The organism is Variovorax sp. Soil_C_19 (assembly GCF_057657255.1).
On the sequence record NZ_JBDGIV010000015.1, the window covers coordinates 54,438 to 108,901 of the forward strand.

Sequence of the window (54,464 nt, forward strand, 5' to 3'; positions counted from 1 at the left end):
GTTGTTCCTGCCTGAGGGCTGAATGACTTCGGCCTGCGGCGTAAAATCGCGGGCTCCGGAGAGTTGGGTGAGTGGTTTAAACCAGCAGTCTTGAAAACTGCCGACGTGAAAGCGTCCGTGAGTTCGAATCTCACACTCTCCGCCAGCCTGTGCCTCATTGCCCCTAGCAGGCACCTTCAGCACTTCAGGTCGAAATATCGCTTGCGCGCCTGGTACAGGGCCACGTCGGCCTTGGCCTTCGACGCGCCGGTATCGTGCCGCGTCGCCGCTTCCATTTCGGGTAACCGAGCGTCCAGTTGCCGGCACTCGCCTTGGTCTCGCGCGGACAGCTTGAGTCTCTGGCGCATCACGTCCATCTGCTCGCGTGACTTTCCTGTTAGCGGGCGCAGCGCGTCGTCGAAGGCGTGATTGAATTCCGTGCGCTGCACGTCGCGACCCTTCCGCGACTTGCCTGACATCTGGTCGACGCCTTGATTGGGCGTGGCGTCGATCACCTTTGCGCCGACGCAGGGGGAGTCGGAATAGGCGACTTTGCCTGCCGTCTCGCATCGGTAGACAGGCGGCGCCGCTGGTGCGGAGACGGCGGCCAGCAGCAGGGGAAGTGTGAGCAGGAGGCGCATGCGTGCGGGATTTGCGTTTGCTCGATTTTCACCCCCCGGGGGTCTGCGAAACCTTGGTTCAGTCGCGCGTCAAGAGCAGCAGACACCCGCCGACACGATCCGTATCGTTACTGAATCTTCAATTCCGCCGTCTCCCCGTCACTGCGCTGAGGCGCTTCCGGGCTCCGCCCGGTTTCGCGCGTTCGCGTAGCGCCCGGCCTGCCTCCCTGTAGAGCGCGCCGGACCGCCGCATTTGCCTGCCAATTGAGGCCCTTCGACGTCAATTGCACCTTCTCCGACGCAGATGTAGGACCTTCGCCCGAACGTCGTCGTTGTGCAAATGTGAAGTTTTCACAGCTTGTTTCCTCCCGAAGCAGCCGCCATCAGGGTTTCGCCTTACCTTGAGATCGCGCCGCAGCAGCGGGCGTGGTCGGTTGCTCAGGCGGCCGGATCCACTCTTCTTTCACTGAAATATCGCGCTGATCGCTCGGCGCTGTTTCGTCTTGCACGAGAGGTGACCATGTTTGTCTCAAAGAAAACCAAGTCCAAACCGAAGCAGGTTCCCTTCCGCGGCCGGCGCCGGCAGGGGGGCGCCTTCGTTCCGAAGCTCGCGGCCTATGCGCTGTTGGCCTTCGTGCTGTGGCTGATGATCTCGACGCTGGTGCAGCCGCTGTTGTCGTCGAAGGCAACGCGGGCCGTGCTGCAGGCGCCGGTGACGCTGATCACTTCGCCAATCAACGGGGTGGTGGCGCAGATGTCGGTGCATGCGCGCGACACGGTGGAACCCGGTGCGTTGGTCGCGACGGTGCGCAACCCGACGGTGAGCCAGGAAATCCTCACGCAGTTGCGCTCGCAGCATCTGGCGCTGCAAAGCCAGCTGGCGCAGCTTGCCAACCAGTACAAGGCCGACAACCAGGAAATGCGCTCGGTCGGGCGCGAGGCCAGCGTGCACCGCGAGGCGTCGCTGGCGCAGGCCTGGGAGTCGTGGCAGATCGCGCGACGCAAGCGCGACGTGGCGCACAGCGTGGTCGAAGAGCAGGAGAACAAGGTCCGCACGAACCAGGCGCTGCTCGAGCAGGGCGCGATCAGCGAGCAGGTGATGAATGCCTCGCTGGCCCAGCTCAACACGGCGCGCGCCAATGCGGCGGTGGCCGAGCAGGCCTTCACCGGCCAGGTCCAGACGGTGGCGAGCGCGGGGCAAGGCGCCTTCGTGGGCGATGGCGGCAGCAATCTGTTCCAGACGCTGGCGAGCCGCCGCGAGGCGCTGCGCAACAGCGTGGGCCGTGCGCAGCAGGACGGCACGGCAATCTTTCAGCAGCTCAAGCAGGTCCGCCAGCTCGAGGAAGAGGAGCGCAGCCGGGTCGAGAAGCTCTCTTCGTACGAGATCAAGGCGACGCAGGCAGGGCAGGTCCACACGGTGCTCGCGCCCGTGGGCGCCTACGTCACGGCCGGCGCGTCGCTGGTGCGCGTGACCGACTGCAGCCGGCTCGGCGTGGTGGCGGTGTTCCCGGCGCGCGTGGCCAAGCGGCTGGGCATCGGCTCGCTGCTCGAAGTGAAGTTCGAGGACAGCGCCCGGGTGGTGCCCGCGCGCGTGGAACAACTGCTGCCCGAGGCCTCGGAGGCGCAGCAGAGCACCTACAGCGTGCCTTTCCCGTATGCGGAGCAGGGCTCGATCTACGCCGTGGCGCGCATCGAGGGCCAAGCGCAGCCGGTTGCAGCGGCAGATGGCGGCGCGAACCTCTGTGCGCCCGGCAAGGTGGTTTCGGCCACGCTGAAGTCCTGAGCAGGGAGCATGGCATGAAGCCGATCGCTTCCATTCCATGTGCACTGGCGCGCGCTGCGGTCGCGTCGATGGCGCTGGCCGGCGCGGCCTCGGCGGCGCAAGCGCCGCCGGGCGCCACGCAGCAGCAACAGCAGCTGGCCCGGCAAAGCTGCGAGGGCCTGCGCCGCGCGGTCACCGAAGACCAGAAGGGCGCGACCTCGGGGCCGTTGTTCCTCACGAGCTACCGTATTGCCGAGGCCGGCAAGGGGCCGCCGCTTGAGCCCGCGCTTGGTGGCGTGGCCTTCACCTACGACAACGCGCTCGCGGGCATCGCGCTGCTGGCCTGCGGCGATGCCGCTTCGGCGCGGCGCATCGGCGATGCGGTGGTGCGCGCGATGGAGCGTGATCCCGCCATGCCCGACGGCCGCGTGCGCAACGCCTACCGCGCCGGCCCGATGACCGAGGACAAGGCGGCGCTGCCGGGCCGCTGGGACGCGGGCAAGAACCAGTGGATCGCCGATGCCTACCAGGTCAGCACGGCCACGGGCAACGTGGCCTGGGCCGCGCTGCTGCTGCTGAACCTGCACGAGGCCGAGCGTTCCTCGCCCACCTACCTGGCCCATGCGCGCAAGCTGCTCGGCTGGATCGAGCAGCGCACGCGCGCGAAGAACGCGCCCGACGGCTACAACGGCGGCTGGTACGGCTGGGACCACGCCCAGCGGCCGCAAACCTGGAAGTCGACCGAGCACAACATCGACATCGCGATGGCCGCCGCATGGGCCGCGCGCGCGACCGGCGCGCAGGCGGACGCCGAGCGCCAGCAGGCGCGTACCGCGCTCGATTTCGTGCGCCGCATGTGGAGCGCATCGGAGCAGCGCTTCTACATCGGCACCAAGGAAGACGGCGCGACGATCTCGACCGAGGGCTCGGGGCTCGATGCGCAGCTCTGGCCGCTGCTTGCCGCGCCCGAGGGCTCGTGCGACTGGTCGCGCGGGCTGCAATGGCTCGACAGGCACCATCGCCATGGCGAGGGCTACGGCTTCAAGCGCGAGCCCGACGGCATCTGGACCGAGGGCAGCGCGCAAGCTGCCGCCACGCTGGTGGCGCGCAAGGGGTCCGCGCCCGAGCCGCTGTGGCGGTTGCTTGCATCGCAGCGCGCCGGTAACGGCCTTTACTACGCCACGCCGGGCGAGCGCATCTCGACCGGGCTGGCGATCGGCCCGGATTCGACCGGCCCCGACTTCTTCTATTACCGCTGGCCGCACCTGGGCGCGACCGCATGGGTCGCACTGGCCGCCACGGGTTTCAACCCCTTCACCGGCAAGACCGCCGCCGCAGCAGGAGCCAATCCATCATGTCCAGCCTGATCGCACAACCGGAGTTCCAGCTCAACGCACTCGTCGCGGGGCTGGCGCTGCTGCTGATGACCTGGGCGCGCATCGATCGCATTTCCCACCGCGCCGTGTTCGGCGGACTGACCGCGCTCCTGCTCGCGCGCTATGCGGTCTGGCGCGTGGTCGCGACCATGCCGCCGTCGGACCTTGGCTTCGAAACGCTGTTCGCATGGGTGTTCCTGTTCTTCGAGATGACCGCCGTGGCCTACACGCTGATGTCGATCCACATGCTGCTGCGCACGCGCGACAACCGCCCGCTGGCCGACCGCGGCGAGGCGATGCTGCGGGACCGCGGCGACCGGGTGCCGGCGGTGGACGTGTTGATCTGCACCTACAACGAGGAACTGGCGGTGCTCGAGAAGACCATCATCGCGGCGCAGGCGATCGACTATCCGCGGCTCGCGGTATGGGTGCTCGACGACACCCGGCGCGACTGGCTGCGCGACTACTGCGCGCGGCGCGGCGTGAACTACGCGCGCCGGCCCGACAACAGCCATGCCAAGGCCGGCAATATGAACAACGGCCTGAAGCTGTCGGCCGAGGTGACCAACGCGCCGTACATCTTGGTGCTCGACGCCGACTTCGCACCGCAGCGCAATATCGTCTACCGCATGCTGGGCCTGTTCTCGGACCGCCGGGTGGGGCTGGTGCAGACGCCGCAGTTCTATTACAACGCCGATCCGATCCAGCACAACCTGCGCGCGACCGACAGCTGGGTCGACGAGCAGCGCGTGTTCTTCGACGTGCTGCAACCCGCCAAGGACGCGGTCGATTCGGCCTTTTGCGTGGGCACCTCGTTCATCGTGCGGCGCGACCTGATCACCGCGGCGGGCGGCTTTCCGGTGGGTAGCGTCTGCGAGGACATCCACACCACCTACCTGCTGCTGCGCCACGGTCACATCACGCGCTGGCTCGGCGAGCGCCTGTCGAACGGTTTGTCGGCCGAGAGCATCATCGACTACATCAACCAGCGCAGCCGCTGGTGCCTCGGCACGGTGCAACTGGCACTGTTGCCTGAAGGGCCGCTGCGCGGGCGCGGCTACAGCCTTTCGGCGCGGCTGCACTTCCTGCACGGGCTGATGCACTGGCTGGGCAAGCCGTTCATGGCCATGGTCATGCTCGCGCCGGCGCTCTACTGGTATGCGGGCGTCTCGGTGTTCCATGCCACGCCGCAGGCCTTTGCCGCCTACGGCCTGCCGCCGCTCATGATGTTCTGGGCCTACAGCTACTGGATCAGCGAGCGGCGCTGCCTGCCGGTGTTCAGCGAGGTGAGCCAGCTGGTTGCAGCCATGGCGGTCACGAGCACGCTCGCGAGCGCGATGCTGCGCCCGTTCGGGCGGCCCTTCAAGGTCACGGCCAAGGGGCTCGACCGCACCAAGACGGTGGTGCACTGGAAGCTGGTCGCCATCTTCGGCGGGCTGCTGGTGGCGCTGCAGCTGGGCGCCGCATCGGTCGCGCTGGGCGGCGAGGCGCTCACGCCGGGCGACGAGCTCAACCTCGTGTGGACCGGCATCGCGCTGGTGCTCTGCCTGGCCGCGCTGATGGCTTGCGTCGACCTGCCGCGTGGCGATGGGGAGGAGCGGTTTCCCTGGCGTGCGCGCACCCGTGTGCGCACCGCCGACGGGGAGGGCGAGGCGCGCTTCGTGAACATCGCGCCCGACGGCGCACTGCTCGAAGCCCGCGCACCGCTCAAGCGGCTGCGCGTGGGGCAGCCGCTCGAGGTGCATGTCGAGTCGGTCGGATGGCTGAAGGCGCACCTCGCGGGCCGCAGTGCCGCCGGCGCAGAGCTGCAGTTCGCTGCCACCGAGGCCCAGCGCGAGCAGCTGGTGGGCCATGTCTTCAACGTGCCGCCGAGCCACGTCGCGGTGCAGGTGCGGCCATGGCGCGCGGCGTCGGCGCTGCTCGCGAGCGCGGGTTTCGGTGCGCCGCGCGCCGGTTTCGTGCGGCTCGCACTGCGGCTGTGCCTGCTCGTGCTCGCGACCGGCATCGTGCTTGTGGTGAGCGGCTGCAACATGACGCCGCCGCTCAAGGAGCCCGATCTGGCGATGCCGGCGCAATGGCCGGCCGGCACCACGGTGCCGAATGCCGAACCAGTGGATTGGCGCAGCTTCGTCGAGGACGACGAACTGCGCCGGCTGATCGCCACCGCGCTGTCGCAGAACCGCGACCTGCGCGTCTATGCCGCCAAGGCGCGCGAGGCCCGCGCCGTGTATGCCGGCACGCGCGCCTCGCTGTTCCCGGCGATCGGACTGTCGAGCCACGCGCAGCGCGCCAAGACCACGCCGCAGGGCTCGCTGAGCCCGCTCGGCAACGTGCCGTCGGACGGCCGCGTGTCGAACAGCTTCGACATCCAGGCCGGCATCACGTCGTATGAGCTCGACTTCTTCGGCCGCCAGGCAAGCACTGCGCAGCAGGGCGGCGCGCTCGCCGAGGCGGGCGACCTGGACCATGCGGCCGCGCGCATGAACCTGGTGGGGGAGGTGTCGAACGCCTACCTCACGCTGCGCGCCGACCGCGCGCTGCTGGCGCTGGCCGATGCCACCGCAGCCAGTGTCGCCGCCAACGCCGACATGATCGGCCGCGCCAAGGCCGTGGGCGGCGCGGCGCAGCTCGACGTGTACCGGTCGCAGTCGCTGCTGCAGAACGCCCGCGTGCAGCAGGAGGAATACCGCATGCGCGTGGCGCAGGACCTGCAATGGCTCAACGTGCTGGTTGGCCAGCCGGTGCCGCCCGACACCGGCAGCGGCAAGCGCTGGCCCGAGTCGTCCACGGCCGCGGTCGCAGCCGGCCTGCCCGCCAGCCTGCTGCAGCGCCGCCCCGACCTGCTGGCGGCCTATGCGCGCGTCGAGGCGGCCAATTCGGGCGTGGGCGCGGCCAAGGCCGCGATGCTGCCGACGATCTCATTGACTGCGCTGGCGGGCGCCGTGAGCGGCGACCTGTCGTCGCTGTTGAGCAGCGGCAACAGGAGCTGGGCCGGTGTGCTGGGCGTGTCGCTGCCGATCTTCGACTGGGGGCGCCGCTCGGCCAACATCACGGCCAACGAGGAGCGCCTCGCGGCTGCGATGGCTTCCTACGAATCGGCGGCGCAGGTCGCATTGCGCGAGACCGCCAACGCGCTGATCGCCGACGACCACCTGCGTCCGCAGTTGGAAGCGCAGCAGTCGCGCGTGGAGGCATTGGAAAAGGTGGCCGGGATTGCGCATACGCGCTTCCGCAGCGGGCTCGAAGACTATTTTGCGAGCCAGGATGCCCAGCGCGAGCTCCATGCCGAACAGCAGCGGCTGGTCGAACTGCAGCTCAAGCAGGCGGTGAACAAGGTCAACCTCTACAAGGCGCTGGGCGGGGGATGGGGCGATGCGCAGCAGCAGCAGCAGCGCACCACCCCGACGGCTTCGATCAGCCAGCCACGTTGACGGCGTCCTTGAGAGCCTTGCCTGCGGTGAACTTCGCACTCTTGCTGGCCTTGATGGTGATCTGCTCGCCGGTGGACGGATTGCGGCCGGTGCGTTCGGCGCGGCTCGCGACCGCGAAGGTGCCGAAGCCGATGAGCTGCACGGTCTCGCCGCGCGCCAGGGCACGCGACAGGTTCTCGAGGGCGGATTCGAAAGCGCGGCCGGCGTCGGCCTTGCTGAGGTTGGTGTCTTCGGCGATGGCGGCGATCAATTCGGTCTTGTTCAAGGCAGGTTCCTTTCAGGGGGATGGATGATGGTATCCGGCGCCGTGACCCGAGGCCGCGCCTGCAGGTGGAGAGATCCCCGTTGGGGATCGAGGCGCCCGAAGCGCTCCATCTTAGTTTTCACTGCAGGCACCTTGCCGTTCCGCACATGAAACATTTCAAGAAGAAATGTGATGGATTTGCTTGCCTTTGCGATCGTTTTCGTGGCCGTATCGAGTGTTCCACAATCCAAGTCCATCGTTCCAAAGGAGACTCCATGAAAAAAACCGCTGCCACCGCGATCTTCGCGCTCGTTCTGTCGCTGCTCACGAGCGCGTGCGTCTACCACACCGATCCGGGGCCGGGCCGCGGCGGCCACTGCCCGCCGGGCCAGGCCAAGAAGGGCAACTGCTGACGGTGCGGCTCAGCCTTCGGCGAGCATGCCGCGGGCCTCGATGAACGCGACGACTTCCGCCACGCCGGTGTGGGTCTTGAGGTTCGTCATGACGTAGGGCCGCTCGCGGCGCATGCGGCGCGTGTCCTGTTCCATCACGTCGAGATTCGCGCCGACGTACGGCGCGAGGTCGGTCTTGTTGATGACGAACAGGTCGCTCTTGGTGATGCCGGGGCCACCCTTGCGCGGGATCTTCTCGCCAGCCGCCACGTCGATCACGTAGATCGTCAGGTCCGACAGCTCAGGGCTGAAGGTGGCCGCGAGGTTGTCGCCGCCCGATTCGACGAACACCACGTCGGCGTCGGGAAAGTCCTCGAGCATGCGGTCGATGGCTTCGAGGTTGATCGAGGCGTCTTCGCGGATCGCGGTGTGCGGGCAGCCACCGGTCTCCACACCCATGATGCGTTCGGCGGGCAGCGCGCCGGCCACCGTCAGCAGGCGCTGGTCTTCCTTGGTGTAGATGTCGTTGGTGATGGCCACGAGGTCGTACTTGTCGCGCATCGCCTTGCAGAGCATCTCGAGCAGCGTGGTCTTGCCCGAGCCGACGGGGCCGCCGATGCCCACGCGCAGCGGCGGGAGCTTCTTGGTGCGGCGGGGAATGTGGTGCAGGGCGGAGGTCATGGTGGTGGTTCGAGGTTCTAGCTTCTGAAGAGCCGGGAGTATTGGGTTTCGTGCCGCGCCGACAGCACGGCGAGCAGCGGTGCGAAGGCCTGGCGTTCGTCGTCGCCGAGCGCCATCGCGCGGGTCACCGCGTCGGGAATCTCGCGCGCCAGCCGCCCCAGGATGCGCTGCCCGGCGCTCTGGCCGAGCGGCACCGCCTTGACGGCCGCGCCCACCATGTTCTCGGCCCAGCCAAAGGCGAAGGCCAGGCAGCCGTCGTGCACCGAGGCGGTGGTGCGGCTCGCCGCAAAGGCGAAGGCCACCGGATAGCTCGCGGGCAGGTCGGCGAACACGCGGGCGGTGTCGGCATGGTGCAGCTTGAGCCACTCGACGAAGGAGCGCCCCATCTGCTCGGTCTGCAGGAAGAATTCGGCCGTCTCGCGCGAGGCCATGACCCATGCATTGAGCTCGCGCACGCGCGCCGCGTCGTCCGCGCGCCACGCCGCGATGGCTTGCGCGACCAGCGCGAGGTCGCCGCGCGCGAAGCTCAGGTGCAACTGGTCGGCGAGCCATTCGGCGGCCCTGGCTTCCGAATCGATGCCGGCCCATTCGACCGCCGCCTCCACGCCTTCCGAATAGGAGAAGCCGCCCACCGGCAGCGCGGGCGACGCGAGCCAGATGAGCTGCAGGAGGCTGTGGGCGCCGGCCGGATCGGACATGTCAGTGGGCGTGGTCGTCGTCCAGCAGTTCCGGTGCGAGCACGAGCGGCTTGGGGCCGCCGCTGCCGTGGGCATGCGGGTGGCCATGGTCGTGCGAATGTTCATGCGAGTGCGCATGCGCCCCATAGGCGCCGCCCTCGGGCTCGAAGGCTTCTTCCACCGCGACCACGATCAGGTGCATCGAACGCAGCATGTCGGCGAGCACATGGTCGGGCTCGATCTTGAGGTGGTCGGGCCTGAGCTCGATCGGCACATGCCGGTTGCCGAGATGGTAGGCCGCACGCGTCAGGTCGAACGGCGTGCCGTGTGCCGTGCAGTGCGTGATGCGCAGCACCGGCTGCGGCGCCGCGATGACGCGGACCAGCGAACCGTCCTCGGCCACGAGCACGTCGCCGCCGCGCACCGCGGTGCCGCGCGGCAGGAACACACCGATGCGGCGCCCCTGCGAGTCGGTGGCGTCGAAGCGGCTCTTCTGGCGGATGTCCCAGTCGAGTTCGATGGTGGGGGCTCGCTTGGTCAGAACGGGCGCGAGGCCGCGGCCCTGGGGCATGAGTTTGTTGGCGGTGAGCATGGGCTTGCGTTCAGCGGGAGGGTGTCGACAATACAACGTTCGTTATGACTTCAATTGCGAGGCGCAAAGCATGTCTGCCATCAAAGTGACCCAGATCGGCGATTCGATCGGCGCGCCGCAATGCCCTGCGCGAGCTTGCCAAATGACGACGGCCAAGCTCCTGGCACTGTTCCTGCCCTGAGTTTCCCGCGCCGCCACGATCTCAAATTACCCGCGTCATGAAGTGGCTGTACGGATCGACCCGGTAGTTCCCAAACGGACCGCAGTCCTCGAAGCCGTGCTTTGCATAGAGCGCGCGTGCCGGCTCGAAGAAGGGCTGGGTGCCGGTCTCGAGGCTGAGCCGCGCATGGCCTTGCGCGCGCGCGTCGGCCATCACGTGCGCGAGCATGCGGGCGGCGATGCCCTGGCCGCGCAGCGGGGCCGCGGTGCGCATCGACTTGAGTTCGGCATGGTGCGCGTCAAGTCGCTTGAGTGCGGCGGTGCCGACCAGCATGTCCTCGCCATCGGGCTGCACGGCCCACGTGGACCAGAACCGGATCTCGGGCCGGCGCAGGCCCGAGAGGTCGAGCGCATGGACGCTCTCGGGCGGCGAGACGCGCCGCATGTCGACCAGGTGCTCTTCGAGGAAGGCGGCGATGCGCGGGTCCTGCAGTGGATCAAGCCGGATGCGAAGTTCCATCGGGGGCCTCAGAAAAGAAAGTAGCGCTGCGCCATCGGCAGCAGCTTCGCGGGCTCGCAGGTCAGCAGATGCCCGTCGGCACGCACTGCGTAGGTCTGCGCGTCGATCTCCATCTTCGGCGTGTAGCCGTTGTGGACCATGTCCTTCTTGCGCACGTTGCGGATGTTCTTCACTGCGGCGAGCGGCTTGGCCAGACCGAAGCGCTCCTTGATGCCCCCGGCGAGCCCCGCCTGCGAGACGAAGGTCAGCGAGCTCCTGGCGAGCGAGCCGCCGTAGCTGCCGAACATCGGGCGGTAGTGCACCGGTTGCGGCGTGGGGATCGAGGCATTGGGGTCGCCCATCGCGGCCATGGCGATGCTGCCGCCCTTGATGATGGTGAAGGGCTTCACGCCGAAGAAGGCCGGCTTCCAGATCACGAGGTCGGCCCACTTGCCGACCTCGATCGAGCCCACCTCGTGCGCGATGCCGTGCGCGATGGCGGGATTGATCGTGTACTTGGCCACGTAGCGCTTGGCGCGGAAGTTGTCGTTGCGCGGGTTGTCCTCGGGCAGGGTGCCGCGCTGCAGCTTCATCTTGTGCGCGGTCTGCCAGCAGCGCAGCACGACCTCGCCGACGCGGCCCATGGCCTGGCTGTCGGAGCTGAACATGCTGATCGCGCCGAGGTCGTGCAGCACGTCCTCGGCGGCGATGGTCTCCTTGCGGATGCGCGACTCGGCGAAGGCCAGGTCTTCGGCGATGCCGGCGTCGAGGTGGTGGCACACCATGAGCATGTCGACGTGTTCGTCGAGCGTGTTCACGGTGTAGGGCATGGTCGGGTTGGTGGACGAGGGCAGGAAGTTGTCTTCGCCCACCACGCGCAGGATGTCGGGCGCATGGCCGCCGCCCGCGCCCTCGGTGTGGAAGGCGCAGATGGCGCGCCCGCCGACGGCCGCGATGGTGTTCTCGACGAAGCCCGACTCGTTGAGCGTGTCGCTGTGGATCGCCACCTGCGTGTCGGTGGCATCGGCCACGTCCAGACAGTTGCTGATGGCCGAGGGCGTGGTGCCCCAGTCTTCGTGCAGCTTCAATCCGATGACGCCGGCCTCGATCTGCTCGTGCAGCGCATCGGGCAGGCTGGCGTTGCCCTTGCCGAGGAAGCCCAGGTTCATCGGGAAGGCGTCGGCTGCCTGCAGCATGCGCTCGATGTGCCAGGGCCCCGGCGTGGCGGTGGTCGCGAAGGTGCCGGTGGCGGGGCCGGTGCCGCCGCCCAGCATGGTCGTGATGCCCGAGGCCAGCGCCTCTTCGATCTGCTGCGGGCAGATGAAGTGGATGTGGCTGTCGATGCCGCCCGCGGTGACGATGTGGCCCTCGCAGCTGATGATCTCGGTGCCCGGGCCGATGACGATGTCCACGCCCGGCTGCACGTCGGGATTGCCGGCCTTGCCGATGGCGGCGATGCGGCCGTCCTTCAGTCCGATGTCGGCCTTGACGATGCCCCAGTGGTCGAGGATCAGCGCATTGGTCAGCACCGTGTCGACCGCGCCCTGCATGCGGGTGCGCTGCGACTGCGCCATGCCGTCGCGGATGGTCTTGCCGCCGCCGAACTTCACTTCCTCGCCGTAGCCGCCGGCGCGCAGCGTGTAGTCGGCCTCCACCTCGATCAGCAGCTCGGTGTCGGCCAGCCGGACCCGGTCGTCCACCGTCGGGCCGAAGATTTCGGCGTAGGCACGCCTGCCAATCGTTGCCATGGTTTAGAGCTTTCCTTGAACGAGGCCGCGAAAGCCGTAGACGATGCGGTCGCCCGAAAAATCGACCAGCTCGACCGTGCGCTGCTGGCCCGGCTCGAAGCGCACGGCGGCGCCCGAGGCGATGTTGAGCCGCATGCCGCGCGCGGCGTCGCGGTCGAAGCCGAGCGCGCCGTTGGTCTCGGCGAAGTGATAGTGCGAGCCGACCTGGATCGGCCGGTCGGCGGTGTTCTGCACCACCAGCGTGAGGGTGCGGCGGCCCGGGTTGAGCGCGTGCTCGCCGTCGTCGGTGAGAAGTTCGCCGGGGATCATGGCAACCTTCTTCAGAGGGCTTGCGACAGCAGCGTGGCGCCCAGGCCGGCCACGGCCACGCCTGCCACGCGCGGCAGCCAGGCGTTGGCGTGGCGCAGCGCCCATCCGGCGGCGATGCCCGCAACGTGCAGCAGCAGGGTGGCGGCCACCATGCCGGCCAGCGTCAGGGCCGCGCCGTGGTCGCTCGCGAGTTCATGGCCGTGCGCCACGCCATGGAAGACGGCGAACACGCCGACCAGCGCCGCCGCAGCGCCTGCCGCCAGGTGCACGCGCGTGGCGACCAGCAGCCCCAGCACGAGCAGCGAGGCCGCGATCATCGGCTCGACCGCGGGCATTTGCAGACCCGCGAGCCCGGCCAGCGCGCCGGCGAGCAGCATGGCCGCGAAGGCCAGCGGTGCCCACAGCAGGTCGGGCCAGGCACGCCGCGCGGCCAGTGCGCTCCAGAGGCCGACCGCGACCATCGCGGCCAGGTGGTCGGCACCGGTGAGCGGGTGCATGAAACCGGTCGCGAAGCCGTGGTGCATGCCGCCGTCCGCGCCGGTGTGGGCGCTGGCCGCGAGCGGCAGCAGGAGGGCGAAGAGGGCGAGTGTCTTGGAGGCAATGCGCATGGCAGGTCTTCTTTCGAATGGCGGCTTAGACGATGGGCTGGTGGACGGTCACGAGCTTGGTGCCGTCGGGAAAGGTGGCTTCCACCTGGATGTCCGGGATCATCTCGGCGATGCCGTCCATCACGTCGGCGCGCGTGAGCACCGCGCGGCCCTCGCTCATGAGGGCGGCCACGCTCTTGCCGTCGCGGGCGCCTTCCATCACGGCGGCGGAGATCAGCGCGACCGCTTCGGGGTAGTTGAGCTTGAGGCCGCGCGCCTTGCGGCGTTCGGCCAGCAGTGCCGCGGTGAAGATCAGCAGCTTGTCTTTTTCGCGCGGGGTCAGTTCCATGGGGTCGGCATTGGTGGCAGGGTTCGGCCATTATGGGCAGGCAGTCCCGTTGCAACAGTCGTGCCGCCGTTCGCCAAAAGGCGTACGCATGGCACGAAAGATGCACCGAAACGGTGTGAACCCCGCCCCGCCTTCCCCTGCCACCTCCGACGAGGCGCCGCAACGCATCGTCAAGGTGCGGCGCGACTACAACAGCTGGGTAGCGAGCGAGACGCTCGAGGACTACGCGCTGCGCTACACCCCGCAGCGCTTTCGCAAGTGGTCCGAATGGCGCGTGGCCAACACCGCGTTCGGTGCCGCCTCGTTCCTCATCCTCGAAGCGGTCGGTGCCACGCTGCTCGTGCAGTACGGCTTCGCCAATGCCTTCTGGGCCATCGTGGTGACGGGGCTCATCATCTTCCTCGCGGGCGTGCCGATCAGCGTGTATGCGGCGCGCTACGGCGTCGACATGGACCTGCTCACGCGCGGCGCGGGCTTCGGCTACATCGGGTCCACGCTCACGTCGCTGATATACGCCTCGTTCACCTTCATCTTCTTCGCGCTCGAGGCCGCGGTGATGGCCTATGCGCTCGAGCTCGCGCTCGGCGTGCCGCCGGTCTGGGGCTACCTGGTGTGCGCGCTGGTGGTTATTCCTCTGGTCACGCACGGCGTGTCGGCGATCAGCCGGCTGCAGCTGTGGACGCAGCCGCTGTGGCTGGTGATGCTGGTGGTGCCCTTCGTCTTCGTGCTCGTGCGCGATCCTGGTGCGTTCGCTGGCATCGTGCACTACAACGGCGCAAAACTGGGCGCGACGGGCTTCGATCTGCACCTGTTTGGCGCGGCGCTCACGGTCGGCATCGCGCTCATCACCCAGATGGGCGAGCAGGCCGACTACCTGCGCTTCATGCCCGTGCGCACGCCCGCGACGGCGCGGCGCTGGTGGGCCGGGGTGCTGGCCGGCGGGCCGGGATGGGTCGTGCTCGGTGTGTTCAAGATGCTCGGCGGCGCACTTCTCGCCTACCTCGCGATCTCGCACATGGTGCCGGTCGAGCGCGCGGTCGATCCGAACCAGATGTACCTGGCTGCCTACGAGTACGTGTTTCCGAACTACGGCTGGGCCGTGGCCGCGACGGCGCTGTTCGTGGTGATCTCGCAACTCAAGATCAACGTGACCAATGCCTATGCGGGCTCGCTGGCCTGGAGCAACTTCTTCTCGCGCGTGGCGCACAGCCATCCGGGGCGCGTGGTGTGGGTGGTGTTCAATGCGCTGATCGCCTTCATGCTGATGGAGATGAACGTCTTCGAGGCGCTCGGCGACGTGCTCGGGCTGTTCGCCAACATCGCGATCGCCTGGATGATGGCGGTGGTGGCGGACCTGGTCATCAACAAGCCGCTGGGCCTGTCGCCGCCGGGCATCGAGTTCAAGCGTGCGCACCTGTGGGACATCAACCCGGTGGGCGTCGGCGCGATGGCGCTCGCCTCGCTGCTGTCGATCACCGCGCACCTCGGCATGTTCGGGCCGCTGGCGCAGGCCTTCTCGGCGCTGATCGCGCTCGGCACGGCGCTCGTGGTGTCGCCGCTGCTGGCCTGGGCCACGGGCGGCAAGTACTACATCGCGCGCGGCACCGAGGGCGCGGGTGCGGTCGCGTTCGCGCCGGCCACGGGCCCGCGTGCCGTGCGATGGGCGCGCATCGTGCAGGACGCGGGCGGCGACGGCGCGTACCAGCGCCTGCGGGTCCAGCAGTGCGTGATCTGCGAGCGCGAGTACGAAGGGCCCGACATGGCCCACTGCCCGGCCTACCAGGGCGCCATCTGCTCGCTGTGCTGCACGCTCGACGCGCGCTGCGGCGACCTGTGCAAGCCGCATGCGGCGCTGTCGGCACAGTGGTCGGCGGCACTGCGCTGGCTGCTGCCGCGCAGGAGTTGGCGCTACCTCGACACGGGGCTCGGCCATTTCCTGCTGCTGATGCTGATCGTGGTGCCGGTGCTGGCGGCAGTGTTCGGCGTGCTTTACCAGCAGGAGCTGCGCGCGCTCGATGTCAGCGCACTGCAGAGCGCCTCGCTGCGCTCGGGCTTCCTCAAGGCCTACATGGCGCTGCTGGTGATCGCGGGCGTGGTCGCCTGGTGGCTGGTGCTGGCGCACCAGAGCCGCAAGGTGGCGCAGGAAGAGTCGAACCGCCAGACCCGCCTGCTGATGCGCGAGATCGAGCTGCACCGCGCCACCGACCAGGCGCTGCAGTCGGCCAAGCAGACCGCCGACGAGGCGCGCGAGGTTGCCGAGCAGGCCAAGCTCGCGGCGGAGCAGGCGCGTCGCGCCGCCGACCAAGCCAACCAGGCCAAGAGCCGCTACATCAGCGCGATCAGCCACGAATTGCGCACGCCGCTCAACAGCATCCTGGGGTATGCGCAGCTGATGGGCGAGGACGCGTCGGTGCCGCCGCACCGCCGCCAGGCGGTGGCGGTGATCAAGCGCGGCGGCGAGCACCTGCTGTCGCTCATCGAGGGCACGCTCGCCATTGCCCACATCGAGGCAGGCAAGCTCACGCTCGATGCGCGGCCGATGCGCTTTGCCGACACCGTGCGCGAACTCGCCGACATGTTCGAGCTGCAGGCGGCCGAGAAGGGGCTGGCCTTTTGCTTCGAGGCCACCGGCACGCTGCCCGAGCTGGTGCGTGCCGACGAGAAGCGCGTGGGCCAAATCCTGATCAACCTGCTGGGCAACGCGATCAAGTTCACCGCGGCGGGCCAGGTCACGCTCCGGCTGTCGTATGCGCGCGAGTTCGCCTCGGTGGAGATCGAGGACACCGGACCCGGCATGACCGCCGAGGAGATCGCGCGCATCTTCGAGCCCTTCGCGCGCGGCGGCGCGGCTGCGGCCGCCACGCCCGGCGCGGGGCTGGGCCTCACGATCGCGAAGATGCTCACCGACCTCATGGGCGGCGAGATGAAGGTGCGCAGCACGCCGGGCGAGGGTGCGCTGTTCTGCGTGCGGCTCTTCCTGCCGCGCGTGCACGACGCGGCAGGCGGCCCGGGCCGGCGGGCGCCGGCGCAGCAGCAGCGCATGCGGCGCGGCTACGAGGGGCCACGCAAGCGGCTGCTGGTGGTCGACAACGAGGAAGCCGACCGCGAGCTGCTCGGCCATGTGCTCGCGCCGCTGGGCTTCGAATTGCGCAGCGCCGCGAGCGGGCACGACGCGCTCGACCTCGTCGCGTCCGGCTACCGTCCCGACGCGATGTTCGTCGACCTCGCGATGCCGGGCATCGACGGCTGGGAGACGATCCGCCGCGCGCGCCGGCTGGGCCTGGCCGATGCGGCGGTCGCGATCGTCTCGGCCAATGCCTTCGACAAGGGGCTCGAGAACGATGTCGGCATCGCGCCCGAGGATTTCTTCGTCAAGCCGGTGCGCCACACCGAGCTGCTCGACTGGCTCGAGCGCCGCCTCGGCCTGCGCTGGACCGATGCGGCCGCGGCGCCGCAAGCCGCCGTGGTCGCCGTGCCGTCGATGCGCCCGCCATCGCCCGAGCACCTGCGCGCACTCGGCGAGGCCGTGAACCTGGGCTACTTCCGCGGCATCATGAACCAGCTCGATGCGATCGACACCGAACAGCCCGAATGCCGGGCATGGACCGAAGCGCAGCGCGCGCTCGCCCGGACGTTCCAGTTCGAGCGGATGGATTGCGCACCGGAGGAACGGAGTGAGTGAACTGGCCCGAAGCATTGCCGGCGCCAGCGACCTGGTGCTGATCGTCGACGACGTGCCCGACAACCTCGCGGTGCTGCACGATGCGCTCGACGAGTCGGGCTACACCGTGCTCGTGGCCACGAGCGGCGAGCAGGCGCTGCAGCGTGCCGCGCAGGCCCGGCCCGACATCGTGCTGCTCGATGCGATGATGCCGGGCATCGACGGCTTCGAGGTGGCGCGCCGACTCAAGGCCGACCCAGCCACCGCACACATTCCGATCGTCTTCATGACCGGCCTGACCGAAACCGAGCACCTGGTGGCGGCGCTGGAGGCTGGTGGTGTCGACTACGTGACGAAGCCGATCAAGCCCAAGGAAGTGCTGGCGCGAATGAACGTCCACCTGCAGGGCGCCCGGCGCGCCCGGCAGGCGGCGCGCCAGGCCGGCCAGGCGCGCAATGCGCTCGATGCCTTCGGCTATGCGAGCTTCACCGTGCGCCTGCCCGAAGGCCGGCTGATCTGGCAGACCGCGCTCGCGCGCGACCTGCTGCAGCGCTATTGCCACACCAGCGCCCCCGAAACGCCGCCCGCGGTGCTGGAATGGCTGCGCCGCCATGCGCCCGGGGCCCGGCAGCAGGGCATCGAGCCGCCGGCGCTTGCCATCGACCAGGGCGCGAGCAGCCTCAGCCTGCGGCTGCACCGGCAGACGGGCGAGGACGACGAGGGCGACGAATGGATGATCGTCATGCGCGAACTCTCCGATACCGCGGTGATCGAGGCCATGAGCCTGAGCCTGAAGCTCACCGCACGCGAGGCCGAGGTGCTCTATTGGGTGGTCAAGGGCAAGACCAACAAGGACATCGGCGAGATCCTCGGCAGCAGCCCCGCCACGGCCAAGAAGCACCTCGAGCGGGTGTACGTGAAGCTCGGCGTCGAGACCCGCACCGCCGCCGCCGGCGTGGCGATCAAGCGCATTCGCGAGCTGCAGCCGCAGTTCGAGATCTGAATGCCGCGCGCGATCAGCGCAGGCAGCGCTGGATGCGCTTCTCGTCCTCGGCGAGCTGCTGGCGCATCAACGAAAGAAAGTCGCGCGCGGTCGCCGAAAGCACTTTCCCCGCCGGCATCACGAGCACGCACGAGAAGAACACGTCGACCGAGAGGCGGCGCACCACGAGGCCGCGCTCGGCATAGTCGAGCGCGGTGACCGGGTTCACCAGCCCGACGCCGAGACCGCGCAGCGCCATCTCGCAGACGCTGGCCGCATAGGGTGTCTGCACGGCGGCCCGCAGCGCCACGCCGCGCTCGGCCAGCGCGGCTTCGAGCCACCGGTGCGACGGATCCTCGGCGTTCAGCGCGAGAAAGGGCACCTGCGCCAGCTGCTCCAGCGCGATGCGCTTGAAGCGCGCGAGCGCATGCCCCTGGGGCATGACCACCACGCCTGGAAAGCGCGCGAAGGTCGAATGCGTGATGCCTTCGAGCGGCAGCTCGTCGGCCATGAGGCCGAAATCGGAAATGCCCTTGGCCACGCGATCGCGCACGTCTTTCGAACTCAGCACCTGCAGCGACACCTGCGGCCAAGGCCCGTCGCCGCGCTGCGCCTTGAGGCGTTCGAGCGCGCGCGGCATGAAGCCGAGGCCGAACGCGGGATAGCAGCTGAGTTCGAGCTGGTTGGTGCCGAAGTCGCGCAGGCTGCGCATCCGGTGCTCGATGGCGTCCATGCCGATGAAGACACGCTCGACCTCGGTCCAGAGTGCTTGCGCTTCGGGCGTGGCGACGAGACGCCCGCCGGTGCGCTGGAACAGCCGCATGCCGGCCTGCACCTCGAGCCGCTTGAGCGACTGGCTGACCGCGGGCTGCGTCACGTTCAGCAGCGCCGCGGCCTTGCGCGTGGAACCGGCGCGCATCAGGGCGCGGAAGGTCTCGATCTCGGTGAAGCGCATTGATAAGTTTTCTTATCGCCTGAGTATTTCGGGCTGTGCGATTTTATTTCCAGATGCCTACGATCCGCTCACTTCCACCGTTGCAGACCCGCCGTGAACCCGTCGTCTCCCTCCCTTTCGAACTTTGCCGCTCCGGCGCCTGCGGGCGCACCGGGCCGCGCCGCGCGCCCGACGCGGAACCCGCGCCTGCAAGGACTCCAGTGCCTGCGCTGCGACACGCTCTATCCGCTCGCGTTGGCGAACGATGGCTGCCCGGCCTGCCGGGCCGAAGGCGTGCACGTGGGTTTGCGCGCCAGCTACCGGGCCGAGGCGGGTGGGGCCCCGGTGCAGATGCCGTACGCGGAGGGCTTCACGCTCGGCGAAGGCGGCACGCCGCTGGTCGACCTGCCCGAGCTGGCGCAGCAGTTCGGCTTGGCGCGGCTCGCGCTCAAGGACGAATCGAAGAACCCGACGGGTTCGCACAAGGACCGGATGACCGCGGTGGGCGTGGCGCAGGCGCTGGATTTCGGCGCCCACACGCTGGTGCTGGCCTCGTCGGGCAATGCGGCGATCTCGGCCGCCTACTACGCCTGGGCCGCCGGCCTGGGCTGCGAAGTGGCTGCCTATGAAGGCCTGCCGCCCGCCTACGCGCGCCAGCTCGATGCGCTTGGTGCGCGGCGGCGTGTGTTCTCGGACAATGCCGGCCGGTGGAATTTCGTGCGTGAGCGCTCACAACATGAAGGTTATTTCGCGCTGACCAACTACCGCTTGCCAGCGCTCGGCAGCGCGCCGCTCGCGATCGAAGGCTACAAGCCGATCGCTTCGGAATGCGTTGCCGAGGGCGGCCTGCCCGATCACGTGCTGGTGCCCACCGCGCGCGGCGACCTGGCCTGGGGCCTTTACACCGGCTTTCGCGAACTGCTGGCGGCGGGGCGCATTGCGCGCCTGCCGCGCCTCTGGATGGTCGAACCTTTTGCGCGCCTCTCGCGCGTGCTCGCCGGCGGCGCACTCCATGGCGCGTACCCGGGACACACTGCGCAGTTCTCCACCGCCGGCGCCACCGTGACCTATCTGCAATGGCAGGCGGCCACAGCGTCGGGTGGCGGCGCGGCGGTGGTGGGCGACGACGCGGCGCGCGCGGCGCGGCGGACGCTCGCCAGGGCTGGCGTGAGCGCCGAACTGTGCGCGGCGGCCGGGCTCGACGCCCTGCGGCAATTGCGCGAGCGCGGCGCCATCGAGGGCGGCTCCCACGTGCTGCTGATGCTGACCGCCAGTGCCGCGCGCGACCCGAGCGTGCCGGACGCTTCCTGATCCATCGACGAGGAGATCGACACCATGTACCAACCGCGACGCCGTGCCTTCCTCGCTGCCGCCTCGGCCTCCCTGATCGCTCCGGCGCAGCGCGCCTGGGCGGCCTTTCCCGAGCGGCCGATCAAGCTGATCGTGCCGTGGGCCGCGGGCGGAAGCACCGATGCCATCGCGCGCGCCATGGCCCAGCGCATGAGCCAGACGCTCGGCGCGCCGGTGCTCGTCGACAACCGACCGGGCGCCGCGGGCCAGATCGGCACCGAGGCGGCCGCCAAGGCCGCACCCGATGGGTACACGCTCGCGATCGTCGAGCTGCCGCACGCGATCGCGCCCGCCGTCACGGCGCGGCTGCCCTACGACCTGCTGCGCGACTTCACGCCCGTGACGATGATCGGCACCTCGCCGCTGGTCTTCTTCGCGGGCATGGGCGAAGAAAGCCGCGATTTCCGTACCTTCGTCCAGGCCGCGGCCGCCGCATCGATGCCGCCGGCCATCGCGCACAGCGGCGCCGGCACGGTGAGCCACCTGGCGGCGGAACTGCTCGCGAGCCGCACGAAGATCCGCTTCAACATGGTGCCGTACCGCGGCTCGGCGCCCGCGCTCACCGACGTGGCGGCAGGCACCGTGGGCGGCCACTTCGCGACGCTCGCCAGCGGCGCCAGCCTGCTGGGCGCGCGCAGGATCCGCCCGCTGCTCGTGACGAGCGCCCAGCGCGTCGGCCTGCCCGGCCTCGAGCAGGTGCCCGCGCTCGCGGAGAGCGGTCTCAAGGGGCTGGAGATCGACCAGTGGTGGGCCATGGTGGCGCCCGCGACCACGCCGCTCGAGACCATCGAGCGTCTGCGGCGCGAAGCCATCGCGGCGCTGGACCATCCCTCGGTGCGGGAGCGCATGACGGTGCTCGGGGTGCAGCTCAAGGGCTCCACCACGGCCGAGCTGCGCGCCTTCATGCGCGCCGAGACCGAGCGCTGGCGCAAGGTGGCGCACGACATCGGGCTGCAGCCGCAATAGGCGCTATAGGCCGGCCGCGCCTTGCGGCGCGTGTCAGCGCCCGGTCTGGACCTTGATCCGGATCGTGTTCACGTCCCAGCCCTTGTTGCGCAGCCGCGTCACCAGCATCGGCGAGAGCTGGCGCAGCTTGGCCGCGGCGGCGCTGCCGTTCACCAGGATGCACCAGACATCGCCCTCGGCCGGGCCGGCCTGGAGGGCGGGGCGCATGGCGGGCGGGATCAGTCCCTCGACCGCGCGCAGCCGCTCGCCGGCGTCGCGGGCACGCGCCATCAGGCTCGCCAGGGTGGGCGAATCCTCGGCGGCCTGCTGCAGCGTGAAGGAGGGGGCGGAGCGGCGATTCATCGGTAATACGGAGGTGGGAACAAGGCAGCTAAAATGCCAGGTTTGCCGACGCTTGCGCCGGTAGATCGGTAGTAGCGGCTGGCTTTCGAAGCTTGCATTCGAAGAAGGTGCGCCCAACTGCTTTCACCATATCTTAGGGAATCCGGTCGCAGTGCCTGTTGTCTCAGGTGCTGACCATCTCCACGCCAATGGCAACCAACTTCCTGACCCAGATCTTCGGCAGTCGCAACGACCGGCTCCTCAAGCAGTATCGCAAGACGGTGGAGCGCATCAATGCGCTCGAACCGGCGTTCGAGAAACTCAGCGACGACGCACTGCGCGCCAAGACGCAGGAGTTCAAGGACCGCGTCGCCAAGGGAGAAACCCTCGACGCGCTGCTGCCTGAAGCCTTCGCCACCGTGCGCGAAGGCTCCAAGCGGGTCATGAAGATGCGCCACTTCGACGTGCAGCTGCTCGGCGGCATGGCGCTGCACAACGGCAAGATCGCCGAAATGCGCACCGGCGAGGGCAAGACGCTGACCGCCACGCTGCCGGTGTACCTGAATGCGCTGTCCGGCAAGGGCGTGCACGTGGTCACGGTGAACGACTACCTGGCCAGCCGCGACGCCACCTGGATGGGCCGGCTCTACAACTTCCTCGGGCTCACGGTGGGCATCAACCTGCCGCAGGCCCCGCGCGAGCAGAAGCAGGAAGCCTACGGCAGCGACATCACGTACGGCACCAACAACGAGTACGGCTTCGACTACCTGCGCGACAACATGGTCTACGAGCCCGGCGACCGGGTTCAGCGCCAGCTGAACTTCGCGATCGTCGACGAGGTCGACTCGATCCTGATCGACGAGGCCCGCACGCCCCTGATCATCAGCGGCCAGGCCGAGGACCACACCGATCTCTACCTCGCCATCAACAAGGTGGTGCCCCTGCTCACCAAACAGGAAGGCGAGGCCGACCCGCGCACCGGCGAGGGCGTGACCGTGCCGGGCGACTTCACGGTCGACGAGAAGACGCACCAGGTGTTCCTGACCGAGGACGGCCACGAGAACGCCGAGCGGCTGCTCGGCGAGTTCGGCCTGCTGCCCGAGGGCGCGTCGCTCTACGATCCGGCCAACATCACGCTGATGCACCACCTGAACGCCGCGCTGCGCGCGCGGCACCTGTACCACCGCGACCAGCATTACGTGGTGCAGCAGGGCGAAGTGGTCATCGTCGACGAATTCACCGGCCGCCTGATGACCGGCCGGCGCTGGAGCGACGGCCTGCACCAGGCGGTGGAGGCCAAGGAAGGCGTGCAGATCCAGGCCGAGAACCAGACCCTGGCCTCGATCACGTTCCAGAACTACTTCCGGCTCTACAACAAGCTGGCCGGCATGACCGGCACGGCCGACACCGAAGCCTACGAGTTCCAGGAGATCTACGGACTCGAGACGGTCATCATCCCGCCGAACCGCATCAGCAAGCGCGACGACCAGCTCGACCGCGTCTACAAGACCACGCGCGAGAAATACGCGGCCGCGATCGACGACATCCGCGAATGCTACGAGCGCGGCCAGCCGGTGCTGGTGGGCACCTCGTCGATCGAGAACTCCGAGATCATCGACGGCCTGCTCACCGAGGCGGGCCTGCCGCACCAGGTGCTCAACGCCAAGCAGCATGCGCGCGAGGCCGACATCGTGGCGCAGGCGGGCCGCGCGAAGATGATCACTATCGCCACCAACATGGCGGGCCGCGGCACCGACATCGTGCTGGGCGGCAACATCGAGAAGATGATCGAGGCGATCGAGAACGACGAAGGCCGCGACGAAGCCACCAAAGAGGCCGACATCGCGCACGTGCGCGCCGAATGGACCAAGGACCACGAATTCATCAAGTCGCTCGGCGGCCTGCGCATCATCGCGACCGAGCGCCACGAGTCGCGCCGCATCGACAACCAGCTGCGCGGCCGCTCGGGCCGCCAGGGCGACCCGGGCTCGTCGCGCTTCTACCTGAGCCTGGACGATCCGCTGATGCGCATCTTCGCGGGCGAGCGCGTGAAGGCGATCATGGACCGCCTCAAGATGCCGGACGGCGAGGCGATCGAGGCCGGCATCGTCACGCGGAGCATCGAGAGCGCCCAGCGCAAGGTGGAGGCGCGCAACTTCGACATCCGCAAGCAACTGCTCGAGTACGACGACGTGTCGAACGACCAGCGCAAGGTGATCTACCAGCAGCGCAACGACATCCTCGACGCGACCGACCTCTCGGCACAGATCGCGGCGCTGCGCGAAGGCTGCTTCACCGACCTGGTGCGCCAGTACGTGCCGGTGGAATCGGTCGAGGAGCAGTGGGACCTCGAAGGCCTCGAAAAGACGCTCTTCACCGAATGGGGCATCGACATGCCCCTCAAGAAGGAGGTCGAGGCCTTGGAGGCCGTGAGCGACGAGGACATCGTCGAGAAGGTGGTCAAGACTGCCAACGAGAATTTCGAGGCCAAGGTGGCCATGATCGGCCAGGAGAACTTCACCCAGTTCGAGCGCATGGTGCTGCTGCAGAGCATCGACACGCACTGGCGCGAGCACCTCGCCTCGCTCGACTACCTGCGCCAGGGCATCCACCTGCGCGGCTATGCGCAGAAGCAGCCCAAGCAGGAATACAAGCGCGAGGCCTTCGAGCTCTTCGGCCAGCTGCTCGACTCGGTCAAGGTCGAAGTCACGCGCCAGCTCATGACGGTGCGCGTGCAGTCCGGCGACCAGCTCGACGAGGCAGCCGATGCGCTCGAGAGCCGCGGCGAGAACCTCTCCAACATCACCTACACCGCGCCGACCGAGACCGGTGAGGTCGAGGTGCGCCGCGACGAAGAGAACGAGCGCCGCATCGCCGCTGCGGGACTCGGCGCCGGCGGCCTGGGTGCCCAGGCCGCGGCCTTCGCGCGCGTCGGCCGCAACGACCCGTGCCCCTGCGGCAGCGGCAAGAAGTTCAAGCATTGCCACGGCAAGCTGAGCTGATTCCACGAACGTCCGGAGAAGAGATACCGCCATGCCCGTGAACCTGTCTGCTCCCGATCCCGCCGCGCTGTTCGCGGTGCCCGGCGTCCGCATCGGCGTGGCCGAGGCGGGCGTGCGCAAGGCCAACCGCAAGGACCTGACGGTCGTGCTGATCGACGACGGCGCGGCCGTCGGTGGCGTGTTCACCCAGAACCGTTTCTGCGCAGCGCCGGTGCAGGTCTGCCGCGAGCACCTGGCGGCCAACCACGGCATCCGGGCGATGGTGATCAACACCGGCAACGCCAATGCCGGCACCGGCGAGGACGGCCTGCTGCGCACGCGCACCACCTGCATCGCGCTCGCGCGCCATCTCGAGATCGCGCCCGAGCAGGTGCTGCCGTTCTCGACCGGCGTCATCATGGAGCCGCTGCCGGTCGATCGCATCGAGGCCGGCCTGCCCGCCGCGCTGGCCGATGCATCGGAGAACCACTGGGCGCGCGCGGCCGAAGGCATCATGACCACCGACACGGTCCCGAAGGCCGCGAGCCGCCGGGTGCAGGTCGGCGGCGCCACCGTCACCGTCACGGGCATCAGCAAGGGCGCCGGCATGATCCGGCCGAACATGGCGACCATGCTCGGCTTCATGGCGACCGACGCGAAGATCCATCCGTCGCTGATCCAGCCGCTCGCCAGGCAGCTCGCTGACGGCTCGTTCAACCGCGTGACGATCGACGGCGACACCTCGACCAACGATTCGTTCGTGGTCATTGCCTCGCAGAAGGCGGCACATGCGCCGATCACCGCGCTCGATTCGGCCGAGGGCCAGGCGCTCGTGGCGGCCATGCAGGACGTGGCGCGCGAACTCGCGCAGGCGATCGTGCGCGACGGCGAGGGCGCGACCAAGTTCATCACCGTTCAGGTCGAAGGCGGCCGCGATGCCGCCGAGTGCAGGCAGGTGGCCTATGCCGTGGCGCATTCGCCGCTGGTCAAGACGGCCTTCTACGCCAGCGACCCCAACCTGGGCCGCATCCTCGCGGCCGTGGGCTACGCGGGCATCGCCGACCTCGACCAGACCGGCATCGACCTGTTCCTCGACGACGTGCACGTGGCGGTCAAGGGCGGGCGCAACCCGTCGTATCGCGAGGAAGACGGCCAGCGCGTGATGAAGCAGAGCGAGATCACGGTGCGCATCGGACTGGGACGCGGCAACGCGAGCGAGACGGTGTGGACCTGCGACTTCAGCCACGAGTACGTGACGATCAACGCCGACTACAGATCATGACAGCCCCCACGCTCCGCACTTCGTGTCGTCGCTGCCCCCCGAGGGGGCGCTCAACGCCCTTCGGGCGGCCGGGCGGGCGTCGATGAACGAGCAGTTCCAAAGGCTGATCGAACGCGCCGAGCAACTGATCACCCGCATCGAATCAATCCTGCCGCAACCGCTCGCAGCCCCTGCCGACTGGAACGCGTCGATCGCCTGGCGCTATCGCCGCCGCAGCTCGGGCCATGGCGTGCTCGAGCCCGTGAAGCACCTGGCCGCGATGGCGCTTGATTCGCTCAAGGAAATCGACGTTCAGAAAGAGAAGATCGAGCGCAACACGCGCCAGTTCGTCGAAGGCAAGCCGGCCAACAACGTGCTGCTCACGGGCGCGCGCGGCACCGGCAAGTCGTCGCTGATCCGCGCCTGCCTGCAGGCCTACGCGCCGCAGGGCCTGCGCCTGATCGAGGTCGACAAGGCCGAGCTCACCGACCTGCCCGACATCGTCGAGGTGGTGTCGCAGCGGCCCGAGAAGTTCATCGTGTTCAGCGACGACCTGAGCTTCGACGAGGGCGAGCCGGGCTACAAGGCGCTCAAGTCGATCCTCGACGGCTCGGTGGCCGCGGCCACGCCCAATGTGCTGATCTATGCGACCAGCAATCGGCGCCACCTGCTGCCCGAGTACATGAAGGACAACCTCAGCTACACCCACACCGAGGACGGCGAAGTGCACCCCGGCGAAGTGATCGAGGAGAAGATCTCGCTGTCCGAGCGCTTCGGCCTCTGGGTGAGCTTCTATCCGTTCAGCCAGAGCGAATACCTCGCGATCGTCGCGCAGTGGCTCTCGTCGTTCGGCGTGGATGCCGCCGCCATCGAGGCCGCGCGCCCCGAGGCGCTGGTCTGGGCGCTCGAGCGTGGTTCGCGCAGCGGCCGCGTCGCCTACCAGTTCGCGCGCGACTACGCGGGGCGGACCAGCGCATGAGCGTCATGCCAACAAGGGTTCACCAGTGACCGACGCGGGCCCCAAGCACACCGAGGTGGCCGTCGGCGTGCTGATCCGCGCCGACGATGGCGCGCTGCTGCTGTCGACGCGGCCCGAAGGCAAGCCCTACGCGGGCTTCTGGGAGTTCCCGGGCGGCAAGGTCGAGGCCGGCGAAACGGTCGAAGAGGCGCTGCGTCGCGAACTGCACGAAGAACTTGGCATCACCATCGCGGGCGCTGAAGTCTGGAAGGTGACCGAGCACGACTACCCGCATGCGCTGGTGCGCCTGCACTGGTGCAAGGTGATGCAATGGTCGGGCGACTTCGAGATGCGCGAAGGCCAGCAGATGCGCTGGCAGCAGCTGCCGCTCGACGTGGCGCCGGTGCTGCCGGGCGCGCTGCCGGTGCTCGAATGGCTGAGCCAGGAGCGCGGCCTGCCCGCTTCGGCGGCGCTGGCGGTTTCGACGCTCGACTGATGGACGCGCGCATCGCGCCGGGCGAGCGCATCGAGCCGGCGTCGCGGGTTCGAGGCACCGCGCCATGATGCATCCCAAGTACCGCCCCGACATCGACGGCCTGCGCGCCGTGGCGGTGGGGTCGGTGCTGGCCTTCCATGCCTTTCCCGATGCGCTGCCGGGCGGCTTCATCGGCGTCGACATCTTCTTCGTGATCTCGGGCTTCCTGATCACGACCATCATCCTGCAGAGCCTGGCGGCCGGCGACTTCAGCTACCGCGACTTCTATGCACGGCGCATCCGCCGGATCTTCCCGGCGCTGACGCTGGTGCTGGTCGCGACGCTGGCCTTCGGCTGGTATGCGCTGCTGCCGCGTGAGTTCACCGCGCTCGGAAAGCAGGCGGCCGGCGGCGCTGCCTTCATTGCCAATTTCGTCTTCTGGGGCGAGGCCGGATATTTCGACACGGCCGCCGAGACCAAGCCGCTCCTGCACCTGTGGTCGCTCGGCATCGAGGAACAGTTCTACATCTTCTGGCCCATGCTGCTGGCCTTCGCATGGCGCCGGCGCTGGCCGGTGCTGCGGCTGCTGTGGGTGCTGGCGGTGGTGTCGTTCCTCGTCAATGTGCTGACGATCCATCCGTTTCGCACGGCTGCTTTCTATTCGCCGGCCTCGCGCTTCTGGGAGCTGATGGTGGGCGGCATCCTGGCCTGCATGCGGCTGCAAGCCGCCGCCGCGAACGCGCCGCCGGCACCGGCCTGGCGCAGTCATCTGCAGTCGTGCCTGGGCATGGGCCTGATCGTGCTGGGGCTCGTGACGATCCGCAGCGACAAGGCCTTCCCGGGCTGGTGGGCGCTGCTGCCCACGGTGGGCGCGGCATGCTGCATCGCGGCCGGCCCCAACGGCGTGCTCAACCGCTGGGTGCTGGCGCGCCGCCCGATGGTGTGGGTCGGTCTCATCAGCTACCCGCTCTACCTTTGGCACTGGCCCTTGCTGGTCTATGCGCGCATCGTCCAAGAAGGCGAGCCTGCGCCCGCGGTGCGCGCGGCCGTGGTGATCGCGAGCGTGGCGCTGGCCTGGTTCACCTACCGCTTCGTGGAGCGCTTCACGCGCGCGCGGACCGAGCCCGCGATGCTGCGCGCGCTCGTGGGCGGCGGTGTAGCGGTGGCGGTCGTCGGCCTGCTTGCCTTCGGCGGCATGCCGCCGCGCAACGGCAGCGACCTGCTGCGCAAAGTGACCGATGCCACGGTCGACGACGACTACTTCGCCGGCTTCGCCGACCGCAAGATTGCAGGTCATCGGGTCAAGGCCGTGGGCAGCGGTGCGCACAAGGTGCTGCTGATCGGCGACAGCCATGTCCAGCAGTACGCGCCACGCGCACGCGAACTGGCGCGCACCGCGCCCGAGCGCATGGCCACGACGTATTTCTCGATCTATGGCGCCTGTCCGCCGGTACCCGGCATGGTGGCCGAAGGCAACCCCGGCTGCGAACAGGCGCGCAACGAGATGCTCGCGCTGGCGCTTGCGCCGGACATCGACACAGTGGTGGTTGGCGCCTGCTGGAACTGCTACTTCACGGGCAATTTTCCGCTGCCGTTCTACTTTCATGAAGGTGGCGCGGCCTACCTCGTCAACGACGGCGGCGAGGGGCGTGCCCGTGCGATCGAGGCGCTGTCGAAATTGCTGGCAACGCTCGTGGGCAGCGGCAAGAAGGTCTACCTGTTGCTCGACAACGCGAGCGGCATCGCGTTCGAGCCGCGCCGCCTCATCGAAGGCAGCCGCATGGGCCGCATGGTGGCACTCGGCAGCACGCCGCACGCGCCACTGCCCACCGATCAGGTGCAGCTCAACGAGCGGTTGAAGGCGCTTGCACGCGCTGCCGGCGCCGAGCCGATCGACGTGGTGGCGAGCCTCTGCAAGGACGGGCAGTGCCTGCGTGCGACGCCGGACGATGCGCCGGTCTACAAGGACCGCGAGCATCTGCGCGCGGCCTATGTGCGCAGGCATGCGGCCTACGTCGACAGCATCTTCCTTTCGCCGCCCTAGCTGCTGCTGCGGCGTGGCCGGCTACTGAACCTTCTTCGGGTCGCCGAAAGGCTCGTCGTCGGCGGGTGCCTCGGCCGGCATGCGGAATTCCTCGCTGGCCCAGGCGCCGAGGTCGATGCCCTTGCAGCGCGCGCTGCAGAACGGGCGGTAGGGGTTGCGTTCAGCGTAGACGCTGTCGCCGCCGCACGCGGGGCAGCGAACGATGCGCTCGCCGAGCTGATTGGCCTTGTTCATGCGCAGAGCGTGAGTTCGAATGCGGCGTCGTCGTTGCTCGGGTGCAGGCGGTCGTCGGCTTCGTGGCGCATCATCCGGACCGAGACCATGAGCCGGTTGCCGCTGATCTCGGGAATCAGGCCCAGCCTCGGATCGATGCGCAGCCGCAGCAGCTGAAAGCTGCGCCCCTGCGGAAGGTTTTGCTGGAACTGCCCGCCGGTGGCCATGACCTTGTAGGGCACGTCGGCCTCGCGCAGGAGCTTGAGCAGCAGGTAGATGGATGCGGCGAGCGGCGACAGCGTGCCGGACCAGCGTTCGAGGTCGGCGCGCCGGCTCGCTGCACTGCGGTGCTGCCAGGCGTAGTACGCGGGCAGGTCGAATTCGCAGGTGCCGCCCGGAATGCTCGCGCGGCTCCTGATGCTCATGAGCCACTCGTTCTCGGTCAGCGCCTGGCCCGCCTTGCCGGCCACGCTGTTGAGCGTGGCGAAATTGCGCTCGAGCTGGCCGACGACCTGGTCGAGCACGGCTTCGGCGATGGCCGGATTGCCGCGGTAGCTGTTGAAGACGTTCTTGTGCTTGTCGAGGTCACGCATCACGTCGGCCTTGAGGTCGGCACGTGCAGCGACGTCCATGATCTCGAAGATCGTGACCAGCGCGTAGTGATGCGACAGCGGCGATTCCGCGGGCACCAGCTCCCCGAGGCGGCGGAAGAGATGCTCCAGCCGCAGATACGTGCGAATGCGCTCGTTGAAGGGGTACTCGTAAAGGATCACGCGGTTCTATAGCTTTTCTGTCGCGGAATCATAGCCTCAGGGCGTCTTCGCCGGCGGCGAAGGCAGCACTTCGCGCACCGCCGAGAGCATGCGCTCGCCGAGTTCGAACTGGCCATGCATCGACATGTGGGTGTCGTTCGGAAAGTAGAAGTCGCGCACCTGTGTGTGCTTTTCGCGCGCGAATGCGAAGAGGTCGGGGCCCAACCCGGACGCGCGGAACCCGGCCTCGAAATCCTTCGAGAAGTCGGGCTTCAGGTACACGGTGGTCTTGTTGGGAATCACCATCCACATGATAGGAAATCGGGTGTGGGCCTGTGTGAAATTCTTCATCCACGCGAGGTGCGCGGGGGTGAGTGGCCCATTGTCCTCATCTTCGGCGAAAAAGGGCATCTTGTCGCAGCTGCGATGCGAGAAGAGCTTGCAACCGTCGGGCACCGGGCGCACCCAGGTGTTCCAGTCGAAGTAGATGTCTGTTGCAGACTTTTTCGCTTTCCAGGTGTTGTAGTAGGTCGTGACGCCCGTCATGAACTGGACGTTCCAGTTGGGCGCGGGACTCGGCACCGTCTCGTCGGGCGTGATCAACGCATGGTCCTGGGCATCGAAGGGCATGACCATCTTCTCGCACTTCATGCTGTCCGTGGTGCGGTCGCCGAGCAGGCGTTCGACGCTCTCGATGATGATCAGCTTGCCCTTGAAGCCCGACTTCTCGATCCACTGATCGAAATCGGCGCAGAGCGCGTTCTCGTACTGGCCCCAATAGGTGGTCGTGACGCGGTAGCCGGCCCGGGTCAGCACCGACTGCCAGCGGTAGGTCATCGAGAAGCTGTCGCCGATCACCAGGATGTCGGCCTTGTCGACTGGTGCGGCCTTCAGGAAGGCGGGATCGGCCTTGGGCGGCGGCGCGGTCCAGCCGAACTCGCGCTCGGACAGGCGGCCGATCCGCGTGAGGTCGCCGTAGGGAATGGGGCTGGTGAGCGAGATGATCCACAGCACCATCAGGACGATGTAGCCGATCAGGAAGAAGCGCAGCCAGACTTTCGCGGGCGTCGTCATGTCGAATCAGAATTGGAAATAGAGGAACGGGCTGTAGTTGCCCAGGTTCGAGACGCACCATGCGAAGAGCGCAAAGGTGCCGATCGCCAGCACGGCGGTCGAGCCCCAGGCGAGGGTCGGCCGGCCTGCCACCGCCTTCGGGTGGGGAATCCAGCGCTCGAGCGTGATCGTCGGGGGCAATGCCAGGCAGATGAAGATGCCGATCAGCATGGTCCGGAAGAACTCGGGCTTGCGGTAGGGGACCGGGCCGAATTCGCTGAATGCCGTAGGCGGTGCGCCGTGCAGGCCCAGCATGCCCTTGTAGATGGCCATGACCGTGTGCATGCCGTCCGCGCGGAACACGACCCAGGCCAGCACCACGCACAGGAAGGTCAGCAGCCAGCCCAGCACGCGGCCGATGCGGCCCGGCGTGGCGGCGGGCCGCACCTTTGCGTTCCAGAGATGGTTGATCATCAGGAACACGCCGTGCATCGCGCCCCAGACCACGAAGGTCCAGGCCGCACCGTGCCAGAGGCCGCCGAGCAGCATCGTGAGGAACAGGTTGAGGTAGCGCCGCGCCGGCCCCTTGCGGTTGCCGCCGAGGGGCACGTAGAGGTAGTCGCGCAGAAAGTTCGACAGCGAGATGTGCCAGCGGCGCCAGAACTCGATGATGTTGGTCGACTTGTAGGGCGAGCGGAAGTTGAGCGGCAGCTGCACCCCCAGGCACATCGACAGGCCCACGGCCATGTCTGAATAGCCCGAGAAGTCGAAATAGATCTGCAGCGTATAGGCCAGCGCGCCGAACCATGCGGTGTAGAGCGTAGGCTCGATGCCCTTGTGCACGCCGTTGAACATCATGTCGGCGTACTGGCCCATCGGGTCGGCAATCAGCAGCTTCTTGGCCAGGCCGAAGGTGAAGATGGCAATGCCGAGCGCGACCTTGTTGGGGTCGAGCTTGTAGGTCGCGGGGTTGGCGAACTGCGGCATCATCTGCGCGTGGTGCAGCACCGGGCCCGCGATCAGGTGCGGGAAATAGGTGACGAACAGCAGGTAGTGGATGAAGCTGCGCTCGTGCACCTTGCCCTGCCAGCAGTCGACCAGGAACGCGATCTGGGTGAAGGTATAGAACGAGATGCCGATCGGCAGCACGATGTGCAGCATCTCGAGCGGCGACATGCCCGCCGCGACGAGGCCCTCATTCACGTTCGCGACGAAGAAGTTCGCGTACTTGAAGACCGCGAGCACGCCGAGGTTCACCACCAGCGCCGTCACCAGCAACCGCTTGCGCTTGCGGTCGTCGCGCCCCGGCGCGGGCGACAGGTGCAGCCCGAACCAGTAGTTCATGCAAATCGACGCCACCAGCAGCGGCAGCGCCTCGACGCTCCACCAGCCATAGAAGAACAGCGACGCGAGCGCCAGGAAGCCGGCAGCGGATCGGGCGTTGCGCCTGCCGATCAGGAAGAACCCGATCAGCACCAGCGGGAAGTAGACAAATATGAAGGGGTACGAATTGAAAAGCATCGCAGGAGGGCACTCCGGCGAGCGCCTTTTGTCTTGTTCGTATGTGCGGCCGCTGCGGCGGCAAACCCTGGATTATCGCGTGCCGGGCCGAACCCACTGATTCCAGAGACCCCGCACCTCGGCGGCGAGTTCGTCCAGCGAAAGCGTCTCGTTGCAGATGACCGCGTCCGCGGCCGCCCGGCGTAGTCGGCGCGGGGCCTGCTGGTCGATCACCGCCCGCACCGCCTCGGGCGTCCAGCCGGAGCGTGCGACGACGCGCCGCAGTTGCGTCTCTTCGCTGGCATCGACCACCAGCACCCGCTCGACGATGGCCCGCCAGCGGCCGGACTCGACCAGCAGCGGCACGTCGAAGACCACCGTGGCGCGCTCGCCCGCGGCCGCGGCCAGGCGTTCGGTCTCGGCACCGATCAGCGGGTGCAGGATCGATTCGAGGCGTTTCCTCGCGCTGCCGTCGGCGAACACGATCTGCCGCATGGCGGCGCGGTCGAGCCCGCCGTCGGACGCAATGACCGCCGGGCCGAAGGCGGCCTCGACCGCGGGCATGGCGATGCCGCCGGGGCTGGCGATGTCGCGTGCGATCGCATCGGTGTCGACGAGCACGGCCCCTTCGGCGACCAGCATGGCCGCGACCGTGCTCTTGCCGCTTCCGATGCCGCCGGTCAGGCCGATGCGTCGCATGAGCGTCCTGCTTTCTTTGGGTGTTGCTTCAGCGGACCAGGCCGCTGAGCGGAAAGGCGAAGGGAATCGACTGCCGTACGAGCGCCGGGCCCACGGCAAGGCAGACCAGGCCTGCGCCCGCGAGGAACGGCCCGAAGGCCATGGGGATGTCCTTGTGCGCGAGCTTGCCCACGACGCGCAGCGCGATGCCGATCACCGCGCCTACCAGCGACGAGACCAGGATGATGGCGATCAGGTAGTCGGCGCCGAACCAGGCGCCAAGAGCCGCAAGCAGTTTGAAGTCGCCGTAGCCCATGCCTTCCTTGCCCGTGGCAAGCCGGTAGGCGTGGTAGACGAGCCAGAGGCTCAGGTAGCCGAACACGGCGCCCCAGAGAGCCGAATCGAGTGCCACGCCGGTCCAGCCCATGGCCGCGCCGATCAGCCCGAGCCAGAGCAGCGGATAGTTGAGCGAGTCGGGCAGGAACTGCGTGTCGAAGTCGATCAGGAACTGGCAGATCAACAACGCCGCGAACGCCGCCCAGAGCACCGCGGCCGGCGTCATGCCGAAGCGCCAGGCGCACAGCGCGAACAACGCGCCCGTGACCAGTTCGACGATCGGGTAGCGCAGGCTGATCGCGGCCTTGCAGGCGCCGCAGCGGCCGCGCAGCAGCGCGTAGCTCAGCACCGGAATGTTCTCGTACCAGCGGATCTTGTGGCCGCAGGCGCCGCAGCGCGATGCGGGGCGCGCGAGGTCGAAGGGCGGCAGCGCCTCGATGGCCACCGCGGCCTTGTCCGCGGCGGCCTCGAGCCCGGCCGGCGGTGCCGACCGAGGCCCGAACACGAGCGACCAGAGCGAAGGCGAGTCCTTGGACGACATCAGGTTCGCCACCGCGTCACTGAGCCAGCCGCGGTACATCATCACCGGGGTGCGGTAGATCACCACGTTGAGGAAGCTGCCGACCAGCATACCCACGACGCCGGCGAGGGCAGCGTCGAACCCCTCCGAGATCAGCATCAGACGACTTGGCCCAGCTTGAAGATCGGCAGGTACATCGACACCACGATGCCGCCGATGATCGTTCCGAGGAACACGATGATGATCGGCTCCATCAGGCTCGACAGGCCCGCGACCATGTCGTCGACCTCGGATTCATAGAAGTCGGCGGCCTTGCCGAGCATGTGGTCGATCGAGCCGGACTCCTCGCCGATCGCCGTCATCTGGATCACCATCGACGGGAACAGGTTGACGTTGGTCATGGCCGTCGTGAGGCTGGTGCCGGTCGAGACTTCCTGCTGGACCTTGACCGTGGCGTCGCTGTAGACGGTGTTGCCCGAGGCGCCACCGACCGAATCGAGCGCTTCCACGAGCGGCACGCCGGCCGCGAACATGGTTGCGAGCGTGCGGGTCCAGCGCGCGACGCACGATTTCTCGATCAGGGTGCCGAAGATCGGCACGCGCAGCAGCGCGCGGTCCATCACGCGCTGCACGCGTTCGTTGCGCTTCCAGGCCTGCAGGAAGAAGTAGGTGCCGCCGCCGATCACGCTGAAGATCAGCCACCAGTACGAGACGAAGAATTCGCTGATGCCGATCACGATCAGGGTCGGCGCGGGCAGGTCGGCGCCGAACGAGCTGAAGACCTCCTTGAAGGCCGGAATCACGAAGATCATGATGATCGCGATCACCACGAAAGCCACGACGACCACGGAGATCGGATACATCAGCGCCGACTTGATCTTCGACTTGATCGCCTCGGTCTTCTCCATGTAGGTGGCGAGCCGGTCGAGCAGGTCCTCGAGGATACCGGCCGCCTCGCCGGCCTCCACCAGGTTGCAGTAGAGGCTGTCGAAGTACTTCGGGAACTTGCGGAAGGCCGACGACAGCGAGGTGCCGGTTTCGACGTCGCTGCGGATGTCGTTCAGCAGCTTGGCGACGCTCGGATTGGCATTGCCGCGGCCGACGATGTCGAATGATTGCAGCAGCGGCACGCCGGCCTTCATCATCGTGGCCAGCTGGCGCGTGAAGATCGCGATGTCCTTGGGCTTGATCGCCTTGCCCGAGCGCATGCGGCGCTTCTTGACCTTGGTTGCCAGCACCCCCTGGCGGCGCAGGGCCGCCTGGACCTGGTTCTCGCCGGCGGCCCGGAGCTCGCCGCGCACCAGCTTGCCGTTGCGGTCCTTGCCTTCCCATTCGAAGACGAACTCCTTGAGCGTGCTCTGGGTGCGGGTGGATGCCACTGTTGCCATTCGATCTCCGATTTGCAATGCGTTCGTTATTCGTTGGTGACCGCCACCACTTCCTCGAGCGAGGTGAGCCCCTGCATGACTTTCCTGAGGCCCGACTGGCGCAGCGAGCGAACCCCTTCGGCCTCGGATTGGCGCGCGATGTCCTGCGCACTGCCGTCGCGCAGGATGATCGCCTGGATCGCCTCCGAGATCGGCATCACCTGGTAGATGCCCACGCGGCCCTTGTAGCCGCCGTTGCACGCCGGGCAGCCGACCGGGCGATAGGGCTTCCAGGTGCCGTCGAGGTCCTCGTCCCGGAAGCCCGCATCGCGCAGCGCCTGCCGCGGCACGTCGACCGGGACGCGGCACACCTGGCACAGCCGGCGCGCCAGTCGCTGTGCGGTGATGAGGATCACGCTGGAGGCGATGTTGAACGGCGCGATCCCCATGTTGCGCATGCGCGTGAGGGTGGTGGGCGCGTCGTTGGTGTGCAGCGTCGAAAGCACCAGGTGGCCGGTCTGGGCGGCCTTGATCGAGATGTCGGCGGTTTCGAGGTCGCGGATTTCGCCGACCATGATGATGTCGGGGTCCTGGCGCAGGAAGGCGCGCAGGGCCGCCGCGAAGGTGAGGCCGGCGCGCTCGTTGACGTTGACCTGGTTCACGCCCGGCAGGTTGATTTCGGACGGATCTTCGGCTGTGGCGATGTTGACGCCGGGCTGGTTCAGCAGGTTCAGGCAGGTGTAGAGCGACACCGTCTTGCCCGAGCCGGTGGGCCCCGTGACCAGCACCATGCCGTACGGGCGGCTGATCGCGTGCAGCAGGCGCGCCTTCTCGTCGGCGTCGTAGCCGAGCGCGTCGATGCCGAGGCGCGCGCTGCTCGGATCAAGGATACGGATCACGATCTTCTCGCCGAACAGCGTGGGCAGCGTACTCACGCGGAAGTCGATCACGCGCTCGGGCCCGATCTTGAGCTTCATGCGGCCGTCCTGCGGAACGCGCTTCTCCGAGATGTCGAGCCGCGAGATCACCTTGATCCGCGAGGCGAGCTTGTCCTTGATGAGCGTCGGCGGGCTCGCGATCTCGCGCAGTTCGCCGTCGATGCGAAAGCGCACGCGGTAGTTGTGCTCGTAGGGCTCGAAGTGGATGTCCGACGCCCGCATGCTCACGCCGTCGAGCAGCATCTTGTGCAGGAAGCGCACCACCGGTGCGTCTTCGACCTCGGCGATGGCCTGCTCGCTCACGTCAGTCGCGGCGTCGGTCGTGACCTCGTCGAACTCGAACTCGGTGCCGACGATGCTGTTGATGGTTTCGGCGGCCGTCACGGCGGCGGCCTCGATCATGCGCGAGAGCTTGTCGTACTCGGCGATGACCCAGTCGACGCCCATCTGCGACGCGAACTTGATCTTCTCGACCGCCTGCTGGTCCGACGGGTCGGCCGTGGCGACGATGAGGCGGTTGTTGCGCTTGCTGAGCACCACGATGCGGTAGGCGCTGCAGAGCTTGGGGTCCAGCAGGTCCTTGGGCAGGCGCTGGTAGTCGATGGCGTCGAGGTCGAGCAGCGGTGCGCCGAAGGCCGTGGACAGCGTGTGGGCCAGGTCGGCCGCCGAAACGGCGCCGCTGCCGGTCAGCTCGGCAATGAAGCTGGTGCGCGCGCCGAGCGATTTCTGGTAGATGTCTTCCGCCGTCTTCGCAGGCAGCTTGCCGGCGGACACCAGCGCACGCGCCAGGCCCGGAAGGGCGATCTGCGAAGTTTCTTTAACAGGAAGTTCGGCGGCAGCCATTCAGCGAATTGCAAAAGATGTGAAAAAGTGCTTCACGATCATCGCTGAACGCCTCGTCCCTGTAAATCGCCACGCAGCAACAGGAAAGGGCATTTCTGGCACCAGCCGCAAATGAAATGACTGGTCGGGGTGAGAGGATTCGAACCTCCGGCCTCTACGTCCCGAACGTAGCGCTCTACCAGGCTAAGCTACACCCCGATTGGTTGCAAAAAATCGAACTCGTCCTTGGCCAACCTTGTGAGGTGTTCAGGCACGCCGCTCAAGCAACTGAGCCGCCAATTGTAGCAAACCCGCGGCATGCGGATTGGACGGAAAGTCGCGCAATGCATCGATGGCGCGCTTGGCCTCGTCCGCGGCGGCCGCGCGTGCGGCGTCGAGCGCGCCCGTGCGGTGGACGATCTCCACGATCGTGGCCAGCTGGGTGGTGTCTCCGGCCTCGATCGCGGCGCGCACCAGTGCGCTCTCGGCGGCGCTGCCACGGCGCATGGCGAAGATCAGCGGCAGCGTGGTCTTGCCTTCGCGCAGGTCGTCGCCCACGTTCTTGCCGGTTTCGTGGGCGTCGCCCGCGTAGTCGAGCACGTCGTCGATCACCTGGAACGCGGTGCCGAGCGCCTGGCCGTAGGTGGCGCAGGCCTCCTCGACCTCGGGCGCGGCCCCCGCAAGAACGGCCGCGAGCCGCGTGCTGGCCTCGAACAGCTTGGCGGTCTTGGAGCGGATCACGCGCAGGTACGCCGCCTCGTCGAGCGAGGCGTCGTGCATGTTCATGAGCTGCAGCACTTCGCCTTCCGCGATCACGTTGGTCGCTTCGGCCAGGATCTGCATGATGCGCATGTTGTTCGCATCCAACATCATCTGGAAGGCGCGCGAATAGAGGAAGTCGCCCACCAGCACGCTGGCCGGGTTGCCGAACGATTCATTGGCCGTCGGGCGTCCGCGCCGCAGCGTTGATTCGTCGACCACGTCGTCGTGCAGCAGGGTGGCGGTATGGATGAACTCCACCACCGCGGCGAGGTTGTATCGCTGCTCGCCGGTGTAGCCCAGGGCGCCCGCCATCAAGAGCAGCAGCGAGGGCCGCAGGCGCTTGCCGCCGGCCGAGATGATGTACTTCGAGACTTGGCTGACCAGCGGCACGCCGGTGTCGAGGCGGCGCGCAATCACGCGATCGACTTCGGCCATGTCGCCGGCGATCAGGTCCAGCACGGTGGCGGTGGGAGAGGTGTCGGCGGCGTGGACTGGCAAGGCATTGGCGCGCGGCGCGCTGATACGAGGAGCTGGCGGCGCAGGGCCGGACCGCACGGATTATAGGGATGCATGCCCGTCCGCCCGTTACCTTGGGTGCCGAGGCATGTTAGCGCGCGCAAACCGTGCTAGAATCTTGGGCTCTGCGGAATTCGCCGTGGAGCACAAATCCCAAGAGGTTCACATGTACGCGGTCATAAAAACCGGCGGCAAGCAGTATCGCGTTGCTTCCGGCGAAAAAATTAAAGTAGAACAGATTGCTGCGGATGTAGGCCAGGAGATTGTGATCGACCAGGTTCTCGCCGTCGGCAACGGCAGCGAAATCAAGGTCGGCACGCCCCTGGTGTCCGGCGCAACGGTGACAGTCACGGTACTGTCGCACGGCAAGCACGACAAGGTTGGCATCTTCAAGATGCGCCGTCGCAAGCACTATCAGAAACGTCAAGGCCATCGCCAGCAGTTCACCGAACTGCAAATCGGCGCGATCGCCGGCTAAGGAGCAGATTCCATGGCACAGAAAAAAGGCGGCGGCTCCACGCGAAACGGGCGCGATTCCAAGCCCAAGATGCTCGGTGTGAAGGCTTTCGGCGGCGAACTGATCAGCGCAGGCTCGATCATCGTGCGCCAGCGCGGCACCCGGTTCCACCCCGGTGTGAACGTCGGCGTGGGCAAGGATCACACGCTGTTCGCACTGGTCGAGGGCCACGTGTCGTTCGGCATCAAGGGTGCGATGAACAAGCACATGGTCAACGTGACCCCGGCGGCCTGAGCCCGAGTCACTTCGATCCACTCGAAGCCCCGCTTTGCCGGGGCTTCTTCATTTGTACACTGGACATCCCATGAAGTTCGTCGACGAAGCCTTCATCGACATCGCCGCAGGCGATGGCGGCAACGGCTGCGTGTCGTTCCGTCATGAAAAGTACAAGGAGTTCGGCGGCCCCAACGGCGGTGACGGCGGCCGCGGCGGCCACGTGTTCGCGGTGGCCGATCCGAACCTCAACACCCTCGTCGATTTCCGCTATTCGCGCCGACACGAAGCCCGGCGCGGCGAGCACGGCATGGGCTCCGACATGTTCGGCGCCGCCGGCGACGACATCACGCTCAAGATGCCGGTCGGCACGATCATTTCCGACGCCGAGACCGGCGAGGTGCTGTACGAGCTGCTGAACCCCGGCGAAGTGATCACCATCGCCAAGGGCGGCGACGGCGGCTTCGGCAACATGCGATTCAAGAGCGCGATCAACCGCGCTCCGCGCCAGAAGACGCCGGGCTGGCCCGGCGAAACGAAGAGCCTGAAGCTCGAACTCAAGGTGCTGGCCGACGTCGGCCTGCTCGGCATGCCGAATGCCGGCAAGTCGACGCTGATCAGCGCCATCTCCAATGCGCGGCCGCGCATTGCGGACTATCCGTTCACCACGCTGCATCCGAACCTGGGTGTCGTGCGCGTCGGCCCCGAGCAGAGCTTCGTGGTGGCCGACCTGCCGGGCCTGATCGAGGGCGCATCCGAGGGCGCCGGTCTTGGCCACCTGTTCCTGCGCCACCTGCAGCGCACGCGGCTGCTGCTGCATGTGATCGACATGGCGCCGTTCGACGACGCCATCGACCCGGTCGCGCAAGCCAAGGCCATCGTCGGCGAACTCAAGAAGTACGATGCCGCGCTGTACGAGAAGCCGCGCTGGCTGGTGCTGAACAAGCTGGACATGGTGCCGGTCGACGAGCGCGCGGCGCGCGTCAAGGAGTTCGTCAAGCGCCTGCGCTTCAAGGGCCCGGTGTTCGAGATTTCCGCCCTCACGCGCGAAGGCTGCGAGCACCTGGTCCATGCCGTGTACCAGCACGTCAAGGCCGAACAGGTGGCCCAGCAGCTGGCGCAGACGCCCGCAGAGGTCGATCCGCGCTTCGTCGAACTGCCGCCCGACCCGAACTGACCGGTCGGGGCATCGCGTACTTACGATGCCCCGCCGACAGCGCCGCGCCCAGCAATAAACCAGACGCTTCACCCACGACCGTTGCAGCCCTCATGACCTCGTCGACCTCCGGATCCACTGCCTTGCGGGATGCCCGCCGAATCGTCGTCAAGGTGGGTTCCAGCCTCGTGACCAACGAAGGACGGGGCCTCGACGAGGCGGCCATCGGCGAATGGTGCCGCCAGCTTGCCGAGCTGGTGCGCGACGGGCGCGAAGTTGTCATGGTGTCGAGTGGTGCCATTGCTGAAGGCATGAAGCGGCTCGGCTGGCGCACCCGGCCGCACGAGGTGCACGAACTCCAGGCCGCGGCCGCGGTCGGGCAGATGGGCTTGGCCCAGATGTACGAGACCAAGCTGCGCGAGAACGACATCGGCAGCGCTCAGGTGCTGCTGACCCATGCCGACCTGGCCGACCGCGAGCGCTACCTCAACGCGCGCTCCACGCTCGTCACGCTGCTGCGCCTCGGGGTGGTGCCGGTCATCAACGAGAACGACACGGTCGTCAACGACGAGATCAAGTTCGGCGACAACGACACGCTCGGCGCGCTCGTGGCCAACCTCGTCGAAGCCGACGCACTGGTCATCCTTACCGACCAGAAGGGCCTCTACACGGCCGATCCGCGCCGCGACCCGGAGGCGAAGTTCGTCCATGAGGCGGCGGCCGGCGATCCCGCGCTCGAGGCCATGGCCGGCGGGGCGGGCTCGAGCATTGGCAGGGGCGGCATGATCACCAAGATCCTCGCGGCCAAGCGCGCGGCTGGGTCGGGCGCTTCCACCGTGATTGCCTGGGGCCGCGAAGCCGATGCGCTGTTGCGCCTGGCCAAGGGTGAATCGATCGGCACCTTGCTGGTGGCCCAGACCGCCAAGCACCAGGCGCGCAAGCGCTGGATGGCCGACCACCTTCAGCTGCGCGGGGCCGTCACTGTGGATGCCGGCGCGGCGGCCAAGGTGCGGGCCGAAGGCAAGAGCCTGCTGCCGATCGGCATGACGAGTGTCTCGGGCGAGTTCTCGCGCGGCGACGTCATCGCGGTGCGCGACGCCGCAGGGGTTGAGCTCGCGCGCGGGCTCGCCAATTACTCGAGCGTGGAGGCGCGCCTGCTGTGCCGCAAGCCATCAACCGAGTTCGAGCGCCTGCTGGGCTACGTGGCAGAGCCCGAGATGGTCCACCGCGACAACATGGTGCTGACGCGGGGCTGAGAGCGGCTACTGCAGCTCGCGCGCGGGGTTGCGCAGGTTCGCGATCATGTCCCTGACCGAAGTGCGCGGCGCATTGCCGCGGCACAGGCCCTGGCTCGCGAGCTGCCGCGCGTAGCTCGAATTGAGGTCGCGGAAGCTCTTCCACTCCGGGCGCTCGACCAACTCCCATTTGCTGTCGTTGAAGCGCGCGTAGCTCTTGACCTCGGCGGTCGAGCAGCGCACGCCCTCGTAGAAGGCATTGGTCGCGCCACCGGCACGGCTCGACGCGACGACCACGTAGCGCACCACCCCGTCGCCCGTGATCGTGATCGTGGCCGGGTCGACGCCGAACTTCAGCGACATGTAGGGCGGCATCGCGATCGGCTCGAGCCGCTGGACGTCGAAGGCGGGCGGTGGTGGCGCCTCTGCTTCTTTCCATTCGCCCTCCGACTCGAAACGCTTGGGGGGCGGTGGCATGCCGGACTGGGCCCAGTCGGGGTTGTCGGTGTCGTGCGAGCCCGAAGCACATCCGCCCAGCACGGCGGCGAAGCAGGCGAGAAGCAGCGCGCGCTCAGCGCTGCGGCGGAAGGAGGGGCGGATGGCTGCGGTGGGGGAGAGGGGAAGGTTCATCGCTCACGGAAGGTAGGTCGGGATGCGGGTCGAAGCTGCCGCCGGGCGGCAGGTCGAGGCCCGCGGGCACGCCGCCTTCGGGCGCATGGCGCTCGAACTCGCGGGCGCGCACATTGCTGCGTAGGAAGCGGTTGCGGAAATCCTGCCGCGGCAGGTAGCGAGCAAGCTCGGTCAATGCCATCTCGTAGACGCCGCGCTTGAACTCGACGACGACATCGAGCGGCACCCAGTAATCGTGCCATCGCCAGGCGTCGAATTCGGGATGGTCGGTGGCACGCAGGTTCAGGTCCCAGTCGTGGCCGACCAGTTGCAGCAAATACCAGATCTGCTTCTGGCCCTTGTAGTGACCCCGTGCGTCACGGCGGATGAACCGATCCGGCACCTCGTAGCGCAACCAGTCACGGGTACGGGCCACGATGCGCACGTGCTCCGGATGGAGCCCCACTTCCTCGTGCAGTTCCCGGAACATGGCTTGCTCGGGACTTTCGCCGCGATCTATGCCGCCTTGCGGAAACTGCCAGGAGTGGGTGCGTATGCGTTTGCCCCAGAAAACCTGGTTTCTCTGGTTGAGCAGGATGATGCCGACGTTGGGCCTGAAGCCGTCCCGGTCGAGCATAATCAAACCCCAAATTTTTGAACTGAGTCGATTATGCATGCCGGGTTCCTCTCGGCAAGCAAGCGATGCCAGGCTGCCAGGGTCTCCCCCATGGGTTTCCGGCAGTTCCCGGGCCCGGCGGGCCCTCATCCAGCCTCGATTCCACCACTGCGATCCCGATGAAAGCTTCCCGTTTTTTCGTCTCCACCCTCAAGGAAGCGCCCGCCGATGCCGAGGTTGCGAGCCATCGGCTCATGATGCGCGCCGGCATGATCAAGAAGCTCGGTACGGGCATCTACACCTACATGCCGATGGGGCTGCGCGTGATCCGCAAGGTCGAGGCGATCGTGCGCGAGGAAATGAACCGCGCCGGCGCCGTCGAGCTCACGATGCCGGTGGTTCAGCCGGCCGAGTTCTGGCAGGAGACCGGCCGCTTCGACAAGATGGGCCCCGAGCTGCTTCGCATCAAGGACCGGCATGACCGGGACTTCGTGGTGCAGCCCACCAGCGAAGAGGTGGTGACCGACATCGCGCGCCAGGAGATCCGCAGCTACAAGCAGCTGCCGAAGAACTTCTACCAGATCCAGACCAAGTTCCGCGATGAGCGCCGTCCGCGCTTCGGCCTGATGCGCGGGCGCGAGTTCATCATGAAGGACGCCTACAGCTTCGACCGGGACCTCGACGCGGCCAAGCTCAGCTACCAGGCCATGGCCCAGGCCTACCGCAACATCTTCGACCGCTTCGGGCTGCGCTACCGCGCGGTGGCGGCCGACAGCGGCGCCATCGGCGGCGACCTCAGCGAGGAGTTCCAGGTCATCGCGGCCACGGGCGAGGACGCGATCGTCTACTGCCCCGACAGTGACTACGCAGCCAACATGGAAAAAGCCGAGGCGCTCGCGCCGGCTGGCCCGCGTCCTGCAGCGGCGAAGGCGCTCGAGAAGACGCCGACGCCCGGCAAGAGCACCTGTGCCGACGTGGCCGAATTGCTCGGCGTGCCGCTTGCGACCACCATCAAGTCGTTGGTGCTCGCGACCGACATCCTCGACGAGGCCGGCAATCCCAAAGGCTCGCAGGTCTGGCTGCTGCTGCTGCGCGGCGACCACGACATGAACGAGATCAAGGTCGGCAAGCTGCCGGGCCTCGACCAGGGCTTCCGCTTCGCCACGCTGGCCGAGATCGAAGACCACTTCGGCTGCAAGCCCGGCTACCTCGGGCCGCTGAACCTCAAGAAGCCCGTCAAGCTCGTGGCCGACCGCGAGGCGGCCGTGCTCGCCGACTGGATTACGGGTGCCAACGAGGTCGACTTCCACATGACCGGCGTCAACTGGGGCCGCGACCTGCCCGAGCCGGACCTCGTGGCCGACATCCGCAACGTCGTCGCCGGCGACGCCTCGCCCGACGGCAAGGGCGTGCTGGCCATCGAGCGCGGCATCGAGGTGGGCCACGTGTTCGTGCTCGGCACCAAGTACAGCAAGGCGATGAACGCCACCTACCTCGACGAGGGCGGCAAGCCGCAGTTTCTCGAGATGGGCTGCTACGGCATCGGCGTCACGCGCCTGCCCGCGGCCGCCATCGAGCAGAACCACGACGAGCGCGGCATCATCTGGCCCGATGCGCTGGCGCCGTTCACCGTGGTGGTCTGCCCGATCGGGATGGACCGGAGCGCCGAGGTCAAGACTGCTGCCGAAGCGCTCTACGAGGCGCTGCTCGCCAAGGGCGTCGACGTGCTGCTCGACGACCGCGGCGAGCGTCCCGGCGCGATGTTCGCCGACTGGGAGCTGATCGGCGTGCCGCACCGCGTGGTCATCTCCGACCGCGGCTTGAAGGAAGGCCAGCTGGAATACCAGCACCGCCGCGACACCGCGGCCACCAAGGTGCCGGCCGACGGCATCGCCGACTTCATCGCGGCCAAGCTGCAGGCATGAGCGCCGCGCCGGGCCGCCCCAAGCAAGCTCGCTCCCGCCTGGCGGGGAGGCGCGCAGCGCCAAGGGTGCACCAGTGAGCCTCGGCGCCGGCTTCTCGCGACGCCGGTGCCTCGGTGGCGCCATGGCTGCTGCAGGCGCGCTGTCGCTGCTCGCGCTGCCGCAGCGTGCGGTGGCCGGCGCGCAGATCGAGGAGCCGCTGATCGATTCGGTGCGCACCGCGCTGAGCTCGGCCGTCCACAACAAGGCGCCGCCGGTGCCCGAGTTCGCCAGCACCGAGGCCCGGCTGGCCTACTTGCGCTGGCTCGGCGAGATGAGCCAGCGGCTCAAGAAGAAGGTGCCCGACGCGTCCACGCGCATCGAGTTCCTGCAGACTGTCTGGTACGAGTCCAGGCGCGCGGGGCTGGACGTGAGCCTGGTGCTCGGGCTGATCCAGGTTGAAAGCAACTTCCGCAAGTTCGCCGTCTCCAGCGCCGGTGCCCGCGGCTACATGCAGGTGATGCCGTTCTGGACCCGCGTGATCGGTGACAGCGACCCGGCCAAGCTGTTCCACATGCAGACCAACCTGCGCTTCGGCTGCGTGATCCTGCGCCACTACCTCGACCGCGAGCGCGGCGATCTCTACATGACGCTCGGGCGCTACAACGGCAGCCGCGGCAAGGCGCCGTACCCGAACGCCGTGTTCTCGAACCAGCGGCTTTGGGTTTTCGCGGACCGGGCGGAAGGCTGACTTAAGCCTTCGTGACCATGACCTGGTCGATGCGATAGCGGTCGACATCCATCACTTCGAAGGTGTAGCCGCCCCAGCTCACCGTGTCGGTGCGCTTGGGCACGCGGCGCAGCATCACCATCAGGAAGCCGGCCAGCGTTTCGTACTCGTCCGCATGCGGCAGTTCGTCGATGTGCAGCGCGCGCTGCACGTCCTGGATCGGCGTGACGCCGTCGATCAGCCACGAGTTCTCGTCGCGCTTCACGATCTGCTCCTCGTCGTCGAGCGTGGACACCAGATCTCCCATCACCGTGTTCATCACGTCGTTGAGCGTGATCACGCCCACCACGAGGCTGTACTCGTTGACGATGATCGCAAAGTCCTCGTGCGCCTGCTGAAACTGCTCGAGCACTTCGGTCAGCGAGAGCCGGTCGGGCACCACCAGCGCCTTGCGCAGCGTCAGCCCCTGGTCGAAGGCCAGCGGCTGGCCGCTCAGCACGCGCTGGAACATCTCCTTGGCGTCGACGTAGCCGAGCACATGGTCGATGTCGCCGTCGCACACCGGGTAGGCCGAGAACGGCTCGGCCAGGATGCGCGCGCGCAGCGCCGGCTCGGGATCGTCGTGCTGGAACCATGCGATGTTGTCGCGCACCGTCATCACGCTGCGCACGAGCCGCGTGTCGAGTTCGAACACATTCGCGATCACCTGCTGTTCGCGCGCGGCGAGCACGCCGGCCCGGGCCCCGGCCTCGGTCATGGCGAGAATGTCGGCCGAGGTGATCTTGTCGTCGCGCACCAGTGGCATGCCCAGCAGCTTGAACAGCATGTCGGTCGAGCGCGTGAACAGCCACACCAGCGGCTTGAAGGTGGCGATGAGCACCAGCATCGGCCCGACCATGCGAACCGCGATGCGCTCGGGGTCGCTCATGCCCAGCCGCTTCGGGAACAGGTCGGCGAACACCAGGAACACCGCGATGACGATGACGAACGAGCACAGGAAGGCCACCTTCGCCGCCGCCTCGACGCTGATCCAGTTCTCGAAGAAGCGTGCGAAGTAGGGGCTCAGCGAACCCTCGCCGACCACCCCGCCGAGGATCGCCACCGCATTGAGCCCGATCTGCACCACGGTGAAGTAGTGGCCGGGCTGCTCCTGCACGCGCAGCACCCGGTCGGCGCGCGGGTCGCCGTCGTCGGCCATCTGGCGCAGGCGCAGGCGCCGCGAGGCGGCGAGGGTGATTTCGGCCAGGGAGAAGAAGGCGCTCGTCGCGATCAGCGCGACGATGATGAGCAGGCTGTGGGTCAGGGTCATGGTGGCATGGCGAAGAGCGCCATGGTGCCATGACTCAGCCGTGGCGCGGCGGCTGTCAGGCCGGCTTGCCGCTCACCACCTGCTGCAGCTCGCCGGATTCGTACATCTCCATCATGATGTCCGAGCCGCCGACGAACTCGCCGTTCACGTAGAGCTGCGGGATCGTGGGCCAGTTGCTGTATTCCTTGATGCCCTGGCGGATGCCGTCATCCTCAAGCACGTTGACGGTCTTGAGCGCCTTGGTGTCGACGCCGACCGCCTTCAGGATCTGGATCGCGCGGCCGGAGAAGCCGCACATCGGGAAGCTCGCATTCCCCTTCATGAAGAGCACGAGGTCGTTGGTTTTGACGAGATCGTCGATGCGTTGCTGGGCGTCGGACATGGGGACTCCTGAGAAAAGTGGGCTGAAGGGATTATTTCACCGTGTGCCAGATCCCGCCCGAGCAGCGCGGGATGCCGGCAAGGTCATCGCGGCTTTGCGCGTCGGCGAAGCCGCGCGACGCCAGCAGCTCGCGCACGGCCGCGGCCTGGTCGTACCCGTGCTCGAGCAGCAGCCAGCCGCCGTCGGCGAGGTGCGCCGGCGCCCGGTCCACGATGCGGCGGATGTCGTCGAGCCCGTCGCGGCCCGCCACCAGCGCGCCGCGCGGTTCGTGGCGCAGCGCCGGCAGGTGCGGGTCGCCGGTCGCGATGTAGGGCGGATTGCTCGCAATCAGCGCGTAGCCGGCCGGCGCGCCGTCGAGCCAGTCGGCCTGGCGAAAGCGCACAGCCAGTCCCAGGCGCTCGGCATTGGCCGAGGCCACGGCCAGCGCGTCGGCGCTCGCATCGACCGCTTCGACCTGCGCATCGGGCCGCGCATGCTGCAGCGCGAGCGCGATGGCGCCGCTGCCGGTGCCCAGGTCGAGCACGCGCGGCGCGTCGGTGCCGTCCAGGCACTGCAGCGCCCAGTCGACCAGCGTCTCGGTGTCGGGCCGCGGCACAAGCACGCGCGCATCGACCTGCAGGCGCAGGCCGCGGAACTCTTTCTCGCCGAGCAGGTAGGCGACCGGTTCGCCCGCCAGGCGGCGCGACAGCCATGCCGACAGCGCCGGCCATGCCGCTGCGGGGAAGGTGTCGGTGTCGTGCGCCAGCAGCCATGCGCGGTCGTGCGGCGCGCGGCCCAGCGCGTGCAGCAGCAGCAGCTGGGCGTCGAGCCGGTCGATGCCCAGCGCCAGCGCCGCGGACAGGGCGTCGGCCACGGTGGCCGGAAGATGGGTGCCTGCCGCCGTCATGCCGGCAGGTTCGACTCGAGCTCGGCCAGCTGCTCGGCCTCGCGTGCGGCGCGCAGCGCGTCGAGCACGTCGCCGAGGTCGCCTTCCATGATCGCCAGCAGCTTGTAGAGCGTGAGATTGATGCGGTGGTCGGTGAGCCGGCCCTGCGGGAAGTTGTAGGTGCGGATGCGGTCCGAGCGGTCGCCGCTGCCGATCAGCCCCTTGCGCATGGCCGCATCCTTGGCGGCGCGCTCGCTGCGTTCCTTTTCCTGGATGCGCGCCGACAGCACCTGCAGCGCCTTCGCCTTGTTGCGGTGCTGGCTGCGGTCGTCCTGGCATTCGGCCACGATGCCGGTCGGAATGTGCGTGATGCGCACGGCCGAGTCGGTCTTGTTGATGTGCTGGCCGCCGGCGCCGCTCGCGCGGTAGGTGTCGATGCGCAGGTCGGCCGGGTTGATCTGCACCGCCTGGGCCTCGTCGGGCTCGGCCAGCACCGCGACCGTGCAGGCGCTGGTGTGGATGCGGCCCTGCGTCTCGGTCGCGGGCACGCGCTGCACGCGGTGGCCGCCCGATTCGAAGCGCAGCCGGCCGAACACGTCGTCGCCCGCGATGCGCAGCACCACGTCCTTGTAGCCGCCGAGCTCGCTTTCGCTTTCGCTCACGATCTCGGCACGCCAGCCCGCGCGCTCGCAGTAGCGCGTGTACATGCGCAGCAGGTCGCCTGCGAACAGGGCCGATTCGTCGCCGCCCGTGCCCGCGCGGATTTCGAGGAAGGCGTTGCGCGCATCGTCCGGGTCGCGCGGCAGCAGCAGGCGCTGCAGTTCTTCTTCGAGCAGCAGCAGCTCGGCCTCTGCGCCTGCGATCTCTTCCCTGGCCATCTCGGCCATGTCGGGGTCGTCGAGCATCTCCTTCGCGCCGACGATGTCGGCCTCGCGCTGCTTGTAGCGCTCGTAGCGCCCGGCGATCTGCGTCACCTCGGCATGCTCGCGCGAGATGGTGCGGTACTGCGCCATGTCACTCATGATGTCTTCGCGCGAAAGCAGGAAGTCGAGTTCGCCGAGGCGGGCGGCATAGCGTTCGAGTTGGCGGCGGAGGAAAGGTTTCACGGGAGAAAGGCAGGAAAAGGCGGGGGAGGTCGGCGGGAGCCGAACGCGGAAGTCGCGAGGGTTCCGCAGAAGTCGCAGGAGAACTCCGCCTTCGGCGGCGGCACGAAACGCGGGCCAGCGTCGCTAACGCTCTTTGCGCAGGAACAGCCGCGAGATAGCCTGCGCCGTCTGTTCGCGCGCGGCCGCGTCGCCCGCGTGGAGCTCGGCCAGCGCGCCATGCATCATCTTCTGCGTGAGCCCGCGTGACATCGCTTCGAGCACCGCTTCGACCGGTTCGCCCCTGGCGAGCAGCTTGCGCGCCCGCGCCATCTCGGCGCTGCGCCATTCGTCGGCCTGCGCGTTGAGCTGCTGGATCAGCGGCACCGTGCCGCGCTGGCCCAGCCAGTGCATGAAGCTCTGCACGCCCGCGTCGATGATGGCCTCGGCTTGCGCCACCGCAGCCTGACGGTTGGCCTGGCCCTGCTGCACCACCTGCGCCAGGTCGTCGACGGTGTAGAGATAGATGTCCTCGAGCGCCTTGACCTCGGGCTCGACGTCGCGCGGCACGGCCAGGTCGACCATGAACATCGGGCGGTGCTTGCGCGCCTTGAGCGCCCGCTCGACCGCGCCCAGGCCGATGATCGGCAGCGTGCTCGCGGTGCAGCTCACCACGATGTCGAACTCGGCGAGCCGCCCCGGCAGGTCGGCCAGCCGCATCGCTTCGCCACCGAAGCGCGAGGCCAGCTTCTCGCCGCGTTCCAGTGTGCGGTTGGCGATCGCGATGGCCTTGGGCTCCTTGGCCGCGAAATGCGTGGCCGCCAGATCGATCATCTCGCCCGCGCCGACGAACAGCACGCGCGTTTCGCGCAGGTCTTCGAACAGCTGGCTCGCGAGCCGCACGGCCGCCGCGGCCATGCTGATGGAGTGGGCGCCGATCTCGGTGGAGGTGCGCACCTCCTTCGCGACCGCGAAGGAGCGCTGGAACAGCTGGTTGAGCGTGCTGCCGAGCGCACCGGCGGTTTCGGCCGCGCGGATCGCGTCCTTCATCTGGCCCAGGATCTGGGCTTCGCCGAGCACCATCGAATCGAGGCCGCTGGCCACGCGGAACGCATGGCGCGCCGCCTCGTCGTCGTGCAGGGTGTAGGCATGCGAACGCAGCAGCGCTGGCGCCACGCCGCCGCTCTGGGCCAGCCAGCCGACCGTGTGGTCGAGCGCGGCCTGGTCGGCGGCGCAATAGATCTCGGTGCGGTTGCAGGTCGAGATGATCGCGGCCTCGACCTGCGGATGGCGCCCGCTCGCGAACGAGCTGCGCAGGCTCTGCAGCGTGGGCGCGATCTGATCGAGCGCGAACGCAAAACGACCGCGCAGATCGAGCGGCGCGGTCGTGTGGTTCAAGCCAAGGGCCCAGACTGACATAGTTACTGATTATAAAATCAGCAGGCACCTTCCGGCTGCGAAGGGGCTTCGCCCTGCGGCGTCTTTCTTTCCCACCCCATGTCGCTGCTCGATCTCCTGAACCACCTGCTGAACTTCATCGCACCCGCGCTCGTCGTGGGTTTTCTTTGTGCGCTGGTGGGCCGCGCGTTCGGGCGCCGGGCAGCCGGTGAGCGCGCATGGTGGGCCCAGGGGGCATTCAACGCCGCTGCCGGCACGGCCGCGCTGCTCGGCGGATTGGTCCTTATGGGACGCGACGGGACGGTCGCCGCCTACGCGGCGCTCGTGATCGCGAGCGGTACAAGCCAATGGATCGGCTCGCGCGGCTGGCGAAGGTAGAACCTGCAACCCATAGGGATACCGCGCGTTTCAATATGTTACACAGGTTAATATATGAACTCGCAGTTGGTAGTTTTTCACACTTGAGTGTGCGAAAAGCGACAGGCTAAGCAGCTCGCGCACGTTGGCGAGGCGGCCCATGGGACGGTATCGATGTATTTGCATCCTCTTTTCGCCAGTGTTCCCCCAGACGAGCGCGCCGCATTCGTCCAGCGCATCGAGCTTCGGTCCTGCCGGCGCAACGAGGTGGTGCTTGCGGCCGATGCCTGGACCGACCGCATCTATTGCGTCGCCACCGGGCTGCTGCGCGTGGTGGTGCAGGGCAGCGAGGACAGCAACGACGTCACGACCGATTTCATTCGACAGGACGACTTCTTCCTCCATTCGACGCTGGCCGAAGACCGGTACCAGTCCGGCGCCACCTTGATTGCGGCGCTGCCTTCCTCGCTGTACCTGATTCCCACTGCCGAATTCCGCGCCCTGTGCACTCGCCATCCGGCTGTGACGATGGGCCTGCTCGGCATGGTGATGAAGCGCACCGCGGCGCTGCGCAGGCAGATCCGGCAGATTTCCTCGGCCTCGTCGGAGCGGCTCATCAGCCGCATCCTGCACGAGCTCACCGAACTGGCCCCCGGTGTGGGCGGGGGCTACGACAAGCGCATCACGCAGTCGGTGATCGCCTCGTATTCGGGGCTTTCGCGGATGCAGGTCAACAAGACGATGCGCGACCTGGAGCGCCGCGGGCTGGTGCGGCGCGACGAACACGGCGTCTATGTGCCGCCCAGCTTCGCGTCGTCCGACTTCCAGGCACTGCCTTCGAGCGAGCCGCCGCCGCCCGACCAGAGCCCGGACGGCGAGGTGGACCCCTCGTTCTTCCCGGACCTGCCCGAGGCCCCGCCCAAGCCCGACAAGGGCTGAACTCAGCCTAACGCGATCCGCGTGCCCGCACCGCTCGCGGCCCGGCGGATGCCGTCCGGCCCGTAGCAGGGCTGTGCACTGGTGGCCTGCAGGTAGTGCAGCGCGTTCTGGGTGAAGTCGAGCTGGCTGTACACAAGTGCGCCGTTCTGGCGATTGCCGGCACGGGCCTGCTGCGCGAGGTCGAGCAGCGCCTGCCATGCCGCCAGCGTGGCTTCGCCCTCGGCGGCCGCGGCCGCTTCGGCGCCTGCCCGCCCCGGTTCGAAGCCGCGTGCCACCTGGGCCGACTCGCGCGCCTGGTCGAGCGCCGCCATGCGGTCGAGCAGGCTGGCCTTGCGCTCGGTGATCTCCGGCAGCTGCGCGAAGAGGCCCTGGGTCATGGCCTCGGTTTCCTGCGCAAGCACCGAGAGAAATTCCTCGATGCAGTTCTTTTCGGCCAACAGGTGGACCAACATGGTGGGTTACAGCTTCGCGTTGTCGTCGAGCAGCTCGCGCACGCTGGCCAGCAGGCCGCGGGCGATCCGCTCGGGGTGAACTTCATAGCGGCCGGCCCGGATGTCTTCCCGGATCGCGGCCACGCGTGCGGCGTCGAAGTCGGCGTTGGGGGCATCGGGCAGCGAGCGAACCTGTCCCGACGAGAGCTGCACGACGTCCTTGCCGCCCGGAACAGCGTCGGCGCCGCCGGCCGGCGTCGAGGGCGCGCCCTTGTTCGCGCGGGTGAGCGGGGTGGCCGAAGGGGTGGATGGATCGATTTTCAAGATGATTCCTCAGAGGGCTGCCTGGTGTATCGGCAGTCCGGCCCGAAACTTTAGGGCCTGGGCCGGAAATTCCACTATTGCGGCAGCCGGAGCTGTCCTTCCTCGTCCGCGACGCCACTGACGATCCGGCCGTCCAGCGTCCGTGCGCGGATGTTTCCCCCGGCGCCGGCACTCGCCAGCGCGCGCGCCTCGGTGCTCACCGAATAGCCCGGGCCCTCGGCCACGACCTTGACGGTCTGGCCCTGCTGGATCACCGTCACGCCGCGCACCTGTTCGCGCCGCAGCGGCGCGCCGGCCGCAATGCGGTTGGCGGCCACCACGCCCTGGAGTTCGGCTGCATCGGTCAGCAACGAGCGCGGCAGGGCCGTGAGATCGCCCTCGCGCGCAGCAAGGTCGCCCGCACCGAAGGCCTGGCCCGCATCGATGTTGCGCATGGCCACGAAGTAACGCCCTTCGACGGCGACACGGGCGCGCACGTAGCGCGTCCAGGGCTTCTGCTCCGAATGGCAGCGCAGGCCGACCGAGACCCGACCCCAGGGCCTGGCGCCGCGCGGCAGGAAGGCCTCGAGCGCATCGCAGGGCGGCAGTGCGCCCGAGGCCGGGGCATCCACGCTGATGGAGACCTTGCCGGGCAGCCCTGCGCTCTGGGCGAGCAGCAGCGTGTCCACGGCCACGCGCGCATCGCCCTCGAGCTGCGGCGCCGCGGCGCAGGCCGACGCCGTGCCGAGCCCCGCCGCCAGTGCGGCAAGCAGGCATCGCAGGAAACGCAGTCTGTAGAGGTTCATGGCAGTCATCGGTGAGCGCAATTCTAGAAAGATGCCCCCGATCCGAAGATGCGAAGTGCACGCCAAATGCCCCTTTGTTCGGGCCATTGCGAACGCAGTGCATGCATAGACTCGCTCTCCATCTGTCGCCACGCCCAGCCGGGATGCGACGCCTCGAACGGATGGAAAACATGATCGACAAGCTGGATGCGGCGCTTCGCTTCAACCGCGAAGCACTCAACCTCAGGGCGCAGCGCCAGGAAGTGTTGGCCGCCAACATCGCCCACGCCGACACGCCCAACTACAAGGCACGCGACTTCGATTTCGCGGGCCGCCTCTCGCAGGCGATCACGCAGGGCCGCGCAGCGGGCGCCGTGCCGATGGCCACCACCTCGGCGCGCCACATGCAGGCCACGGCCGCGTCGGCGATCCCCGAGGGCGACCTGCTCTACCGCGTCCCGAGCCAGGCGAGCATCGACGGCAACACCGTCGAGATGGATGCCGAGCGCATCAACTTCGCCGACAACGCGCTGCGCTACGAAGCCAACCTCACGGTGGTCAGCGCCAAGATCAAGTCGCTGCTTGCCGCCGCGCAATAACCAAGAACAGCACGACAGGAGCAAGCAGCATGCCCCATCCCAGCGCATCCATGAACATCTTCGGCGTGGCGGGTTCCGCCATGGCCGCGCAGTCGCAGCGCATGAACGTGACCGCGAGCAACCTCGCCAACGCCGAGAGCGTGGCCGGTCCCGACGGCAAGCCCTACCGCGCCAAGCAGGTCGTCTTCGAAGTGGCGCCCTCGGGCCAGCAGGACATCGGCGGCGTCAGGGTCGCGGGCGTG

55 protein-coding genes and 2 tRNA genes (2 of these 57 cut by a window edge) are annotated in these 54,464 nt (G+C 67.9%); 25 read left to right on the forward strand and 32 right to left on the reverse strand.

Going from position 1 to position 54,464, the window contains the following annotated elements; genetic code table 11:
- Window positions 1-22, forward strand: partial view of a radical SAM family heme chaperone HemW gene (gene hemW, locus AC3A6R_RS22820; protein ID WP_487865666.1) — the end only. 1,250 nt of this gene lie to the left of the window's left edge; the window shows 22 of its 1,272 coding nt (coding positions 1,251-1,272); its start codon lies beyond the left edge, outside the window; it ends in the stop codon at window positions 20-22.
- A 35-nt stretch (window positions 23-57) separates the two neighbouring features.
- Window positions 58-145 (forward strand) — tRNA-Ser (locus tag AC3A6R_RS22825).
- A 31-nt stretch (window positions 146-176) separates the two neighbouring features.
- Here AC3A6R_RS22825 and AC3A6R_RS22830 read toward each other — a convergent pair.
- Complete coding sequence (locus AC3A6R_RS22830) at window positions 177-620, reverse strand: DUF4124 domain-containing protein (RefSeq protein ID WP_487862719.1); 444 nt, start codon at window positions 618-620, stop codon at window positions 177-179.
- 499 nt (window positions 621-1,119) lie between these two features.
- On the opposite strand from AC3A6R_RS22830, the gene AC3A6R_RS22835 reads away from it, so the two are divergent.
- The 3 genes from AC3A6R_RS22835 to AC3A6R_RS22845 are packed head-to-tail and all read left to right on the forward strand — an operon-like array spanning window position 1,120 to window position 7,168.
- Entirely contained in the window at window positions 1,120-2,382 is a 1,263-nt protein-coding gene (locus AC3A6R_RS22835; protein WP_487865667.1) for an HlyD family secretion protein, read from the forward strand.
- Between the two features lie 14 nt (window positions 2,383-2,396).
- Complete coding sequence (locus AC3A6R_RS22840) at window positions 2,397-3,728, forward strand: hypothetical protein (protein WP_487865668.1); 1,332 nt, start codon at window positions 2,397-2,399, stop codon at window positions 3,726-3,728.
- Window positions 3,716-7,168: an efflux transporter outer membrane subunit gene (locus AC3A6R_RS22845; protein WP_487865669.1), complete on the forward strand. Its 3,453-nt coding sequence runs from the start codon at window positions 3,716-3,718 to the stop codon at window positions 7,166-7,168. The genes AC3A6R_RS22840 and AC3A6R_RS22845 overlap by 13 nt, the downstream gene beginning before the upstream one ends.
- Here the strand turns inward: AC3A6R_RS22845 and AC3A6R_RS22850 are convergent.
- Window positions 7,152-7,433, reverse strand: coding sequence for an HU family DNA-binding protein (locus AC3A6R_RS22850; protein WP_487865670.1), 282 nt, complete (start codon window positions 7,431-7,433; stop codon window positions 7,152-7,154). The two genes, AC3A6R_RS22845 and AC3A6R_RS22850, sit on opposite strands and share 17 nt — an antisense overlap.
- A 254-nt stretch (window positions 7,434-7,687) precedes the next feature.
- Between AC3A6R_RS22850 and AC3A6R_RS22855 the strand changes: the two genes are divergently transcribed.
- Window positions 7,688-7,825, forward strand: coding sequence for a hypothetical protein (locus AC3A6R_RS22855; RefSeq protein ID WP_487865671.1), 138 nt, complete (start codon window positions 7,688-7,690; stop codon window positions 7,823-7,825).
- 9 nt (window positions 7,826-7,834) lie between these two features.
- Here AC3A6R_RS22855 and ureG read toward each other — a convergent pair whose 3' ends face one another.
- From ureG to AC3A6R_RS22895, 8 genes are all read right to left on the reverse strand, one after another.
- Window positions 7,835-8,485, reverse strand: coding sequence for an urease accessory protein UreG (ureG, locus tag AC3A6R_RS22860; protein ID WP_487862714.1), 651 nt, complete (start codon window positions 8,483-8,485; stop codon window positions 7,835-7,837).
- 17 nt (window positions 8,486-8,502) lie between these two features.
- Window positions 8,503-9,183: an urease accessory protein UreF gene (locus AC3A6R_RS22865; protein WP_487865672.1), complete on the reverse strand. Its 681-nt coding sequence runs from the start codon at window positions 9,181-9,183 to the stop codon at window positions 8,503-8,505.
- Window position 9,184: 1 nt separating this feature from the next.
- Complete coding sequence (gene ureE, locus AC3A6R_RS22870; RefSeq protein WP_487862712.1) at window positions 9,185-9,754, reverse strand: urease accessory protein UreE; 570 nt, start codon at window positions 9,752-9,754, stop codon at window positions 9,185-9,187.
- A gap of 202 nt (window positions 9,755-9,956) precedes the next feature.
- Window positions 9,957-10,433, reverse strand: a complete 477-nt coding sequence (locus AC3A6R_RS22875; RefSeq protein WP_487865673.1) for a GNAT family N-acetyltransferase — start codon at window positions 10,431-10,433, stop codon at window positions 9,957-9,959.
- Between the two features lie 8 nt (window positions 10,434-10,441).
- A complete protein-coding gene (gene ureC / locus AC3A6R_RS22880) occupies window positions 10,442-12,160 on the reverse strand; it encodes an urease subunit alpha (protein WP_487865674.1) in 1,719 nt (572 codons plus the stop codon).
- A gap of 3 nt (window positions 12,161-12,163) precedes the next feature.
- Window positions 12,164-12,469, reverse strand: coding sequence for an urease subunit beta (locus AC3A6R_RS22885; protein ID WP_487862708.1), 306 nt, complete (start codon window positions 12,467-12,469; stop codon window positions 12,164-12,166).
- Between the two features lie 11 nt (window positions 12,470-12,480).
- Complete coding sequence (locus AC3A6R_RS22890; RefSeq protein WP_487865675.1) at window positions 12,481-13,077, reverse strand: HupE/UreJ family protein; 597 nt, start codon at window positions 13,075-13,077, stop codon at window positions 12,481-12,483.
- 25 nt (window positions 13,078-13,102) lie between these two features.
- Window positions 13,103-13,405, reverse strand: coding sequence for an urease subunit gamma (locus AC3A6R_RS22895; RefSeq protein ID WP_124466048.1), 303 nt, complete (start codon window positions 13,403-13,405; stop codon window positions 13,103-13,105).
- Between the two features lie 100 nt (window positions 13,406-13,505).
- Here AC3A6R_RS22895 and AC3A6R_RS22900 point away from each other — a divergent pair, with 100 nt between their 5' ends.
- Both AC3A6R_RS22900 and AC3A6R_RS22905 read left to right on the forward strand, forming a co-directional pair.
- Window positions 13,506-17,087, forward strand: coding sequence for a hybrid sensor histidine kinase/response regulator (locus tag AC3A6R_RS22900; protein WP_487865702.1), 3,582 nt, complete (start codon window positions 13,506-13,508; stop codon window positions 17,085-17,087).
- A complete protein-coding gene (locus AC3A6R_RS22905; RefSeq protein ID WP_487865676.1) occupies window positions 17,080-18,069 on the forward strand; it encodes a response regulator in 990 nt (329 codons plus the stop codon). The genes AC3A6R_RS22900 and AC3A6R_RS22905 overlap by 8 nt, the downstream gene beginning before the upstream one ends.
- Window positions 18,070-18,082: 13 nt before the next feature.
- Here the strand turns inward: AC3A6R_RS22905 and AC3A6R_RS22910 are convergent, their stop codons facing one another.
- Window positions 18,083-19,003 carry a LysR substrate-binding domain-containing protein gene (locus AC3A6R_RS22910; RefSeq protein ID WP_487865677.1) on the reverse strand — a complete coding sequence of 307 codons (921 nt, stop codon included), beginning with the start codon at window positions 19,001-19,003 and terminating at the stop codon, window positions 18,083-18,085.
- 93 nt (window positions 19,004-19,096) lie between these two features.
- On the opposite strand from AC3A6R_RS22910, the gene AC3A6R_RS22915 reads away from it, so the two are divergent.
- Together AC3A6R_RS22915 and AC3A6R_RS22920 are read left to right on the forward strand one after the other, a co-directional pair.
- Complete coding sequence (locus AC3A6R_RS22915; RefSeq protein ID WP_487865678.1) at window positions 19,097-20,293, forward strand: pyridoxal-phosphate dependent enzyme; 1,197 nt, start codon at window positions 19,097-19,099, stop codon at window positions 20,291-20,293.
- A 24-nt stretch (window positions 20,294-20,317) separates the two neighbouring features.
- Window positions 20,318-21,298 (forward strand): tripartite tricarboxylate transporter substrate-binding protein, encoded by a 981-nt coding sequence (locus AC3A6R_RS22920; protein WP_487862703.1) that lies wholly within the window; start codon window positions 20,318-20,320, stop codon window positions 21,296-21,298.
- Between the two features lie 33 nt (window positions 21,299-21,331).
- On the opposite strand, the gene AC3A6R_RS22925 is transcribed toward AC3A6R_RS22920, so the two are convergent.
- The gene (locus tag AC3A6R_RS22925; protein WP_487862702.1) at window positions 21,332-21,640 is read right to left on the reverse strand and encodes a hypothetical protein; all 309 of its coding nucleotides are present in this window, start codon (window positions 21,638-21,640) and stop codon (window positions 21,332-21,334) included.
- Between the two features lie 188 nt (window positions 21,641-21,828).
- Between AC3A6R_RS22925 and secA the strand changes: the two genes are divergently transcribed.
- The 5 genes from secA (at window position 21,829) to AC3A6R_RS22950 (ending at window position 29,338) form a co-directional block, all read left to right on the forward strand.
- The gene (gene secA, locus AC3A6R_RS22930; protein ID WP_487862701.1) at window positions 21,829-24,621 is read left to right on the forward strand and encodes a preprotein translocase subunit SecA; all 2,793 of its coding nucleotides are present in this window, start codon (window positions 21,829-21,831) and stop codon (window positions 24,619-24,621) included.
- 31 nt (window positions 24,622-24,652) lie between these two features.
- Window positions 24,653-25,882, forward strand: a complete 1,230-nt coding sequence (argJ, locus tag AC3A6R_RS22935) for a bifunctional glutamate N-acetyltransferase/amino-acid acetyltransferase ArgJ (RefSeq protein ID WP_487865679.1) — start codon at window positions 24,653-24,655, stop codon at window positions 25,880-25,882.
- Window positions 25,883-25,964: 82 nt separating this feature from the next.
- Window positions 25,965-26,840, forward strand: a complete 876-nt coding sequence (locus tag AC3A6R_RS22940) for an ATP-binding protein (protein WP_487865703.1) — start codon at window positions 25,965-25,967, stop codon at window positions 26,838-26,840.
- Between the two features lie 25 nt (window positions 26,841-26,865).
- On the forward strand, window positions 26,866-27,315 hold the full coding sequence (locus AC3A6R_RS22945; RefSeq protein ID WP_487865680.1) for a (deoxy)nucleoside triphosphate pyrophosphohydrolase: 450 nt from the start codon (window positions 26,866-26,868) through the stop codon (window positions 27,313-27,315).
- A 64-nt stretch (window positions 27,316-27,379) separates the two neighbouring features.
- Window positions 27,380-29,338 carry an acyltransferase family protein gene (locus AC3A6R_RS22950; RefSeq protein ID WP_487865681.1) on the forward strand — a complete coding sequence of 653 codons (1,959 nt, stop codon included), beginning with the start codon at window positions 27,380-27,382 and terminating at the stop codon, window positions 29,336-29,338.
- 21 nt (window positions 29,339-29,359) lie between these two features.
- Here AC3A6R_RS22950 and AC3A6R_RS22955 read toward each other — a convergent pair whose 3' ends face one another.
- The 10 genes from AC3A6R_RS22955 to AC3A6R_RS23000 form a co-directional block, all read right to left on the reverse strand.
- Window positions 29,360-29,572, reverse strand: a complete 213-nt coding sequence (locus AC3A6R_RS22955) for a DNA gyrase inhibitor YacG (protein ID WP_487865682.1) — start codon at window positions 29,570-29,572, stop codon at window positions 29,360-29,362.
- Window positions 29,569-30,324 carry a cell division protein ZapD gene (gene zapD / locus AC3A6R_RS22960; RefSeq protein ID WP_487862696.1) on the reverse strand — a complete coding sequence of 252 codons (756 nt, stop codon included), beginning with the start codon at window positions 30,322-30,324 and terminating at the stop codon, window positions 29,569-29,571. The genes AC3A6R_RS22955 and zapD overlap by 4 nt, the downstream gene beginning before the upstream one ends.
- A gap of 36 nt (window positions 30,325-30,360) precedes the next feature.
- Window positions 30,361-31,377 (reverse strand): hypothetical protein, encoded by a 1,017-nt coding sequence (locus AC3A6R_RS22965; RefSeq protein ID WP_487862695.1) that lies wholly within the window; start codon window positions 31,375-31,377, stop codon window positions 30,361-30,363.
- A 6-nt stretch (window positions 31,378-31,383) separates the two neighbouring features.
- Window positions 31,384-32,877 (reverse strand): MBOAT family O-acyltransferase, encoded by a 1,494-nt coding sequence (locus AC3A6R_RS22970; RefSeq protein ID WP_487865683.1) that lies wholly within the window; start codon window positions 32,875-32,877, stop codon window positions 31,384-31,386.
- A gap of 72 nt (window positions 32,878-32,949) precedes the next feature.
- On the reverse strand, window positions 32,950-33,555 hold the full coding sequence (coaE, locus tag AC3A6R_RS22975) for a dephospho-CoA kinase (RefSeq protein WP_487862693.1): 606 nt from the start codon (window positions 33,553-33,555) through the stop codon (window positions 32,950-32,952).
- Between the two features lie 28 nt (window positions 33,556-33,583).
- Window positions 33,584-34,549 carry a prepilin peptidase gene (locus AC3A6R_RS22980; protein WP_487862692.1) on the reverse strand — a complete coding sequence of 322 codons (966 nt, stop codon included), beginning with the start codon at window positions 34,547-34,549 and terminating at the stop codon, window positions 33,584-33,586.
- Complete coding sequence (locus tag AC3A6R_RS22985) at window positions 34,549-35,778, reverse strand: type II secretion system F family protein (RefSeq protein WP_487865684.1); 1,230 nt, start codon at window positions 35,776-35,778, stop codon at window positions 34,549-34,551. The genes AC3A6R_RS22980 and AC3A6R_RS22985 overlap by 1 nt, the downstream gene beginning before the upstream one ends.
- A 26-nt stretch (window positions 35,779-35,804) precedes the next feature.
- Window positions 35,805-37,538, reverse strand: coding sequence for a type IV-A pilus assembly ATPase PilB (gene pilB, locus AC3A6R_RS22990; protein WP_487865685.1), 1,734 nt, complete (start codon window positions 37,536-37,538; stop codon window positions 35,805-35,807).
- 121 nt (window positions 37,539-37,659) lie between these two features.
- Window positions 37,660-37,736 (reverse strand) — tRNA-Pro (locus AC3A6R_RS22995).
- A 48-nt stretch (window positions 37,737-37,784) separates the two neighbouring features.
- Window positions 37,785-38,777, reverse strand: coding sequence for a polyprenyl synthetase family protein (locus AC3A6R_RS23000; RefSeq protein ID WP_487862689.1), 993 nt, complete (start codon window positions 38,775-38,777; stop codon window positions 37,785-37,787).
- A gap of 184 nt (window positions 38,778-38,961) precedes the next feature.
- Here AC3A6R_RS23000 and rplU point away from each other — a divergent pair, with 184 nt between their 5' ends.
- From rplU to proB, 4 genes are all read left to right on the forward strand, one after another.
- Window positions 38,962-39,273, forward strand: a complete 312-nt coding sequence (gene rplU / locus AC3A6R_RS23005) for a 50S ribosomal protein L21 (protein WP_157615540.1) — start codon at window positions 38,962-38,964, stop codon at window positions 39,271-39,273.
- 12 nt (window positions 39,274-39,285) lie between these two features.
- Complete coding sequence (rpmA, locus tag AC3A6R_RS23010; protein WP_487862688.1) at window positions 39,286-39,546, forward strand: 50S ribosomal protein L27; 261 nt, start codon at window positions 39,286-39,288, stop codon at window positions 39,544-39,546.
- Window positions 39,547-39,616: 70 nt separating this feature from the next.
- Entirely contained in the window at window positions 39,617-40,702 is a 1,086-nt protein-coding gene (gene cgtA, locus AC3A6R_RS23015) for an Obg family GTPase CgtA (protein WP_487865686.1), read from the forward strand.
- A 92-nt stretch (window positions 40,703-40,794) separates the two neighbouring features.
- A complete protein-coding gene (proB, locus tag AC3A6R_RS23020; protein ID WP_487862686.1) occupies window positions 40,795-41,937 on the forward strand; it encodes a glutamate 5-kinase in 1,143 nt (380 codons plus the stop codon).
- 6 nt (window positions 41,938-41,943) lie between these two features.
- Here the strand turns inward: proB and AC3A6R_RS23025 are convergent, their stop codons facing one another.
- Together AC3A6R_RS23025 and AC3A6R_RS23030 are read right to left on the reverse strand one after the other, a co-directional pair.
- The gene (locus AC3A6R_RS23025) at window positions 41,944-42,546 is read right to left on the reverse strand and encodes a CNP1-like family protein (protein WP_487865687.1); all 603 of its coding nucleotides are present in this window, start codon (window positions 42,544-42,546) and stop codon (window positions 41,944-41,946) included.
- Entirely contained in the window at window positions 42,488-43,162 is a 675-nt protein-coding gene (locus AC3A6R_RS23030) for an RNA pyrophosphohydrolase (protein ID WP_487862743.1), read from the reverse strand. Before AC3A6R_RS23030 ends, AC3A6R_RS23025 begins: the two co-directional genes overlap by 59 nt.
- 158 nt (window positions 43,163-43,320) lie before the next feature.
- Between AC3A6R_RS23030 and AC3A6R_RS23035 the strand changes: the two genes are divergently transcribed.
- Window positions 43,321-45,066 (forward strand): proline--tRNA ligase, encoded by a 1,746-nt coding sequence (locus tag AC3A6R_RS23035; RefSeq protein ID WP_487865688.1) that lies wholly within the window; start codon window positions 43,321-43,323, stop codon window positions 45,064-45,066.
- A gap of 73 nt (window positions 45,067-45,139) precedes the next feature.
- Window positions 45,140-45,793, forward strand: coding sequence for a lytic transglycosylase domain-containing protein (locus AC3A6R_RS23040; RefSeq protein WP_487865689.1), 654 nt, complete (start codon window positions 45,140-45,142; stop codon window positions 45,791-45,793).
- A 1-nt stretch (window position 45,794) separates the two neighbouring features.
- On the opposite strand, the gene paeA is transcribed toward AC3A6R_RS23040, so the two are convergent.
- The 5 genes from paeA to hemA all read right to left on the reverse strand — a co-directional run bounded on the left by paeA (window position 45,795) and on the right by hemA (window position 50,829).
- Window positions 45,795-47,081 carry a polyamine export protein PaeA gene (gene paeA / locus AC3A6R_RS23045; protein ID WP_487862682.1) on the reverse strand — a complete coding sequence of 429 codons (1,287 nt, stop codon included), beginning with the start codon at window positions 47,079-47,081 and terminating at the stop codon, window positions 45,795-45,797.
- A 55-nt stretch (window positions 47,082-47,136) separates the two neighbouring features.
- Window positions 47,137-47,463 carry a Grx4 family monothiol glutaredoxin gene (gene grxD / locus AC3A6R_RS23050; RefSeq protein ID WP_487862681.1) on the reverse strand — a complete coding sequence of 109 codons (327 nt, stop codon included), beginning with the start codon at window positions 47,461-47,463 and terminating at the stop codon, window positions 47,137-47,139.
- Window positions 47,464-47,494: 31 nt separating this feature from the next.
- Window positions 47,495-48,349, reverse strand: a complete 855-nt coding sequence (gene prmC, locus AC3A6R_RS23055; protein ID WP_487865690.1) for a peptide chain release factor N(5)-glutamine methyltransferase — start codon at window positions 48,347-48,349, stop codon at window positions 47,495-47,497.
- Window positions 48,346-49,434 carry a peptide chain release factor 1 gene (prfA, locus tag AC3A6R_RS23060; protein ID WP_487865691.1) on the reverse strand — a complete coding sequence of 363 codons (1,089 nt, stop codon included), beginning with the start codon at window positions 49,432-49,434 and terminating at the stop codon, window positions 48,346-48,348. The genes prmC and prfA overlap by 4 nt, the downstream gene beginning before the upstream one ends.
- A 123-nt stretch (window positions 49,435-49,557) precedes the next feature.
- Window positions 49,558-50,829, reverse strand: coding sequence for a glutamyl-tRNA reductase (hemA, locus tag AC3A6R_RS23065; protein WP_487862678.1), 1,272 nt, complete (start codon window positions 50,827-50,829; stop codon window positions 49,558-49,560).
- 78 nt (window positions 50,830-50,907) lie between these two features.
- On the opposite strand from hemA, the gene AC3A6R_RS23070 reads away from it, so the two are divergent.
- Window positions 50,908-51,186 carry a hypothetical protein gene (locus AC3A6R_RS23070; RefSeq protein ID WP_487865692.1) on the forward strand — a complete coding sequence of 93 codons (279 nt, stop codon included), beginning with the start codon at window positions 50,908-50,910 and terminating at the stop codon, window positions 51,184-51,186.
- 153 nt (window positions 51,187-51,339) lie between these two features.
- The gene (locus AC3A6R_RS23075; protein WP_487862676.1) at window positions 51,340-52,104 is read left to right on the forward strand and encodes a Crp/Fnr family transcriptional regulator; all 765 of its coding nucleotides are present in this window, start codon (window positions 51,340-51,342) and stop codon (window positions 52,102-52,104) included.
- 2 nt (window positions 52,105-52,106) lie between these two features.
- On the opposite strand, the gene AC3A6R_RS23080 is transcribed toward AC3A6R_RS23075, so the two are convergent.
- The 3 genes from AC3A6R_RS23080 to flgA all read right to left on the reverse strand — a co-directional run bounded on the left by AC3A6R_RS23080 (window position 52,107) and on the right by flgA (window position 53,644).
- Complete coding sequence (locus AC3A6R_RS23080; protein ID WP_487862675.1) at window positions 52,107-52,556, reverse strand: flagella synthesis protein FlgN; 450 nt, start codon at window positions 52,554-52,556, stop codon at window positions 52,107-52,109.
- 6 nt (window positions 52,557-52,562) lie between these two features.
- Window positions 52,563-52,859: a flagellar biosynthesis anti-sigma factor FlgM gene (gene flgM / locus AC3A6R_RS23085; RefSeq protein ID WP_487865693.1), complete on the reverse strand. Its 297-nt coding sequence runs from the start codon at window positions 52,857-52,859 to the stop codon at window positions 52,563-52,565.
- A 74-nt stretch (window positions 52,860-52,933) separates the two neighbouring features.
- A complete protein-coding gene (gene flgA / locus AC3A6R_RS23090; RefSeq protein ID WP_487865694.1) occupies window positions 52,934-53,644 on the reverse strand; it encodes a flagellar basal body P-ring formation chaperone FlgA in 711 nt (236 codons plus the stop codon).
- A gap of 170 nt (window positions 53,645-53,814) precedes the next feature.
- Between flgA and flgB the strand changes: the two genes are divergently transcribed.
- Together flgB and flgC are read left to right on the forward strand one after the other, a co-directional pair.
- Window positions 53,815-54,222: a flagellar basal body rod protein FlgB gene (gene flgB, locus AC3A6R_RS23095; protein WP_487862672.1), complete on the forward strand. Its 408-nt coding sequence runs from the start codon at window positions 53,815-53,817 to the stop codon at window positions 54,220-54,222.
- Between the two features lie 29 nt (window positions 54,223-54,251).
- Window positions 54,252-54,464 carry the 5' portion of a flagellar basal body rod protein FlgC gene (gene flgC, locus AC3A6R_RS23100; protein WP_487862671.1) on the forward strand. The gene runs 204 nt beyond the window's last position, so only the first 213 of its 417 coding nucleotides appear in the window; the start codon lies at window positions 54,252-54,254; the stop codon falls past the right edge of the window.

What these genes read in the sequence shown, in the direction of transcription:
- AC3A6R_RS22830 (WP_487862719.1), bottom strand. Translation starts at nt 620, where the DNA reads ATGCGCCTCCTGCTCACACTTCCCCTGCTGCTGGCCGCCGTCTCCGCA.
- AC3A6R_RS22835 (WP_487865667.1), top strand. Translation starts at nt 1,120, where the DNA reads ATGTTTGTCTCAAAGAAAACCAAGTCCAAACCGAAGCAGGTTCCCTTC.
- AC3A6R_RS22840 (WP_487865668.1), top strand. Translation starts at nt 2,397, where the DNA reads ATGAAGCCGATCGCTTCCATTCCATGTGCACTGGCGCGCGCTGCGGTC.
- AC3A6R_RS22845 (WP_487865669.1), top strand. Translation starts at nt 3,716, where the DNA reads ATGTCCAGCCTGATCGCACAACCGGAGTTCCAGCTCAACGCACTCGTC.
- AC3A6R_RS22855 (WP_487865671.1), top strand. Translation starts at nt 7,688, where the DNA reads ATGAAAAAAACCGCTGCCACCGCGATCTTCGCGCTCGTTCTGTCGCTG.
- ureG (WP_487862714.1), bottom strand. Translation starts at nt 8,485, where the DNA reads ATGACCTCCGCCCTGCACCACATTCCCCGCCGCACCAAGAAGCTCCCG.
- AC3A6R_RS22865 (WP_487865672.1), bottom strand. Translation starts at nt 9,183, where the DNA reads ATGTCCGATCCGGCCGGCGCCCACAGCCTCCTGCAGCTCATCTGGCTC.
- ureE (WP_487862712.1), bottom strand. Translation starts at nt 9,754, where the DNA reads ATGCTCACCGCCAACAAACTCATGCCCCAGGGCCGCGGCCTCGCGCCC.
- AC3A6R_RS22875 (WP_487865673.1), bottom strand. Translation starts at nt 10,433, where the DNA reads ATGGAACTTCGCATCCGGCTTGATCCACTGCAGGACCCGCGCATCGCC.
- ureC (WP_487865674.1), bottom strand. Translation starts at nt 12,160, where the DNA reads ATGGCAACGATTGGCAGGCGTGCCTACGCCGAAATCTTCGGCCCGACG.
- AC3A6R_RS22885 (WP_487862708.1), bottom strand. Translation starts at nt 12,469, where the DNA reads ATGATCCCCGGCGAACTTCTCACCGACGACGGCGAGCACGCGCTCAAC.
- AC3A6R_RS22890 (WP_487865675.1), bottom strand. Translation starts at nt 13,077, where the DNA reads ATGCGCATTGCCTCCAAGACACTCGCCCTCTTCGCCCTCCTGCTGCCG.
- AC3A6R_RS22895 (WP_124466048.1), bottom strand. Translation starts at nt 13,405, where the DNA reads ATGGAACTGACCCCGCGCGAAAAAGACAAGCTGCTGATCTTCACCGCG.
- AC3A6R_RS22900 (WP_487865702.1), top strand. Translation starts at nt 13,506, where the DNA reads ATGCACCGAAACGGTGTGAACCCCGCCCCGCCTTCCCCTGCCACCTCC.
- AC3A6R_RS22910 (WP_487865677.1), bottom strand. Translation starts at nt 19,003, where the DNA reads ATGCGCTTCACCGAGATCGAGACCTTCCGCGCCCTGATGCGCGCCGGT.
- AC3A6R_RS22920 (WP_487862703.1), top strand. Translation starts at nt 20,318, where the DNA reads ATGTACCAACCGCGACGCCGTGCCTTCCTCGCTGCCGCCTCGGCCTCC.
- AC3A6R_RS22925 (WP_487862702.1), bottom strand. Translation starts at nt 21,640, where the DNA reads ATGAATCGCCGCTCCGCCCCCTCCTTCACGCTGCAGCAGGCCGCCGAG.
- secA (WP_487862701.1), top strand. Translation starts at nt 21,829, where the DNA reads ATGGCAACCAACTTCCTGACCCAGATCTTCGGCAGTCGCAACGACCGG.
- argJ (WP_487865679.1), top strand. Translation starts at nt 24,653, where the DNA reads ATGCCCGTGAACCTGTCTGCTCCCGATCCCGCCGCGCTGTTCGCGGTG.
- AC3A6R_RS22940 (WP_487865703.1), top strand. Translation starts at nt 25,965, where the DNA reads ATGAACGAGCAGTTCCAAAGGCTGATCGAACGCGCCGAGCAACTGATC.
- AC3A6R_RS22950 (WP_487865681.1), top strand. Translation starts at nt 27,380, where the DNA reads ATGATGCATCCCAAGTACCGCCCCGACATCGACGGCCTGCGCGCCGTG.
- AC3A6R_RS22955 (WP_487865682.1), bottom strand. Translation starts at nt 29,572, where the DNA reads ATGAACAAGGCCAATCAGCTCGGCGAGCGCATCGTTCGCTGCCCCGCG.
- AC3A6R_RS22965 (WP_487862695.1), bottom strand. Translation starts at nt 31,377, where the DNA reads ATGACGACGCCCGCGAAAGTCTGGCTGCGCTTCTTCCTGATCGGCTAC.
- AC3A6R_RS22970 (WP_487865683.1), bottom strand. Translation starts at nt 32,877, where the DNA reads ATGCTTTTCAATTCGTACCCCTTCATATTTGTCTACTTCCCGCTGGTG.
- coaE (WP_487862693.1), bottom strand. Translation starts at nt 33,555, where the DNA reads ATGCGACGCATCGGCCTGACCGGCGGCATCGGAAGCGGCAAGAGCACG.
- AC3A6R_RS22980 (WP_487862692.1), bottom strand. Translation starts at nt 34,549, where the DNA reads ATGCTGATCTCGGAGGGGTTCGACGCTGCCCTCGCCGGCGTCGTGGGT.
- AC3A6R_RS22985 (WP_487865684.1), bottom strand. Translation starts at nt 35,778, where the DNA reads ATGGCAACAGTGGCATCCACCCGCACCCAGAGCACGCTCAAGGAGTTC.
- pilB (WP_487865685.1), bottom strand. Translation starts at nt 37,538, where the DNA reads ATGGCTGCCGCCGAACTTCCTGTTAAAGAAACTTCGCAGATCGCCCTT.
- rplU (WP_157615540.1), top strand. Translation starts at nt 38,962, where the DNA reads ATGTACGCGGTCATAAAAACCGGCGGCAAGCAGTATCGCGTTGCTTCC.
- rpmA (WP_487862688.1), top strand. Translation starts at nt 39,286, where the DNA reads ATGGCACAGAAAAAAGGCGGCGGCTCCACGCGAAACGGGCGCGATTCC.
- cgtA (WP_487865686.1), top strand. Translation starts at nt 39,617, where the DNA reads ATGAAGTTCGTCGACGAAGCCTTCATCGACATCGCCGCAGGCGATGGC.
- proB (WP_487862686.1), top strand. Translation starts at nt 40,795, where the DNA reads ATGACCTCGTCGACCTCCGGATCCACTGCCTTGCGGGATGCCCGCCGA.
- AC3A6R_RS23025 (WP_487865687.1), bottom strand. Translation starts at nt 42,546, where the DNA reads ATGAACCTTCCCCTCTCCCCCACCGCAGCCATCCGCCCCTCCTTCCGC.
- AC3A6R_RS23030 (WP_487862743.1), bottom strand. Translation starts at nt 43,162, where the DNA reads ATGCTCGACCGGGACGGCTTCAGGCCCAACGTCGGCATCATCCTGCTC.
- AC3A6R_RS23035 (WP_487865688.1), top strand. Translation starts at nt 43,321, where the DNA reads ATGAAAGCTTCCCGTTTTTTCGTCTCCACCCTCAAGGAAGCGCCCGCC.
- paeA (WP_487862682.1), bottom strand. Translation starts at nt 47,081, where the DNA reads ATGACCCTGACCCACAGCCTGCTCATCATCGTCGCGCTGATCGCGACG.
- grxD (WP_487862681.1), bottom strand. Translation starts at nt 47,463, where the DNA reads ATGTCCGACGCCCAGCAACGCATCGACGATCTCGTCAAAACCAACGAC.
- prmC (WP_487865690.1), bottom strand. Translation starts at nt 48,349, where the DNA reads ATGACGGCGGCAGGCACCCATCTTCCGGCCACCGTGGCCGACGCCCTG.
- hemA (WP_487862678.1), bottom strand. Translation starts at nt 50,829, where the DNA reads ATGTCAGTCTGGGCCCTTGGCTTGAACCACACGACCGCGCCGCTCGAT.
- AC3A6R_RS23070 (WP_487865692.1), top strand. Translation starts at nt 50,908, where the DNA reads ATGTCGCTGCTCGATCTCCTGAACCACCTGCTGAACTTCATCGCACCC.
- AC3A6R_RS23075 (WP_487862676.1), top strand. Translation starts at nt 51,340, where the DNA reads ATGTATTTGCATCCTCTTTTCGCCAGTGTTCCCCCAGACGAGCGCGCC.
- AC3A6R_RS23080 (WP_487862675.1), bottom strand. Translation starts at nt 52,556, where the DNA reads ATGTTGGTCCACCTGTTGGCCGAAAAGAACTGCATCGAGGAATTTCTC.
- flgA (WP_487865694.1), bottom strand. Translation starts at nt 53,644, where the DNA reads ATGAACCTCTACAGACTGCGTTTCCTGCGATGCCTGCTTGCCGCACTG.
- flgB (WP_487862672.1), top strand. Translation starts at nt 53,815, where the DNA reads ATGATCGACAAGCTGGATGCGGCGCTTCGCTTCAACCGCGAAGCACTC.